The sequence below is a fragment of the Pseudomonas gingeri genome (assembly GCF_013386165.1).
Classification (GTDB): domain Bacteria; phylum Pseudomonadota; class Gammaproteobacteria; order Pseudomonadales; family Pseudomonadaceae; genus Aquipseudomonas; species Aquipseudomonas gingeri_C.
Window position 1 is genome coordinate 115,343 of sequence record NZ_JACAOS010000033.1, and the last position, 57,671, is coordinate 173,013.

Here is a 57,671-nt window from a genome sequence, read left to right on the forward strand (position 1 = left end):
GGGCAACGAACGTCTCTTGCGGCGTATGGGCGTCAGTGTTCACAGGGTGTCAGCGCCTCAATTGATCGATAGCAAACCAGTGCTGGCATTCTGGATTGAAATTGATGAGCAGACTAAAACCGCGCTCAATATAACCTCCCGCTCATCCGCGCCTCTCTTCAAAACGAATTCATAGTATTCAGGAAAAGCACGCCTCTCGCTCATCGTGCGTAACACCCTCACTCTTGGTGCTCTCACAATGCTCTGTAGGCCGGCCGTCAGGTTGTTTTAGACAGTAAACAAAGTTTACCCACTCGCTCTTTTTCAGTGTTGTCGACATCGACTTGAAACCACGCAGGATTCCCTTGAAAAATGAATAGCCATCATTACCCGCTCTCTGTCGGGTCTCACCCTGCCCTCCCTCTATCCACCGCCCAGCGCGGAGTGTGGGTGGCACAGCGCATAGACCCCAGTAACCCTCGTTATAACTGTGCGGGCTATCTTGAGATTGTGGGAGCCATTGATACCGATCTTCTTCAGCAGGCAATTGTCCTTGCGTTGCAGGAGACCGAGGCGTTACGGGTACGGTTCGTCGAGGAGCAGGGTGAGCCCTGGCAAATCATTGATCCACATAGCCCTCAGCCGCTGACAGTCGTTGACCTAAGCGAGCAACCTGATGCTCAGCAAACGGCCCTGTCATGGATGAAGCGCGACCTGGGTACTGCCCAAGACCTCGTCCACTCTCAACTGCACCTGCATGCGCTGTTCAAGCTGGGCCCAGAGCATTCATTCTTTTACCTTCGTTACCACCATATCCTGATGGATGGCTACGGCCAGACCCTTTATTGGCGTCGTATCGGTGAAATATACAGTGCCTTGTCGGCCCAACAGCAATACCCCCTTTCCAGCGCCCACCCACTGTCAGTGATTCTGGCAGACGAAGCCGAGTATGAGGCAAGCGCCAGACATGAGGACGATCGGCAGGCATGGCTGGACAAGCTACTGCAACCGCCTGCGGCCTTGCAGCTGTCCGATAACGTTGCCCTGTCCAACCGCGGAATGCGGCGCCTGAGCGCTCCACTGCCCAAACCGTTGGAAATAGCCTTACAAGCCCGTGCTAAATCCACCGGTACAGGCTGGTCGGTGCTGATCATCACAGCCATCGCGATCTATATCCGCAAGCTAAGCAGCAGCAATGACCTGCTGCTCACCTTGCCCGTTTCTGCGCGTTTGAACGCTGCCGCGCGTTCGACACCCACCATGCTGGCCAATGAACTGCCACTGCGCCTGAACGTGAGTGCCCATTCGTCCTTCAAGGAACTGGTGCACGACATCACACGTAACATCGGCTTCGCGCTCGCCCACCAGCGTTACCGTGGCGAGGCCTTGCACCGCGATCAACAGCGTAGCGGTGCGCGCAGTCGCTTGAGCGGGCCAGTCATCAACGTCATTTCCTTTGACCAGGATGTTCGCTTCGGCGACTGCCCGACCATCCCGCACTATCTGTCGACCGGCCCGGTGGAGGACCTGCTGATCGGCTGTTACGGGCGAGCCGACGGTAGCGGGCTTCAACTGTTTTTCGACGCAAACCCGGGGCGCTATAGCCAGGCGGACCTGAAAGCTCATCAGGATCGCTTTCTGCAAGTACTGAGTGCGCTACTGAACGCAGAGCCCGATCAGCCCATCCATGGAGTCGATGGCCTATTACCCGTCGAACACAGTCTACTGGCGAAATGGAACGCGACTGAACGCCCCTATGACTTGAACCGCAGCCTGGATCAGCTCTGGGACGAACAAGCACAGCGAACGCCGGATCGCATTGCGGTCACCGGCCCCTCCGGCACACTGACCTATGGCGAGTTGCAAAGCGAGGTCAATCGCTTGAGCGCCCATCTGGTTACCTTGGGGGTACGGCCCGGGCAAAGAGTGGGAGTCTGCGATGTACGCTCTTTGGAGATGGTCATCGCTCTGCTCGCCGTCCTTAAAGTCGGTGCCGCCTACGTGCCACTCGATCCGGAACTGCCGAGCGAGCGCCTGGACTTTCAGGTCGAGGACGCCCAGTTGGTCATGGTCCTGACCCGCAGCACCTTGAGCAATACCCTCGCGGCACTGCAGAGCAGTGGATGCCGGACCCTCTGTGTCGATCGGACCCTGCCGGACCTGCCCCATCCAGGCGCTCCCCTGGAGCACATCGCCAACCCGCAGAACGCCGCCTATGTCATCTACACTTCGGGGTCGACCGGGCAACCCAAAGGGGTCGAGGTTCCCCATCGAGGGGTGGTGAATCGCATTCTCTGGATGCAGGAGCAGTACTCGCTGCAAGCTGACGACTGCGTGCTGCAAAAGACCCCGTTCACCTTTGATGTCTCGGTCTGGGAATTTTTCTGGCCGCTGCTGTTTGGCTGTCAACTGGTACTGGCCGAACCCGGTGCGCACAAAGACCCGCGTCGCATTGCTCAGCTGATTCGTGACTACAGAGTAACCACCCTGCACTTCGTGCCCTCCATGCTCGATCTCTTTCTCGAAGAGCCCGAATTGTCAGGGGCCATACCATTACGTCGTGTGTTTTGCAGCGGCGAGGCGCTGCGCGCAGGCACCGTAAAAGCCTTCTTCGACACCTTCCCCCCATCGACCGCAGTTGCCTTGCACAACCTCTATGGCCCGACCGAAGCGTCCATCGATGTTACCCACTGGACCTGTTCGGCATCCGATGCCCAGGGCTCGGTACCCATTGGCCACCCGGTTGCCAATACCCGTTTGCACATCCTCGACGAGGCCGGGCAACCGGTCCCAATCGGGACCGTGGGCGAGCTGTACATCAGTGGTGTACAGGTTGCGCTGGGCTACATCAATAGGCCGGAAATCAACGCCATGCGGTTCTTGCCTGATGCCGACGGCCAGGGCCAGGTCTATCGCACCGGTGATCTGGCTCGTTACCGTCGGGATGGCGCCATCGAGTTCCTCGGACGCATGGACGACCAAGTCAAGATCCGCGGATTCCGTATTGAACCCGGGGAAATCGAAAGCGTATTGATGAGCCACGAGCGCGTTGCGCTGGCAGCCGTGACCGCCTGGCAGCCGCCACTCGGAGAGCTTCGTCTTGTGGCCTATGTTGTCGCCAGCGCCAGTCAAACCCCGTCGACAAAAGAGCTGGTTGATCACCTGTCGATCAGCCTGCCTGAGTACATGGTCGCGCAGCACTTCGTATTTCTCGATGCACTGCCCCTTTCTCGAAACGGCAAGCTGGATCGTGGTGCATTGCCGGCGCCAATGATTGAGCAAACCCGCGCCGTGTTGTCACTCGATACGCCTGAGGAACATCTGCTGGGCGCTATCTGGCAGAACCTGTTGGGCATCGACTCGCCCGATCCCGAGCTGTCGTTTTTTGCGCTGGGGGGAGATTCAATGCTCGCCATCCGCGCCCGCTCGCTGGCCGAACAACAGGGTTACAGCTTCAACGTACAGGACGTTTTCAACTACCCGACCCTGCGCCAGTTGGCCACGCATCTGCGACCGTTCAACCGTGAAATACCGGTCATCCGTGCTGAACCTTTCGATATGTTGCGTCCCCAAGATCGTTCACGGCTGCCGGCCGGCCTGGTGGATGCCTATCCTCTGTCCGCGATGCAAGGCGGGATGATCTACCACGCGGAGCTGGCCCGGGACAGCTCGGTATACCGGGTGGTAACCAGCCTGCATATCGGCACCCGCTTTGACGAAACGTTGTTGCGCAACGCCATCGCCGCCACCGTGCAGCGGCATCCGGTACTACGTACGCGCTTCGACCTTTCAACCTTCAGCGAGCCCTTGCAACTGGTGCAGGAGCACGCCACCGCGCCCGTTGAAGTGATTGAGACCCTGCTAGGACAGCCCTCAGCCGCGATCGACATGCACCTGGCAACCTGGGTCGATCAAGCCAAGCATCATCATTTCGAACTGTCCAACGCCGCCTTGATGGCCTTCACCGTCCACCTTCGCGCAGCCGATGCCTTCCAGCTGTCCGTGATCGAACACCACGTCATCCTCGACGGTTGGAGCGATGCGGCGATGCTGGAAGAAATCATTGAACGTTACGCCGCGGCACTGGAAGGCCAGGACCTCTGGCTGCCTCAGTTGCCATCCTCCTACCGCGACTTCGTGGCGGCCGAGCGCGAGGCCCTGCTTGACGAATCATCGCGGGACTTCTGGCAGCAGCGGCTGGTTGGCAGCGAACCTACCCTCCTGCCACGTGCCAGCGACAAAACCTTGGGCAGTAACGCCACTCGACACAAGGCGTTCGAAGTTAGCGTTGCGCCTGTACTACTGGACCAATTGCAGCAAGTGGCACGAGCACAAGCCCTGCCCTTGAAAAGCCTGTTAGCGGCGGCCCACCTAGCCGTCCAGCGCCTAGTAGGTAACACAGAGCAGGTGGTCACCGGAATGGTGGTCAATGCCCGCTTGGAAGAGGACGGCGGTGACGCCGTGTTGGGAGTATTCCTTAATACACTGCCGCTGTGCATCGACACCCGGGAGCAAAGCCTGCTCAACCTGGCTCGGCTAGCCTTTGCTTTCGAACGCGATGCGGCCCCCCATCGGCGCTTCCCGTTTACCGAGATTGAACAACTGGCCGATGGCCTTCAGCTGGACAGCTATGTAAATTTCATCGATTTTCACAGCCTGTGGAAACACCGAGACGCCAACGGCGCGCTGATTCGTCATGGTATCGGTGTGGCAGAAACCAACTACCCTTTGGCCGTGAATTTCCTGATCGACCCAGTCAGCGGTCATTTGCGGGCATGGCTGGACTGTGACCTGAACACCCTGGATGAAGCTTTCTGCAACCGGCTCACCGGCTATTACGGCAAAGCACTGAGTGCCCTTGTGGAACAGGGTGAGCAATCGGTCGCCGAACTGGCACTGATGGAGCCAGCTGAACAGGCCAGGATTGATGACTGGAACCGTACAGACGTCGATTTCAACCGAGCCGCTACTGTGCACGGCCTGTTCGAAGAGCAGGTCGACCGCACCCCTGATGCCATCGCACTGGCCCACCGCGATAGCGAAATCAGCTATCTGGCACTCGATGCTCAAGCCAATCGCCTGGCCCACCATCTCATCGCGGGAGGGCTCAAGCCAGGGAGCCTGGTAGGCGTCAGCCTCTACCGGGGCATCGATATGGTGATGGCGATCCTCGCCGTGCTCAAGGCCGGCTGCGCCTATGTACCGCTCGACCCTGAATATCCCTATCAGCGTCTGGCCTTCATCGCCGAGGATTCCGGCCTGGCCGCCCTCATCGCGCAGCAGAGCTGCCAGATTATTGATCTGGTCAAACACAACGTACTGATCGACCGTGACAAAGCCACCCTTTCGCAGCGTCCAAGCCATCGTCCCCGCCTGGATCTGGACGCCGAAGCCACGGCCTACGTGATCTATACATCCGGCTCAACCGGTTTACCCAAAGGCACGGTCATTCGCCATCGCAACGTCACCAACTTTTTCGAAGGCATGGACCGACGTATCGGATGCACGGCACAAGATACCGTACTGGCACTCACCAGTATGTCCTTTGATATCTCCGTACTGGAATTGCTCTGGCCCTTGGTACGAGGGGCCAAGGTAGTGGTTGCCGGGGAACGGATCATCCAGAACCTGGCGCCAGATCCACAAGTCGCGGCACGCCCTCTGGGGCTGAGTCTGTTCTTTTTCTCGGCAGGTGCTGCCGATGATCAGCGCCAGGAAGGTTATCGCCTCTTGATCGAAGGGGCAAAGGCAGCGGACGCCATGGGCCTGGAAGCCATATGGACACCGGAGCGGCACTTCCACGAATTTGGCGGGCTCTACCCCAACCCGTCAGTCATGTCCGCCGCGCTGGCGGCCGTGACTCAGCGGATCGCCATACGCTGCGGTAGCGTTGTCGCCCCCTTGCACGATACGTTGCGCCTGGCAGAAGAGTGGTCGCTGGTCGACAACCTCTCGCAGGGACGGGTCGGACTGGCTTTCGCCTCAGGCTGGAACGCCAATGACTTTGCCTTGGCGCCAGAGGCCTATGGCAATCGCAAACAGCAGATGCTTGAGCAAATCGACGAGTTCAAGCGTCTCTGGCGAGGCGAGGCGCTCGAACGAGTCAATGGCAACGGGGAACGCGTGGCGCTGCGCATTTTTCCACGCCCCGTCCAATCAGAACCGCCGATGTGGCTGACATCGGCTGGTGCGGTTGAAACCTTCGAGCGTGCGGGCGCAAGCGGAGCAAATCTACTGACCCACCTGCTGGGCCAGGACATCGACGAACTCGCGCGAAAGATCAGCGCCTATCGCAGCGCCCGGAATACAGCGGGACACGCCAGCCCCGGACGCGTGACCGTGATGGTCCATACCTACCTGGATGAAGACGCTGAACTGGCCCGCAGCCGGGCACGCGGACCGTTCAGGGAGTACCTGCGCACGTCCACGGAGCTGTGGCGGATGCTGTTCTCCAGCATGGGGGTTGAGTACCCCGAACTCATGACCGAGGAAGACATCGAATCGGTCCTGGATATGGCGGTCGATCGTTATTTCGACCGATCTGGCCTATTTGGCTCTCCGGAGTCGGTGAGCCCGACCTTGCGAGCCCTTGCTGGCGCTGGTGCTGATGAAGTGGCGTGCCTGGTGGACTTCGGCGTTGCCACCGATGACGCCTTGCAAGGCATCGCCACCCTTGGCCGGCTCAAGCAACTGCATGATGCGCAAGTGGCCGATGCCGACCATTGCTTCGCGCAGTTGTGTCGTCGGCATGCGGTCACCCTGGTACAGGGGACTCCTTCACTGATTGCCGCAGTGTGTGCAGAACCCCAGGCACTGGCCGCCTTGGAGAACACACGGGCACTTCTGGTGGGCGGGGAAGCATTCCCTGCCGGGCTGGCTGACCGTCTGCTGGCTGCCCTGCCCCGCACCCGCGTGTTCAACATGTACGGCCCGACCGAAACCACCATCTGGTCGACAGTGCACGAGTTACAGCGCAATGGGCAGAGCAGCCTGATCCCGATCGGCCAACCCATCGCTAACACCGAGGTGTTGATACTGAATGCTCAGATGCAGCGTCAGCCCATTGGCGTGGCGGGAGAACTCTGGATCGCCGGTGAGGGTGTGTCCGGGCTCTATCTGGGACGCCCGGAGTTGACCGCCGAGCGCTTCCCGCTCCATCCGCAGGGTGGCGGGCAAATTTACCGCACCGGCGACCGTGCGCGCTGGAGAACCGACGGTACGCTGGAACTGCTCGGCAGGATCGACCGCCAGGTCAAGATTCTCGGTCACCGCATCGAACCGGATGAAGTAGAAAGCGTCCTGTCCCGGCATCCGGATGTGACTGCCGTGGCTGTGGTGCCCGTTGAAACCGCTACCGGTTACGAGCTGATCGCCTATCTCGCCGTGCAGGCCAATCCGGCCGATACGCGGGCGCAAGACTCCCACGTTCTGCGCTGGGGCGATATCTGGGAGGGTGCCTATGCTAACCCGCACAGCGGCGTCAGCCATGTACCGGGGAGTGAGTTCGCAGGCTGGGCAAGCAGTTACACCGGGCAGCCCATTGCACTCAACGAAATGCAGGAGTGGTTGCATCACACCGTCGCCCGTGTACGTGACTTGCACCCGCGCTCTCTGATTGACGTAGGGGTCGGGGTCGGTTTGCTGCTGCGCAACCTGGCTCCGGTGGTTGAGGCCTACCTGGGCATCGATGTATCACAGACCGCATTGACCGCTGCCCGGCAAAGCCTGTCGACGGTTGATCATGCCCACTGTCGGGTTGAACTCGTCCAGGGCGATGCAGGTGAATTATCTTCAATCGGCACCGGTACGGCCGACACTATCGTCATCAATTCGGTGGTCCAGTACTTTCCAAGTAGCGAGTACCTGGAACGGGTAGTGCGTGAGGCAGTGCGAATTGTCAGCCCCCAGGGCCAGGTATTTATCGGCGATGTCCGCCATCTCGGACTGCTGGAAGCCTTCCACGCCAGCGTCCAGTTGGCAAAGGCCGAACCGCTGACAACGGCGGCCGAGCTGATGAGCACTATCGCCCGCAACGTCAAGGAGGAAGGTGAACTCTGTCTGGCGCCCAGTCACTTCATCGAACTAGCCAACCAGTTGGGGACCGTCGCCGAGACTCGCATCGAGCTGAAGCGCGGTCATGCCCTCAACGAGCTGACCCTATTCCGGTATGACGTTTCACTAATCGCTCAGCCCGGCCAGAAATCCCGTGAGCCTGGAACAAGCCGTGCCTGGGGCAGCTCCGAGCAGCCTGCGACTCTGACCGCGCTGGAACAGTCGCTTTCGCGGCTCGGCACTGCCCCTCTGACCATCACCGGTATCCCCAATCTGCGCCTAGTCAAGCCGCTGGCACTGCTGCGCTTACTGGCAGAAGTACCGGCCTGCACCATTGCATGGGAACTGGAGCGCCAGTTGTGGCTAGTCGAGGATTCGAACGCGATTGATCCAGAGGACGTCGCCAACCTGGCAGAACGCCTGGGCCTGGAGGTTCAGTTACTGATACAGGAGCAGGATCAGATGGATCGCTTCGATGCGCGCTTTTCGCTCCCCCGGCATCGCATCCAGCCCGCAGAACAAACGGATATTCACCCCGCTGCCGTATCCTTGGAGCAAACCTCTTGAATACGTCGACACGTACAAACAATCCCCTCGCGTCCGTCACTCAGTCGGCAGTGCGAACCCAACTGCGTCAATTTGCCAGGCAACACCTGCCACCGGCGATGTTGCCCTCACGCTTCGTGCTGCTGGACGTGTTGCCCAAGCTGCCCAATGGCAAAGTAGATCGCAAACGCCTGCCGGCGGTCGACCTGACACAAGATGGGCGTGCCTCGGGCGCACAACTCTATCACCCTCCGGGGACCGCCGATGAGTTCCAGTTGGTGCAGATCTGGCGCGACCTGCTGGGGGTCGACAAAATCGGTATCACGGACAGTTTCTTTGATTTGGGTGGCAACTCGCTCAGTGCGGTGCAAATGATGGCCCGGGTGCGTGAAACCTTTGGCACCTCGCTCAGCTTGCGCCAGCTGTTCGAGAAGCCGACGGTGCATGCGCTCGCTCAGATGCTCGATGTCTCGCGCTCCGGCATTGCGTCTGCCACCCCGGGCAAGCGGAGCATGGCTACCTCGGCCTTGATCGAGGAGGCCCTGTTACCCGCCGACATCATGCCTGGGACCTTCACGTCCGTGGTGTCCTATAGCAGGCTGCTGTTGACCGGAGGAACCGGCTACACCGGCGCCTTTCTGCTGCGCGAGCTGCTGGATCGCTCACAAGCCGTCATCGATGTGCTGGTCCGCGCCGCCGATGCCGAACAGGCCAATACCCGTATTCGACAGAACATGGCCGAATACGGTTTATGGCACGAAGCCGACGCGGCACGCCTGAACGGTGTCGCCGCCGATATCGGACGGCCATGGTTCGGCCTGGACCGTGCGACCTACATGGCCTTGGCGGAGTCTGTCGAGCTAGTGGTCCACAATGGCGCCCTCTCCAACTACGCTCAATCCTATTGGCAGCTCAAGCCTGTCAACGTGCTGGGTACATTGGAGGTCCTGCGCTTTGCCTGCCGCTCGCGGACCAAGCCAGTTCACCACATTTCGTCCCTGGCCGTATTTCCGGTGCTCAGCGGCGAACATCACTACAGCGAAGGTCCCTTGCACAGCCCTGAGCACGTGCTGGGCGGCTACCAGCAGACCAAATGGGTCGCCGACCGCCTAGTCACTCAGGCCGGTGAGCGTGGCCTGCCGGTCTGTATCTATCGCCCCGGCCAGATCTGCGGCTCGCAGAGCAGCGGTGCAGCCTCCAGCGATACCTTTCTCAACGCGGTCATCAAAGGCTGTATCCAGGCGGACGCCGCCCTGCCCTTCGACATCACACTGGAGATGGTTCCCGTCGACTTCTGTGCTGCCGTCGTCGCGCACGTCGCCCTCAAGGGCCAGCACCAAGGTGGCACCTTCCACCTCACTGGTGCGCGCCGCCTGCACTGGCAGGACGTGATCGACATGATCCGCGATTGCGGCTACCCCCTGCGCGACCTGCCTTACAAGGACTGGTACCGGGAAGTCGTCGGCGCGGTGGAACGCGGTGAGGAAAACGAACTCGCCAAGTACCTGATGCTGTTTGCCGAACATGAACCGTCGCCGGATGTCGGCCAAACCGGGGCAACCTTGACCTTCGGAACCTCGCAACTGGAAGCCGCCCTCGCCGGATCGGGGATCCATTGCAAGCCCTTGGACAGCTCGATGATGACCACCTACCTGGACTACTTCCAGCGCAGCGGTTTTCTACAACCGGTGCCAGCCCGATGAAACCCGACAGTTTCTCACCGCACGTGAGCCGCCCCCTGGCGCGCGAATGGAGGATATGAATATGGTCAATTTGCAAAACACGCCAAACGTATTGGATCTGATGTGCCACCACGCCGTGACCCGACCGGATCATGAAGCGGTCACTCTAGTTCGAGACATCGAGAACGATGACGCGACAACACTCAGTTATCGACAACTCGATACGGCCGCCCGCGAATTGGCCGGCTGGTTGCAGGAGCGCTTCGACAGCGGCGAACGCATCCTGCTCTTGTACCCCGTCGGCCTGGATTTCACCGTAGCCTTCATGGCCTGTGTCTACGCGGGGATGATTGCGGTTCCCGCGCCGCTGCCGGGCCAATACAGTCACGAGCGTCACCGTGTGAAATCGATTGCGGTCGATGCGGGCGTAAGCGCGGTATTCACCGACCGGGACAATCTTGAAAAAGTACAAGCCTGGGGCAACGAAGAAGGTCTGGGCAGTTGTACCTACCTGGCCAGCGACCAACCCATCGTTTCGGATGTCGCCTGGCAGGCGCCACAAATCGACCGCCAGACGGTGTTGCTGTTGCAATACACCTCGGGGTCAACCGGCGACCCCAAGGGCGTGATGATCACCCATCAAAACCTCCTGCATAACGTGGACAGCTACCGCCTGGCACTCGGTTTCGATGAAAACACCCGCTTCGGTGGATGGATCCCCCTGTTCCACGATATGGGGCTGATGGCGCAGTTGCTGCCCGCGCTATTTCTCGGTAGCAGTTGCGTCCTGATGACGCCCCAAGCGTTTGTCCTGCGCCCCTACAGCTGGTTGCGAATGATCGACAAATACGACATTCACTATTCGGCCGCCCCGAACTTCGCCTTCGATCTTTGCTGCCGGCGCGTGACCGATGAGCAGTTGAGCAAGCTCGATCTGTCCCGCTGGGCATTTGCCACCAACGGCTCCGAGCCCATCCAGGCCGTCACCCTCAAGAGCTTTAGTGAGCGCTTTGCCGCCGCAGGCTTCAACACCGAAACCTTGTGCCCCTGCTATGGCATGGCAGAAGCGACCGTCTATGTCTCCGGTTATGGCAAACGCGGTCCAATGATCCGACAGGTGGATCTCCAGGCACTTGCCAACAAGCATTTCGAGCTCGCCCGTGAGGGTCAACCTTCACGCCAACTGGTCAGTTGCGGTGTCCCGGTGGGGTTTGACGTTCGTATCGTCTGCCCGTCCTCGCACGTTGCACTGGCGCCCGACCAGTTCGGCGAAATCTGGCTGCGCAGCGAAAGCGTTTCCCCCGGGTACTGGCATCGGGAAGCCGCGACACAGGCCACGTTCAACCTCACCACCGGCGACGGTGAAAGCGGCTTTCTGCGCACGGGTGACTTGGGGGTGATCCATGAGGGTGAGCTTTACGTCTGTGGTCGTATCAAGGAAATGCTCATCGTCCGAGGTCGTAACCTATACCCCCAGGACATCGAGTTCGAGCTTCGCCGTCATCACCCGGAATTGGCCAGCCGACTGGGCTCCGCCTTCGGCGTGATGCTTGAAGGCGGCGAAGCGCTGGTGATCACCCACGAAGTGCGTGGTATGCCCGAGACCGAGAAACTGATCAGTCTCAGCAAGGCCATTCGCGGCACCGTCATGCGCGAATTCGGTATTTACGCCGTGGGCGTCACCCTCCTGCGCTCTGGCAGCGTAAGGCGTACCACCAGCGGAAAAATCCAGCGGGGGGCCATGCGCGAGCTGTTCCTGGCCAATGAACTGCCGGCCCTCTATGAATCTCTGGATGCAACCGTACAGGAGCTGCGTCTGATGCAACCAAAGAACGGTCTCATTGCCCAGGACCTGAGCCTGACCGGTGAATCGGCATGACGGGACACACCTCTTTCGCCGAACCGGCAAACCCGGTGACCACGGCACCACCTGGAGCACGCAGGCCGGAACCGGCCGATCAACAACTCGCTAGTCTGCTCAACGCCTCCCAAAGCATCCGGGGAGCATTTGCCAGAGAGGTATTGGCCGAGCTGGACAGGCAGGAAAGCTTCCCCGGCGACGCCTGCCAGGTGCTCGACAATTTTGGCCTGCCGGCGTATTACGTTCCGCTGCAACACGGTGGCAAGCTGAACGACATGACCGAGTTGATGCAGCTTTGGCGGGCGGTCTCCCGCCACGACCTGACAGTTGCTATCGGCCATGGAAAGACCTTTCTGGGCAGTGTTTGTTACTGGCTGGCGGGCACTGCGGATCAGCAATCGCAGGCCGCCAGGGAGGTCATCAAGGGCAGCATCTATGCTTGGGGACTCACCGAACGCGCCCATGGCAGCGATTTACTGGCCGGAGAGCTGACCGCTGTGCCGCACGAGGATGGGTGGATCCTTGAGGGTGAAAAATGGCTGATCAACAATGCCAGCCGAGGCCAGGTGATGTGTCTGCTGGCACGGACCTCGGCCACCAGCGGGTCGCGGGGATACAGCCTGTTCATCCTGGACAAACGGTTACAACCCCAGGGCGCCTTCAGCCTGCTGCCCAAGGTAAAAACCCACGGTATCCGTGGCGCCGATATTAGTGGCATCGCCCTTCACTGCGCGGTGGTACCTCGACACGCCATGATTGGCGCGCCTGGCGCCGGCCTTGAAATCGTCCTCAAAGCCCTGCAACTGACTCGCACCGCCTGCGTCGGGCTGTCATTGGGCGCATCCGACCAGGCGTTTGCGATTGCCGTAGATTTCATGCGGTCACGAGCCCTCTATGACAACCTTCTGATCGAGCTGCCCCTGGCCCGGGCCACCCTAGGTGAAGCCCTCGCCATGCACCTATGTGCGGAGCTGGTGGGATTGACCGCCACCCGCAGCGTCCATGCCCTGCCTGAAGAGATGAGCGTGACCTCCGTGATCGCCAAGGCCTTTGTTCCCGGCGCGGTGGAGAGCGTGATCAAGCGACTGGGTGAAATGCTCGGTGCCAGAGCGTTTCTCGATCAGGTGCATCGGGATGGGATGTATCAGAAACTTGAACGCGATCACCGTATTGTCCCGATTTTTGATGGCAGCACGGTGGTTAACCGCAGCAGCCTGATCACCCAGTTCCCCTTGCTGGCCAGTGCCTGGAAACGGGCACGAAACAACACGGCCGGCTTGGAAACCACCTTGACACCGGGCCTGGAACTGCCAGCTTTCAACCCGACGCAACTGCAGCTGATCGCCTTGCAAGGTTGCAGTGTCCTGCAAGGCTTGCCTAAGGCCGCGATCCAGATCAGCGCACTGGCGACGGCGAAAAAGCTCCCCCAGACCGTGGCCACGCAATGCCGGCGCCTGCTCGCTCACGTTGAGGCGCTCTATCTGGAACTCGAGCAGTACGCCCCCACGACAGAGGGTGTCCCGGACTGCGCATTCGAGTTGGCAAGCCGCTATGAACGCTGCTTCGCCGGTGCCGTTTGCTTGCAGTTCTGGTTGTTCAATCACACCCGCGATGATGGCCCCGCCTTGAGACGCAAGCCGCAATGGTTACAGGCATGCCTTGCCTGGGTACTGGAAACGCTAGGCGACAGCAAGGAAGGTGAACGCGGGGCCTTTGAAGCATTGGCGACGCTACTGCTGGGCCACACCACAACGTGGCCGATCAACGGCATCTCTTTGCTGCGTGACACACCAGAAGAGGCTCGCTCATGAATCAGATGCTACAGCCAAACGATGTGTCGCAACTCGAGGCGCTCCTAGGGGACCCTTGGGCGCCCCTCAACGCCATCGGTTTCAATGCCGTCCTTGCAGCGGATGAACGCCAGGAGTTGTTGCTGGCCGGAGAAGCACTGCTGGATCAATACCAGCTCAATGCCCAATTCGTGCCGTTGGAACTGGGCGGGCGCCTGGTTAGCCTCAACGGACTGATCGCGGTGATGCGCTGCCTCTTCCGGCGCGACCCGAGCCTGGGGTTAGGGTACGGTGCGAGTTCCTTCCTCACGGCTGTCAATGTCTGGACCGCTGGACGCCCCGAACAGCAGACTCGGGTGGCCGACATACTACTCGGCAACGGCAAGCTAGCGTGTGCTTACCATGAGCTCGGCCATGGGAACGACATCTCGCGTGCGGACTGCAGCGCAGTACTCCACCCGGACCGACTCACGCTCCAGGGGGGGAAACAGGTGATCGCCAACGTGGCGAGAGCCCAAGCACTGCTGGTGTATGCCAGAACCGCCAGCGGAACAGGCGGCAGAAGCCATTCGCAAATACTCCTTGAGCGAACCGAGACGGCAGCCGGTACCCTCGTCGACCTGGCACGCTACAGCACGTCGGGCATGCGCGGGATCGCCCTGGGTGGGATCGAATTCAAGCAATGCGACCTCCCTCTGGAAAACCTGGTCGGCAACCCCGGCCAAGGGCTGGAAACGACCCTCAAGGCTTTCCAACTGACCCGTGTTGCATTGCCGGGTATGTTCAGTGGCATCCTTGATACCGGTTTACGCCTGACACTGAGGCATTGTCGTACCCGCACGCTGTATAGCAAGCCCGTCAGCGAGCTGCCCCAGGTTCGCGCTCGATTGGCTGAAGGTTTTGCCGACCTGCTTCTGTGCGATGCATTTGTCAGTGTTGCTGCCAATGCGGCCCATGTTGTCCCCACAACGCTGAATCTGTATGGCAGTGCCGTCAAGGCCCTGGTCCCTGCTGTCCTGGTCGCGGCCATGGACTCATTGGCCAGTGTGCTAGGGGCCCATTCGTACATACGCGAAGGGGACATGGCGATCTTTCAAAAACTGTTGCGCGATTTACAGCCGGTCGGTTTCGGCCATGCGGCACGGATCAGTTGCCTGATGACGCTGCTGCCGCAATTGCCCCTCCTAGCCAAGACCGCCTGGAACAAAGCCGCTCGGGCGCCAGAGGGACTGTTTGAGCTGGACGGGCAGCAGACGCCACTGCGTTTTGATCGCCTGAAACTCTCCAGTGGTGGACACGATACCTTGCTCGCTTCCCTGCTGGAGCTCTCGACCCAGGAGCCTACCCAAGGTCGTTGCGAGAGCGAGATATTTCACCTGGTGCGCCTGTTTGCCGATGAGCTCAAGGCCCTTCGTGAACAGTGCGCCGCCCTTACGGCTCAGGAAACAACGGCCCGTGCGAGCCCGGAAAGCTTCCGCCTGGCCAGCCGCTACAGTGTCCTGCTGTGCGCTTCGGCCTGCCTTGGCTTATGGCAATCGCAGCAACAGCACACCACAGACCCCTTCCTTGCCCAGCCGGCCTGGATCCTGGCGGTGTTGCTGCGATTGGCCGATCGGTCAGGACTGCCGCGCCAGCCCATGCCCGCCATGCCGACGCAAGCGTTACTCAACGAACTGACACAGCGTTACATGTCCCGGCAAAGCTTTGACCTGAGCCGTTTGCCACTGGCCACGACAGCAGGTTGGCATTGACGCCCGACACGTAACCGAGCGTGTTCACTCTCCCACTACACAGGACATTTTCAATGTTGACGCAAACCTGCCCCACGCTTTCCGCGAGCGAATTGAGTCACTGGCTGGCGACCCGTATTGCCCAGTACGTCAACCTACCCCTGGACGCCATCGAGCCGGACGAGCCCTTGAGCGAGTACGGACTCGATTCCGTCTACGCACTGACACTCATCGGCGAAGTCGGTGCCCACCTTGGTGTGGACGTCGATCCCACTGTGATCTGGGATTTCCCGACCTTGCGCACATTGTCCCAGGCACTAGCCAGTAACGCGGGCAGCTGCTGATGCTGCCCCTCAAGGACGCAATGGAGAACACCATGGAACCGACACTGCACGATATCCCGAGCCAGCGTACCTGTCCCTTTGATCCGCCCCCCGAGTACCGGCACCTGCGCGTCGAGCAGCCGATACTGAGGGTGAAAACACCCCGGGGCGACAGCACTTGGCTGGTGACGCGCTACAAAGATATTCGCTCAGTCCTGGCCGACAAGCGCTTCAGCTCGGACCCTCGTCGGCCGGGTTTCCCCTCCTACCTGACGGGCGATATCGCCCCTCCTCCCGGTTTTTTCCTGTTGATGGATGACGCCGACCACAAGCGGCTACGTGCCCTGATTGTTGGTGAATTCATCGGCCCTCAACTGGAAGCACTGAACCCGCTGATGCAGCGGGTAGTGGCCCGTAACATGGAAAAACTGCGCTCATTGAAGCCACCACAGGACCTGATTGCTACCTTTGCCCTGCCGATCGCCGCCCAGGTTATCTGCGAACTGCTCGGGGTCCCGTATGCCGACCATGGTTTTGTCCAGGAACGCACCGATACCATCCTCGACAGAAGCCGCTCCCCTGCGCAACAGGAAGCCGCAGTGGTCGAACTGATGGGCTATTTCGATCAGCAGGTGACCCTCAAGGAAAGTGCTCCCGGAAACGACTTGATCGGTCGGCTGATTCAAGACCCGGTGCGCTACAGCCAAGTCAGTCACGATGAACTGGTAGGCCTCGCGGCCCTGCTCCTACTCAGCGCCTACGACACGATGGCCCAGGTCATTGGCCTGGGGACCGTGGTCTTGCTGCAACAACCGGAACAGTTGAAGTGCTTCTTGGCGGAGCCGGCCCTGGCCGATAACTTCATTGACGAGATGGTCCGCTATCTCTCGGTCAACCATACCGGTCTCCCCCGGGTCGCCACCGCAGACGTCGAAATTGGCGGGCAGCTTATCCGAGCCGGAGAAGGTGTCGTGGTCATGCTCAACTCCGGTAATCGGGACGAACTGATCTACACACAACCCGACCAACTCGATATCCACCGAAAAGCCAGGAATCACCTGGGGTTTGGCCATGGACTGCATAAGTGCATCGGTGCCCATTTCGCCCGAGCCGAACTGAAAATCGTCTTTCGCAGCCTGTTCGGGGAGCTGCCCACCCTTGCCTTGACCTGCCCCATCGATACCCTGCCGTTTCGCCATGAAATGGTACTGTACGGCCTTAAGCAACTGCCGATCACCTGGACCGATGGCCCCAGCCAAGCCACCACTGAACACCTCCAGGAGACACCGAGCAAGCCCCTGCGAAACGAAGCAAGTCAAGCGGGCTGCCCTTACACGGGGAGCTCGCTATGATCCATGTCCTGGCATTGTCCGGAAGTTTGCGAGCCTCCTCGGTGAATACCGCTATGTTGCGCGCATGCGCCCGACTGGCCCCACCGGGCATGAACATCAGCCTGTTCGAGGCCATGGACCAGTTGCCCTTGTTCAATCCGGACAATGAAGGACATGAGACGTCGGCCGTGCTGTCCCTGCGTGAAGCCCTGAAAAATGCCGATGCCGTCATTATTGCCAGCCCTGAATACGCCCACGGCGTAACGGGTGTCATCAAGAACGCTCTGGACTGGATAGTGGGCAGTGGCGAACTGGAAGCCAAGCCCCTTGCACTGCTCAACAGCTCGAAACGCTCCGTCCATGCCCCCGCAGCGTTGAGGGAAACCTTGACCATCATGGGTGCGCACGTCCTGGACTCAGGCTCGCCGACGCTATCGCTTCCCAGCAATCAGGTGACCGAGGAACAGGCCTTGACCATGCCGGACGTCACCCAGGCACTGCAAGGCATGCTCTCAGCCCTGGCCCAAGCCATAGAAGCCAAGGCGCTCGAATGCGACGCCCACTGAGCCCCTCGGGGCCTTCTTCGATAATTTCTGGCTCAACCAAGAGATAACGACCATGAGTCTCTCTACACAAACACCGTCACACACCGGGCAATCAAGTCACGTCTTGCTTCTGGTGGCCATTCTGCTGGCAATTTTTGTCATCCCGACATCGATTTCCGGCACCGCCGTCGCTTTGCCCTATATCGCCCTGCAACTCAAGCCCGAGTTGACTCCCCTGCAATGGGTGGTGACCGCATTCAACTTGACTTTTGCCTGCTTCACCCTCGCCTGGGGCGCCGTAGCTGACATTATCGGGCGTAAAAGGGCCTTTACATTAGGTGCCCTGATCTATGGCGCGGGCGCTCTTATCAGCGCGACCGCGACCGACATCCTGGTCCTCGATTGCGCCCGAGCCATTGCCGGCATCGGCGCAGCGGCCATTTTCGCGGCGGGTAGCGCAATACTGGCAACGGAATTCGATGCCGCCGCTCGCCTGAAAGCCTTCGCTATGGCCGGTGCTGCCGTCGGGATCGGCGTGGGGATAGGCCCGACACTTTCGGGCATGCTGGTGGAGAACATAGGGTGGCGTGCGATTTTTTATGTGCATGCGGGCATCATTGCGATAGTGATCGCGGTGATTCCGTTACTGCGCCTGCAAGCACCCCACTTCAGCAACGCACGGATTGATTATCTCGGTATCGCGCTGTTTGTCGTGAGTGCATTGCTCCTCGTCACCGGCATCGTGCAAGGCTCCCAATGGGGCTGGAACAGTCAGGATACCCTCGGGTTGTTTGCCCTGTCCGTGGTTTCGTTTGCCGCCTTCATCCTTGTCGAGCGCTACCAGCGTCAGCCAATGCTGGATCTGTCGATCCTGCGCAACCGACAGTTCGTAGGTTGGTGCCTGGCCACCGTCACGCCGTCCTTCGGCTTTTTCACCTTGCTTACCTATCTACCCAGCTATTTGAGCTCCGTCGCGGGATACAGTGCCGGTACCACAGGTCTGGCAATGCTGCTGCTGGCCCTGCCATTGTTTATCTGCCCAGTGATATCAGCAAAGCTGGTAGAAGCTGGCACCAAGGCCAAAACCGTCTTGTTCGCCAGTCTGGGTATTCTGATCGTCGGTGATATCTGCCTTCTGTTCATCGGCACCGGCGCATCGCTCCTGGCATTTGCCGGCCCCATGCTGTTGATCGGTGCGGGAACTGGCCTGTGCGCCGGCTTGGCCGACGGCCAGGCACTCGGCAACGTGGCACCGGAAAAATCCGGCCTGGCAGCCGGTTTCCTGAACACGCTTCGCCTGGGCAGTGAAACCATCGCCATTGCATTTTACGGCTCCTTGCTGGCGACCAACCTGAATAAAGTCATGAGCACTGATTTACCAGATTTTGCGAAAGCACTGGATATCAAGCAACTGGCCAACACTGTTGCAGCTGGCAATCTAACGACGCCGCTGCAACTGGTCGATGCTGGCCATGCGGACCTATTCCGGACCTTCATGGACTCGAGCTACAACACCTCCTTCCACAGCGTCATGCTGGTGCTCATTGGCATCTGCTTCGTTCTGTCAATCGTGATTGTCAAACTACTCAGTCCCTCCGCAAGTACCAAGTCTCGCTTGGCCGCGGTGCCTGATCAAACCTAGAAGACGTGACGCATAGCTGTCAGGGCAGCGCGAGACAAATAATCGGGGTAATCGGCATATTGATTACTCCGAGACGTGCTGGTCGCTGACATAGGGCGAGTAGCCAAGCAGAACGCTCTCGATCTTGCCTAGTGCCTTCAGGAGCTTAGCTGTTTGGGCGATCGCTTTGACCCTACCGTTCCGAGGCACCGATCCTGCGTCACCCACTGTTTATCAACGGTTTGAGTTACGTCTGCCCCGGCACCTCGCACCAGATCGTACTCGACCTGCAGGACACCGCACCGGCGCACTTCAACCTCGAACCGACCGGGTACCTGCTGCACGCCTGGTATCCACAGCAAGGGCTAGGGCCCCATAACGGGGTCTTTGGCGAGTATCCGGGGCCTTATCCGTTTTATGACGTGAATGGCTTGATCGATTGAGCCGGGCTTGTAGGGTCACAACCTCAGGGTGCACCCGAGGGCGAACACCTGAGCTTAACGTAAGAAGCACGGACAGCGGCGCTAGCGCGGAATCTTGCGAAAAGCCTCAAGTAACTGATCGGCATCGATGTTGCGTTGTTCGGGGTCGGAGCTCAACGCCTAGGTGGCTCGGCAGTTGCGCAGAGGAGCCACCAGAACGACTTGACCCAGGCCAGCCCTTATTGAGCGAAGACCTCTATTTTTAGGGTGAGTCCTTCAGCGTCAGGTAGGGATTGTCATAGGGCTTCTCGGTAAAAATCAGACCCGGGTCCTTGAGCAGGTAGCCCTTGATGTCGCGCGTTTTACGCGGGCCTTTGATTTCACAGACCCAGATGTTCAGGCCCTCTTCGCTTTTGTGGTGCAGGCCCAGTTTTTCAAAACAGCGTTGAACCCAACGCCAGTCGCTGGTCCCCTGCTCCTTGGCCAGGCGTGCCGTTTCGGGGTGTTCCTGGGCATAGCGCTGAAAGATCTTCGGGGTGATCAAAAAAGCCGTCTCAGCGACGCTGTGAACCGGTGCATGGGCGTCGTTGATGATGATCGTGTGCCCGACGATACCTCGGCGAAGCCAGGTCATGAAGGCTTCGCCCAGGTCCTTTGCTTTCGCGTCCGGGCTTGGCAAACGGACTGGCGATGCAGGTTTGCGCGGGGCAGACGGTTTGGGAACAGGCGGTGGTTTGACTTCGGCCGCTGCCGGGGAGTCGATCTCGTCGCGGGGCATGTCCGAAGAGCCGTCCTCGTCCAGCAGTTGGCACCACTGCGGCGGTTCGTCATATTCCTGAATCTGTTCATCCCTATCGTCGGAAGGTATCCCCTCCCAGTGGAAAGCCGCCTGGGCAGGCTCTTGGGTCAAGTCCGGCCCAATGCCCCACGGGGTAGACCGCTCGGACGCAGCAGGGTCCACGCCGAGGGTTTCAGTGTTTGGCACTACGGGCTCGGGGGTCACTTCCACGGTGATCGAACCGCTGAACACAGACGGTCGCTTGCCCTCCTCCCAGAGCAAGGCCGGCGAAACCTTGAAGAACGTGAGGGTCTTTTTCCATTTGCCGTTCTGTACCGTCGCGGTCCAGATTGCTTTGCCGTCCACGTTGAGCTGAATGATCGCGTTGTCCTGCAGCACGTTGAACAGTGTGGTGTTTGAGGACGGAACGCCTTCCGCGCCTTGGGACAGCAGGTGGGCACGCAACTTGTCTGCCACCGTTTTGCTGACCAGCCATAAGCCGTCATCGGTGAGCCAACCGTCTGAAGCGCGCGGTTGATTGAGCTTGAGCTGCTCGTTGACAAGAAAGCGCAGGCCCTCGATCAACCGGCGCTGCAAAGAGCTCTTGGGCGCGGCCAGGGCTCGCACAGGATTACCCCCCAACTCCTGCGCCACCGAAGCCTGATCGGCTTGGCTGACCAGTTCACCCAGGGTGCCGGCATGTTCATATTGCCCGGCCAGCACATAGATCAGGGCGCTCCAGGGTTCGGGGTAGGTGCTCAGCCAGTCAAGAATGGACGCGGGCAGCACTTGCATGCAGAGCAAGCCAGTCGCGGCGCTGTGGAGTTTGTAGGGTCGCCCTTTGCGGTACTTGAAGCGATACGCGCGCTGAATCGGCCCCTGCCAGGGATGCCACACCGATCCATCGTCCAGATGCACGTCCACATCGACCGCAATTTTCCCAAGGTCATGCAACAGCGCCGCGTACGCGATGGTGGCGGTCCAGGCCTCGGTTTGTGCGGCTTGGGTTTCCGGGGTGGCCCCTATGGGCAGCAGGTGCGACTGCCGAATCTTCAAGGCATAGACCACGATCTCCAAGCCATGATCAAGCATCCCACCGGGGTAAGCGTGGTGGTGGTTTTCGGAGGCCGGCAGTTGCTGAACCAGTTCGGCGTAGCGTTCGATGGGGTGTCGGTAGAGGTCGGCAAACTGCTGGCGTGACAACGAAGTGCGCTGCCAGATGTGCTCCAGCAGTTTTTGTCGGCGCGGGGTCGACAGCAGCTCGGTCGCCGTCTGAGGGACCAGGTGGTCAGCCGGCGGAGCAGGTTTGTGGGCGGGCGCGGGATCCGCCGCCTTTTTCAGTTTGAATCGCCAGAACATGCGGCATGCCATTCCTAAACGGTGTGGGAGAGCCTTTTGGCTGTTCATTTCACGGACGAGCCATTTGCGGGTAGGCCCTTTGCCCTTCGTTTTGCTTCCCTTGGTCCCTTCCGTTTCGTGGCTCCTTTTTGACCTTTTTGCGCGTGGGATGCCAGGGGAAAACTGGACTGGCCCCATTACATTTATGGCGCAACGCTGGGGTGGGGTTTTGTTCGTCTACAAGACAATAAGCTCGGACTGGAATTGAGGCTCAGGCAGTGGACCAGAACAACATGATCCTTTCTGAGCGCTGACGCCCACGTCGAAATATCCGACAGGCCCTATCTGAAAGGGAGACTAGACCGACAGAGGCTCTTTTCTCATGCTGAGGGGGTGTCCTGCCGACGTTGTCGGCAACATGCCCAGGTAGCTCGGATCTAAAAAGCTACGACGCGATGCTCGTGTTGATCACCACCGGACCGCTCTCGCATTCATCACTGCGGTCAGTCGTCAGTACCTTTGACGATCGAATGCCTACTGCACCTAAACCCAACGGGGAATCACTTTCCCCTGGGGATGAGTGTTTCCCCATTTTTCTGTTGAAATTGGAGACACTCATGACCGATCAAACTCAACCTGCTGCCGAAGAGAAAAAGTACTTCAACCTGTACCTTCATGGCATCGGCTACCTCAACAGCGTCAGAACGCTTACGCGTCATAGGCAGTCGTACCTGAAGGTTTCTGTTGCCGTACTCCAGGGCCCGGCAGACAGCACCGATTACACCTACATCGACTGCACGGTGGTCGGTATTGAAGCGAAGCAGCTCATCAGCCATTGCGCACAAGAGATCAACAGTTCACGCGAAACCGTCTTGGCGTGCTTCACGCTCAGCGACCTTTGGGTCAGTCCCTACATCCATCAGAAAGGTGAGCGACGAAGTCAGCCGGGGGCAGGACTGACTAGCAACTTGCTCTCTCTTTCCATGCTCAGAATCAACGGTGAAACGGTGTACGCCGCACCGCCCAAGGAGCCAGCCTCAGACGTCGATTCGGCGGTTACAACGGATCTAGCCGATGTGCCGGATATCACCGATGAGCCAGTGACGGCTGATAACTCGGAGGGCACCGGTAGCGGCGATCCAATCGACGCCCTGGAAGACCCAGCGGTCGCGCACGACGCGGCCTGATCCATCACTTATCCAGGCGCCCTGACCGGCGCCTTCTTTCACCTTAGGGGGCATGGGGTACCGTGCCTCCATGACTGAATACAGAGGCTGACGCCATGAGTTCTAACCTTGCCTTGAATGACAGACAGGCCCCAGAAACTCAAAGCAGTGCCGAGGAAGATCTGTTGATCGAAAAAGCCATGCAAATTCTGGATCGCCGGCTATTCACTCGGGGCCCCGAGCTTCAGGACCCGCCAAAGGTCAGCGATTTCCTCAAGCTAAAATTGGCGGGGATGGACCGTGAGGTCTTTTGCGTTATTTATCTAGACATCAAGCATCGCGCCCTCGCGTTTGAAATGATGTTTCACGGAGACATTGCTCAAACCAGTGTTTACCCCCGACAGGTACTCAAACGTGCAATCGCCCATAACGCCTCAGCGATCATCGTGGCTCACAATCATCCTTCGGGATGCCCCACACCCAGCAATGCTGATCGTGAATTGACCCAACGACTGCGTGAAGCCCTGGCGCTCATTGACGTGAAGTTGTTGGATCACTTCATCGTCGGCGCCGGCGAACCCCTCTCCATGGCCCTCCACGGCCTGATGTAACCCTTATCAAGGCGCCCTCCCCGGGCGCCCACTTTTGTGGTTTCACTTTTCCCGTGGTCCTGGCCAGGCCGGCCCCGTGGCAGGACGGCTGCCCGTCATTACGCGGTTTTTTGCCCGCGCTTTCACCTGAAGGGAAGTGATCAGTCCCAACATTTGGAGAATTCGATGCCCATACCTCACCCCTCTCATTTTTTGGATGAGCTGGATGTCCGAGTCAGCTTTGAAAAGGCGCGTATTTCGAATGACCTCGACCTGGAGTCGGAAGCTCGCTTTGAAGCTGAACGCCTTGGAATGATGGCCTTTGTCGAAGATTTGCCCCGTCGTGCCATTCCCCTATTGCTCGGTTCAGTCAGGGAGCTGAGAAAGTCCTGGATCGGCGGCTGGGATAACGCGCTGGAAATGAACGAAATGAATGCCTGTCCGTTTTGCCAGGATGGAACAGGGAACCCTTGCTCTGTTCATGATTGATACGGTTAATGCTCACTCGCCGCCCTGAGGCGATTGAGGCCGCCCCTCCCTCACACTCAGCCCGGCCTTGTCGGGCTTTTTCGTCCAAGGATAAGCCTCTGGGGGTCATTGAGAACCGGCGGTGCGCCGAAATGAGCGCGAGCGTAGGATCGTTCTGACATGAATCGGCCAAGTGCCTTATTCGCCCCTCCCTTCATGCACCTACAGGCATCAAGTCAGCTTTGGGCCGACCAAATAGTAGGAAATGCCTGACTACCTCAACCAACGGAATTGATCGACCATTTTCACGGGGTCGCTGTCGAGGACAGCCCCTCGTCAGGTGGTCATGATCTACAAGGCCACGACGTACAGGAGTGCGTTGATCAGTGCGGTACGCCGGGCATTCATAAGCGGGGACAGTCATCGGCACCCCAGCCGACTGAATACCCGATTTTCACACTGACGCGGGCTTGCCGTCAGGCAGTGCCTCCGGACAAATGATCGATTGCAGGAGATACGATGAAGTCCTCAAAACACCTGAAAAATGCGCTCAAATCGACTGGTTGTATTGAAGAAAAACTCAAGACGGCGGTGGCTGCTTGGAAGACCGACATTGGCCGTTTTGCTTCAAGCTATGAGTTGAAAGAGGTCGATTACGAATTAAGGTCGACCCTCAGGCAGCGAGAACACCAGCTTCATTCGTCCATCATTTCTCAGGGCCATGAATTAACCTGTTTGCTCATAGACCTAAAGTCCGAATTGGATATGATCAAATTCAACAAGAATCTGCGGAACACTATTCTATTACAGTGCGTCGTTCCTATTATCATCATGGTGCCTATCCTTGCATGGATAGATTCAGTCAAATAGGCCACAGCTCACTCAACGTGCTCTAAGGTAGGCTGGCGATTGTCGCTCACCTCTATTGCTCGGCACAGCCTGCGTGCTGATTCGCAATCACTCATCCCATACGGGGGCACACCTCCGTACGGGCACATGTCCACTTCGCCCTGGGCATTCAGGGCTAAGCCGCCGCTACAGAAGTGCAAAAGAAGGTCCCGGGCCTCACATATGCAGAGAGCGTTTTGCCGTGTTAGTCGTCGAGGCTTTCCGCCAGAACGGCTATCAGGTCCATCGGGCTGCGGCTGTTGATCACGTTGTAGATCAGGTCGCGCTTGGACCGTGGCAGCTTCTTCACGCAGCTCTTGGCCGATGCCCTCACCGCTTCATCAGTACCATGAATGCGTGCGGCCAAGAGCAGCACAAGAACGACATCGGAAAGATTCATAGCGGGGTCCAAAACAGAGAGCTGGGAGTGTAGCGGCTCTTGGGCAATCGTAAATCCCCAACAACACATCGAATGGGCATTCACGCACCGTTGGCATCGACTAACCAGGCGCGTCTTTCAAGGTACATTTTTTGATCGGGTAGCGGCGGTCTAGTTGCGAGCGTTGCAAAGTAGACTCACACCACCTAGGTAGTCAGGTAGGACGTCACGGTGTCTTCAAGCATGTCCACCAGTTCAAGGTCCACGTACTGGAAGTCATCGGGAATATCCAGAAAGTGAAGCCGCTTGTGTTCAAGCAGGCGGGCGTAATCCCACGGAAAGCAGAAATGCCCCTGTCGCCACCGACAGTTTTGGATTCAGGGGGCGTAAACCGCTCCTGGTGCCGTCATACGGCTGAAGCCCAGCGGAAGAGTCGTCCTGGCATCAGCCCACCCGAGGCATGTTCCTGCAATCAGGGAGGGGCGCTTTTCTCGAAATAGATCTGACCTGATCCAGTTTGTTTAGGGCGTCCTCCTCGCGGATTTGACACCGTGTCCTCACACCCTCGTGAGGACACATGGATGTTTTGCTCTCGTACGCTCCCTTTGGCCGCCGCTCCGGCGGCAATAACACTCGTATTCTCGTTGGCGGTGATCACGCTGTCAGGCTGCGTGTCGTCGTTGAACAGGGATGATCCGCCCGCGTTGATGGCGTCCCCTTCTACGATGCCTTTGGTTTCGGAACGGCAGCGACTGGTCTTGCGGCCAGAGCCCTCTGCTCCGGTGCGGTATGGGCGCTACACCCTTGCCAACACCGCCCCCCGGGCTGAGCAGTTGGATCTGCTGAGCCAGGTGATCGATCTCCGAATGCCCGAAACGCTGAACCCAACCGTCCAGGAAGCCATGACGTATGCCCTTCGCCGGTCGGGTTATCGATTGTGTCCTGGGACCGGTAGCGGTGCAGAGGATGTGCAGAGGCTGTATGCCCATCCGCTGCCGGCGTCGCAGTACCACCTGGGACCTATCACCTTGCACAACGCGATGCGGGTTCTGGCGGGGCCGGCCTGGCGCGTTGAGGTTGACGAGAAGGCGCGCCAGATCTGCTTTGTGGCACGGGATCGCGTTTCGGCGCACGGGTCTGGAGGGGTTGCCTCTGGGGCGCTCACTTCACCTGCGGCCTTGCCGCCAGGAGGTGAATGATGAAGCGCCTCGGCCCCTTGCCACACTCGCTTAAAAGCGGAACGGTTGTGCTGCTGGCTGCGGGTGCGCTGTACCTGGGAGGCAAGCTTTCGACGATCGCCACAGTGGCAGAATCGCTGCCCACCTTGGCCACCCTGGAGAACATGCAACATCAGTTCGATGAGGTGCGTGCCGAATGGCGTGACAGGCAGCAGGACTATGCGAAGGCGGATGACGTTCGGGTCATTGAACAGGCGATCCTTCAGCGTCTGGATGCGCTTGAGGTGGCTGGGCCTGTAGGGGGTGTTGCGTCGTTGCAGGACCTGACCGCACTGGCCGCTCGACTGGAAAGCACCGAGGGCCTGCTGCAGGTGCTCAAGAGCCGTGTGGACAGCAGCCCGCCCCTCCCTTCATCACCAGCACCCACGCCAGGCGCTGACGCTTTGTCCGCAGCCGCCTCGGCACCAGATGCCTCGGCTACTTCGGGCGCTGAATCCGCCTCGTCACCGCCCTCAGAACCCGTTGTGAAAAAGCGGCGACCTGCACGAACGGCCTCTGGTTCACCCGTGCCGGTGAAATCGGCACGTCTGCCTTTCATCCTCCTGGGCATGGAATCCCGTGGCGGAGAGTCATTTCTGGCGGTGGCGCCAATGGGCTTTAGCCAGCTGGGCGATATTCAGTTGCTGAGGCCTGAGTCCGTCTTTCTCGGCTGGCGGTTGCGGTCACTGGGGCCCGGAAAGGCTCACTTTGTCCGCCCCAATGGCACGTCTCTAATCGCTTCCTTTGGATGAAGGCCGCCTCATGAAAGCATCCTATTTTCTGGTGTGGGGCAGCCTCGGTGTGCTGTGGCAACCCCTGGTGCTGGCGGAGTCCGTGGGCGTCGTTCAATCGGAAGTCGAGAGCAGTCCGATACGTGAACAGCGGCTGTTGCCGCTGGACCGAAACCTGGCCGCCGAGTGGGGGCTCAGGCAGCAAGAGTGGGCCCGCTACCGTCATCTGATGGAGGGGCCACTGGGGCTCTACTCACCCAACCTCGATCCGCTGACGGCGCTGGGGATTGAGGCGCGCGACCAGGATGAACAACGACGTTATGCCGAGATGCAGGTCCGGGCGGAATACACCCGTGTGCAGAAGCTGCTCGCTTATCAGAATGCCTATGACGAAGCGGCCAAGCGGTTGTACCCAGGCTTGCTGCCTGTTGATCTGATTGGTGCCGGCAGCGAGCCACAGGCGTCTCCCGTCACGGCGTCGGGGCGGTTGTCGGTGTTTGTCACCACCGACTGCAAAGGCTGTGTTGAGCGGATCAGTCAGCTTCAGAGCGACGGCCAGGGCTTTGACCTGTACCTGGTCGGGAGTCGGAGCAATGACGACCTCATTCGGGGGTGGGCCAGCCAGGTGGGCATTGAGTCCTCCAAGGTTCGTAGTCGCGAAATCACCCTGAACCACGATGCCGGGCGCTGGACAGCGCTCGGCGACAGTGGGGCCTTCCCGGCGGTCATGCGCCAGGTGAACGGCCAATGGCAACGGCAATGAACCCGAGGCGTAAGTTTCGACCTCGGGATCGGTACCGGCCCGGGGCACCGCTGGTTCGGTTTCGACAGTGTGTTTGCCGGTATCTGGTCGGTGTGGGCAGTGGATGCCTGGTGGCGATGAAGGTCGTTGCCAGCGACACACCGCCGCCCGCGTATCAACTGGCCGCCCATGGCACGGGGGTGCCTTCACAGGTGCTGTATGCGCTGGCCCTGCAAGAGAGCGGTACGTTATTGCGCGGTGAACGGATTCCCTGGCCTTGGACACTGAACGTTGCCGGTAAGGCCTATCGCTTTGCGGATCGGTCAGCAGCGTGCAGTGCATTGCTGCAAGCCATACAGGACGAAGGGGCCAAACGGGTGGACGCCGGTCTTGGGCAAGTCAACCTGGGCTGGAATGGCCATCACTTTGCGCAACCGTGTGATGCCCTGGACCCCTACCGCAATTTGAAGGTGGTGACCGCCCTGCTCTTCGAGCACAAATCACCGGGAGTCGACTGGGTCACTGCCGCAGGTCGCTATCACCGGCCGGCGGGGGGTGTCCCTGCTGCGCGCTTTCGACAAGCTTTTTCCAGCCACCTCAATCGAATCACTCGCACTCACTTCAAGGATTGAAGACATCATGAGTATCGCTACCGTTTTACTTGCTTCCCATACACCCCGTGCTTCGTTTGCCTCGGTTGCGCTGACCACACTGACACTCTGTTTTTGTTCCATAGCCAGAGCGGAGCTGATCGTTGTTGAGGACCGTGGGGGCAGCTCTGCCCTCGCCTATTATCGATCCCTCAACCTGTTGCCGGATGAGCAGCCGGCCCGGGCCATGACCTTACCGCCGGTGCGTATCAAGGCGTACAGCGAAGCGGATATGTTGCCGGTAAAGTCTGAGCAGCTCAGTCCAGGAAAGCTCTCCAATCGTGTGAACAACGCACCCGGGTTACGGCCAGTGTTTCTGGTGGGTGATGATGAGCTTTCGCGGCGTTGGCTGGTGGCCCGTGCGCAGGTGCTGCATGAGATGAAGGCCATTGGGTTAGTGGTCAATGTGCAGCGGATGCAGGCGCTGGATGAGTTGCGCCAACTGGGCGCTGGACTGGAGATGGTGCCGGCTGCCGCGGATGACCTGGCGCAGAGGTTGGGCATACGTCACTACCCCGCGCTGGTGACGGCTACAGCCATTGAGCAATAAAATGCGCCTGGATTGAAGCGCCCGCGACTATCATTTACAACGGGAAGCGAACTAGACCATCACTGGCTCCAAGCCTCGGAAACCAAGCGACTCTTGCTCGTCGTCGGTGGATGCTAAAAGAGAATTGGGTTATCCCATTCCATCGTTCGATGGCTTCATGACTTAATTACTTCAGCAACAATCTCCCTAGGATTTTAGCAATGCCTTCCGGAAGCTTTTGACTGAACTTGACACACTGCCTGCAGTCAAACGTCTTCAATACATCACTTACTACTTCGATGAAAGGAAGTAGCTCGTAAATTTTGATCTGCAAGAAAAGAGCCGGTGACCTCCAGCTCTCGAAAGCTATGACTTTTCTAACAACGTACGCAGCTCGCCTTTCCACGGAGCACTATATCGCGCGTCAAACACCACAGCGCGAGCACCCGATACGTTAGGGGCCAATATCGTAATTAAATCTGCGACATGAATGGCTTCAGTCATGTCTTCTACTAAATCCGACAGATAAAGACCTCCTTTATCGCGCAACTCATGCCAGTGGGAAAGACCACAACCCATATATAGATAGGCCCCGGCACTTACAGCGGCATTTCTCAGGTCTGCCATAATTGACGCGCCATCAGTTAAACCACGCAGCATATGGTAATTCTCTAGAACTATTGTCGCTCCTGACTTTGTAGCTCCGATTAACTCAACCAGATCCGTAACAGAAAGTGATATAGTGATCATTTTAAATCGAGGATCCTCTACAAAACCTTTGTCACCACTGCTTTGATCAAGAAGATTAACTCCAGAAGTTATACGAGGCCAGTTATCATCACTAATACTCGCCGCATCCAAATCCTTAAAATCCACCTTGCTCATGCCCGCAAGCATTTGTCGCACGAACACTTGAGCCCCGTGATTCGGGATTAACAAGAGGGACTCATCAGGATTATTTCGATTTAAATGAGGAATCTTGCGATTAGCTATTCTCGCCAGAAGCTCCCTTCGCAAAGCGCTCGTACGGGAAGCAATAATTGCCACCCCAGGAAGCTCAAGTACTGGGTCTTCAACAAATGCATGGCGCCTAGATGGTTGCTCATTGAACAAATCATCAAGGCGATCAATTTCAATCGTCAGAATGTTATCGAAACCTACGGCGCTCACATCTACCCTCAGCAATTTTTCTCCGTCGAATTTGGCAGGATAGCCGACTGATAATTTTCGATCAACCTTTTAGATTTAGAATTTCTAGCGATCGAGAAACGCAAAACCCGACTATGTAAGCGAGTCAAACTTATCTCTTGGCTTCAGCCCATTACCTACGTACCGGGCGAAATCGACTTGGATGATTTTTCGTTTCTTAGATGGGAGTTTTTCAGATTTCCCAGAGCTAAAACGTGTGCAGCCTATCCTGTCTTGCGGTCCTGATGACCTTCAACAAGCTATTTCCCCGACGATTATCAGACAGTTTCAACTTGTCAGGCAGCCCTTCCAAGCCCAGAAACCGCCTCACAGTCGTAGGTGAGACTGATCATCTACGGCCGGAAAGCACAGCCCATCGCGCAGATTCTGCCTCGATGACAGGCACCGATACAGAATGATTTCGCCAGACTCAGGAATACACAATGCTGTAGTGGTCTAATGAAACCGGACACCCATTTAGGCGAGAATACCCGCCAGATCGAGATGCTGTTTCACTCCGATCCCGGATCCCAATACGCCAGTCGCCAATTTCACCAACGATTGTGGCGCTACCGCATGCGCCAGAGCATGAGCCGCCGAGGAAACTGTGGGATAACGCGCCAATGGAACGGGTATTTCGCAGTTTGAAAGCAGACGGATACCGACCACGAGTTACATGACCGGGCAGCAAACTCCGCAGGATATCAGCCAGTACCTGATGCATCATTACAACTAGGTGTTCAGCCAATCACGCCCTGATCACGAAACGACTCAACCGTTTCGCAGCGGCGTAAGTATGGACGTAGGAGAGCACACTACAACTTGCCTTGCGCCACGTGTCAGGGCGACATAAAGGTTTTGAGCTGTCATCGACTCAGGATACAGAATCACCGAGACGTCCGCCTCCAGGCCTTTGAGAAGTAACGTGCTGCCGACCGAACGCCGTGCAATCGGTCGGCCGAGATGTCGATTACGCTCGCGAGCTTGAATGGCCGCAGTCAGAAAGTCGGATGCCCCTCCTGCCACTGCTTGCATGGCAGTGCGGCAGCAGTGTAAGACTTCTTGTCGGAACACGCGCGAGCCAGGCTGGTCAGCGAGGACATTGAGCAAACGATGCGCTTGCGCTAGCGTTGGCTCCGCGAGAAACGCAACAGCCTCAGCCTCGGCCGGAGTTGGAGGCGTTCGAGCCCGCCCGCCGTGCAGAGACTCAACACGCGCTCTTAGGTTTGCGGCACCAACCCCAGTCATCACGCGTGAGGCGAAGTCGACAAGCTGCCTCAGGGGATTGACGCCCTGCAGGTCGAACTGCCTTGCGAAGTTAACTAGATCTCGTAGGTCGACAGCTTCTACAGCCATGGCTCCTGGTGTCTGGCTCGCTAACTGATGACGGCCTTGCACGTTGATGGCGTCCCCGATGATGAGGACGCTGCCCTGAGCGTTAGGTGCCACAGTTCTCGCGGCCACTAGGCGCTGCTGGACTTCAGTTCCGGCGCTCAACTGAACCCAGCGTACTTCTCTCGGAGCCGTGCGCAGATCCACCGACTGGCCGGCCTGAAGTTGTTGCCGGATGGCGAGCAACCACTGCCCAAGGTCTTCAGCTCCAGCCAGTATCCAGCGCCACGGCGTCCTCAGTTCACCCGCCGCCGGAAATTGGAGCTGAACTTCGTTTACCCAATGTACGAGTTGATTCCCGCGGAAACCGAAGATGGCCTGCATCGGGTCGCCGAACACGCAGGTCGGAAGTACTTGAGACAAACTCGACACAATGGCGTGCTGGACGATGTTGCAGTCTTGGTACTCGTCAACAAGTAACCGAGTATAGGTGGCACAGAGAGGCTGAGTGAGATGCCCTGAGTGCAGAAGCCGCCTAGCAGCCTCCCGAATCGCAGGGTAGTCAGTGTTGGGCTGGTTGAGCTCCAAGATTTGAGGGTTGTGGCCGCTTCGCACCGGGAACTTGGCTATAAGGCGCATCGAGAATCCGTCGATGGTGGAGACCCGATACGCGGAACTAGGGACGCCTGCACGCCTCAGGCGTGCGCGCAAAGCCGCAACGCCTGCGTTCGTGTGAGTTAGTACGAGGATGGGCTTGGTCTCCGTGTGCGCGATGAGTGTCTCAGTAATCAGCTGCGTCTTCCCACAACCTGCGGGGGCTGTTATGGAGCCACGCTCAATGGCGAAAATGTCGATTTCAAGAGGCACTTGTAAACGCCCAAAGCTGGTTCGTGACGGCGATAAAGCCCGCATCTGCACTCTGCAAAGACGGGCCAACGATGTCCTTCGCGACTTCCTGATAGGTTGTCAATGACTTGAACCACCCGCTGTTGCGGATACGGGATGCGGTGCCCAGCAGCTCTCGCTTCGTGGGTGAGTAGCCATCCGCAAGTCGTTCAATCTGGATGTTGTCCAGCGTCACTCGTCCCTGGGACCTCGTCTGGATATGTTCGTTCATCAGTTCCGCACCCACTCTTGCTTCGGCTTTCGCCAGAAGGGCATCAAGTGCTTGGTCACTGAGATGACGGAAGATCTCATCCTCCAAAGTTAGGCCCGGACGCCATGTAAGAACTTGCCCGCCTGCGCCCAAAAATGCTTCCGCGAGTCCTACGGTCGCAGGTTTGTCGGCGTCCACAAAAACCAGAACCCGATAACCTAGGTTTAGAAGTGCGGTTCCTCGGATAAGGCTGTTATCGGGACTTCCGCCTCCAGCGTTCACATAAGCACCTCCATGTGCCAGAAAAGAGGTGGCCCCAAGGCTGCCCCACCATTGGTCAAGGCCGCGCGCAAAACCAACCTCACTTGCCCCCTCGCAGACGATAATGGATTTAGCGAGAAACGCCTCCGGGTCGGTCCGAAGAGTGCTCTGTATTTCGTTGGCTCCTCCAGTAGTCATAACGCTATGACGTTCAGCCCCCAATCGAACAACAAATAGCTGGCAACCGGACAGCTCGCGAAGCGCTACCGGCGAGTGCGTCGTCATGAAGACCTGCAGCGGAGCAGCGGCGTCCTTGGCGCCTAGGGAGTCGAGGAACCGCATCAGCCGATGAGGTTCAAGTCCATATTCCACCTCATCGACTAGAGCAATAAGCGCGGTACTGGCCGCAGCCCTTTGAAGTCCAGCCACTAGCAGGCGTGACGAACCGGTACCCAGGGATCGGAGCGGAATGCCTGTTTCGCTGTGCAGCGCGATGGCCCCTTCGCCAATCGATACAGAATGTGCGTCAAGGAGTGCCTGCGGCATCGCCCCGACCGAAACGCCAAGCTGCTGCGCTGTCTGCTGCACGACTTCAAGCGTCTGGCTTAGATGTACGGCCGCTTGATTCCCAAAATTGGCTCTTGCCTGCCTAGCGGTGCGCGCGAGCTCGGCGCCAAGTTCCGCGCGTTCATCGGTAAGGCGATTGAGCACCGAGCCACGACTCCACGACAGGTTCGAACTTGCAAAACTACCAATGCGGGCGGGGGCTAATGCCGCTCGCTCTTTCCATGGAAGGCTGCGCTCAAGCTGCTGCTGTTCAGCGCGCTCAGAGAAAAGCGTCCAAGAAGGCTCCAAATCGGCACCGACTTGCAGAAGCAATGTAATGACAGTCTCAAGACCAACACGTGGTTCATCTTCGACCGCCCCTGTTTCGGGATTAAATCCACGCAAGAACTCGCCGTACAGGTCGATGTCCATCAAGGATGCAGGGAGATCACCAAGCGTCACGCTAATAGTGATAGGCACTTCAACGTTCAGAGCGAAGAAGTCCATATCCCCGAATGAGCTGCTTCGGCGAGCGCCAAGGCAGAGATCAATAGCGTCGAGGATGGTGGACTTTCCACTGTCGCCAGGGCCGATGAGGCAATTAATGCCGGGGGAAGGCATCCAATCCAGTGCCTGGATAGACCTGAAGTTGCTAATTTTCAGTCGGCGAATACGTGCCATGGAGACTCCTCAAGGGTTACCAGCAGTCATCGTTCTAGCAACGGAAGCGAGAGTCGATAGTATCGCCGCCTCTTCATCAAGGTACGGTACTTCTATCAATTGGTAACTGCTTTTTTAACCACAACTGCCATTCCGGTCAGGATTTTGCGAGTCCTCTGCAGCCGTTTTTGACGACTGCCTTGAATGGTGCTCTACAACCTGCCTGATCAGTGGTCCTTAAAAGAGCTTGAGACTGCCGCAACAGCCAAAGTTTTTTCAACTGGTCTTTCCCCGGTAACAAGGGTGGGTGTGCAATCCATTTTCGCGATCAGGCTACCTCTACGACCTCTTTGAGGATTTCCGTGTGCATCGTTTTTTTGCCCAATATTCGTTGCAGTTCACGAATCTGCTTGAGCGCATTACTCAGCTCGGAGGCAGGCACCACGGCCTCACCATCACTTACCACCGACTCACCTAAATCAGTCCGACCCAGTCCAGTTTGTTTGCTGCATCCTGCTCTCTGATTTGCAATCGTGTGCTCCCCCTACATGAGGACACAAGGATGTTCAACTCACCTACTCGGCCCTTGGTGGCCATCGTTGCAACACGGGGGCTGCCGTTTCTGGTGCCCCAGACTTCGGGTTGCGTTTCGGTGCTGGGCTCGGGTGCCACGTGCTACCCGAAGCGGACCATCACCCTTGCCAACGTTGTCGAGGTTTCAGCATGAGTCAGTCCCATACCATTGAGGCCCTGCTGCGTCCCGCCGTGGAGCTCTACACCGTGGCGGTGTGCCTGATGGGAGCGTGCCTGAGCGTGTTTGCGCCCTGGTCGTTAGCCTTGACGCCACCGTTTGGTTTGGCGGCAGCAGCGTTCTTTCTGGTATTCGGCGGCATACGACTGCGCCAGGCGCTGGTGGTGCTGCGTTACCGGCGCAATATCCGCAGGCTTCCGCGCTATGTGATGACCAGCAAGGACGTCCCCGTCAGCAACCGACGCCTCTTCATCGGTATCGGCTTCAAGTGGGAGCAGCGGCACACCCAGCGGTTGATGCAGACCTATCGGCCGGAGTTTCGCCAGTACGTTGAGCCGACGCCATTGTTTCAGGCGGTTCGCCGCCTGGAAGAGCGCATGGAGTACGCGTTCTTTCCGCTGAACCTGCTGCCCAAAGCCACGGCTTGGGACAGTCCCCTCAACCCGGTGCGCCCGCTGCCGCCGGTGGGAGGTTCTCCCCGCCTCCACGGCGTTGAACCCAATGAAGTGGAAGTGTCGCTGCCGCTGGGTGAGCGTGTGGGTCATAGCCTGATCCTGGGCACGACCCGGGTGGGCAAAACCCGATTGGCAGAGCTGTTCATCATCCAAGACATTCGGCGCAAAAAACTCGTCAATGGAACCCCTGAGTTCGAGCCGGTATTCGTGTTTGACCCCAAAGGCGATGCGGACCTGCTCAAGCGCATGTACGTCGAGGCCAAGCGTGCGGGGCGCGAAGGTGAGTTTTATGTCTTCCACTTGGGATGGCCGGACTTCTCCGCCCGCTACAACGCCGTAGGGCGTTTCGGGCGCATCTCGGAGGTGGCCAGCCGCATCTCCGGACAGCTGTCGGGCGAAGGCAACAGTGCGGCCTTTCGGGAATTCGCCTGGCGCTTCGTCAACATCGTTGCGCGAGCGCTGGTGGAGCTGGGCATTCGTCCGGACTACCTCAAGATTCAGCAGCACGTGATCAACATCGATGCGTTGTTCATCGAGTACAGCGGCTACTACTTTGCCAAGCAGGACCCCAAGGCCTGGGAGGTGATTGTCACCATTGAGGGCAGCCTCAACGAGAAGAACACCCCCTACAACATGCGGGGCCGGCAAAAACGCGTCACCGCCATCGACCAGTACCTGTCTCAAACCCGGGTAGCTGATCCCGTCATGGACGGGCTGCGCTCGGCCGTGCGCTACGACAAGACCTACTTCGACAAGATCGTGGCCTCCCTCCTACCCCTGCTGGAGAAGCTCACCACCGGCCACATGGCGGAGTTGATCTCCCCCGACTACACCGACCTCAATGACCCTCGCCCCATCTTCGACTGGATGCAGGCCATCCGTAAGCGCGCGATCGTGTATGTGGGCCTTGATGCCTTGTCCGACCCCGAGGTCGCGGCAGCCGTGGGCAACTCGATGTTCTCCGACCTGGTGTCGGTGGCGGGCCATATCTACAAATTCGGGATTGATGGTGGGTTACCGGACGCTCGCCAGGACCAGAAGATCCCCATCAACCTTCACGCCGACGAGTTCAACGAGCTGATGGGCGATGAGTTCATCCCGATGATCAACAAGGGCGGCGGTGCGGGCATACAGGTGAGTGCCTATACGCAGACCGCCAGCGACATCGAGGCCAAGATCGGTAACCGCGCCAAGGCCGGTCAGGTGATCGGCAACTTCAACAACCTCTTCATGCTGCGGGTGCGGGAAACGGCCACCGCGGAGTTGCTGACCCAGCAGCTCCCGAAGGTCGATGTGTATTCGACCACGCTGGTAAGCGGCGCCACCGACAGCTCAGACCCGTCCGGCAACACCGACTTCACCAGCAACACCCAGGACCGGGTCAGTTCGACCAGCGTTCCGCTGATTGAGCCGGCGCATGTGGTGAGCCTTCCCAAGGGGCAGGCCTTTGCGCTGCTCGAAGGCGGGAATCTTTGGAAAATCCGTATGCCTCTCCCAGCGCCTGATCCTGATGAGGTCATGCCCAAAGACCTTCAAGCCCTGGCCGAACACATGCGCAAAAGCTACGTCGACGGCGGGGGCGAATGGTGGATCAGCAACGGTACGCGGGCACTGGATGAGGCACTGCCGGCGGACATGCTCGATGACATGGATCAGAACGGCGGGGCGATGACGACCTCCGTTGAAGACACCCAGGAGACAACAGAATGATGAAATGGCCCACACGGACAGCGCTGCGCTTCGTTCATCTGCGGGCGCCGACCGCGGTCATTCAGGCAATCTCTGGAGAGCTGCACCGCGTGTTGAAGGACGCGGAGTTGGGACTCCATGACGGCCCTGCCCTGTTTGATCAGATGCGCCAAGACGGTCTTCAGCCTCGTTGGATGAGCCGGAGCAGCATTCAAGTAGAGGACCCGATGGCTGGGCTGCTGATGGTGTGCTTTGAACACGTTGCGATGAGCATTCACTGAATGGAAGGGAACCATGGCAAGTACGACGGATACCGCCAAAAATCAGCAGCAGTACCGTGAAAAGAGTTGGCTCAGTAAGCTGTTGGGACTGCCCTTCACCCTCCTCGGCATCCTGCTGGTCTCGCTGTTCTTCAGTGTGATCACTGAGTGGGTCGGGTTGTATTGCTTCTGGCCCGAGGAAGGTTGGCACCACTCTCGCGACATGCTGAACAGTGAGCTGAGGTGGATCTCGGCGTCATTCACCCAGAGCCTGATGATCGAGCAGCCCGGGGAAACCGCACGTTGGTTGATCGGCCTGGCGTACGAATGGACCTTCGATAAGACCGGACTGATCGACTGGATCAACCGCTCGGCCGAGCAGGCTCGATTGAACAGTCATCAGGGTACGGGCTTGCAGTTCTACCTGGGGCAAGCCTACGTGCATGTCGAAGATTACGGTCTGGCCGCGGTGTATGCCGTGCTGACCTTTCTGGCACGGATCCTGATTTTGGTGCTGACACTGCCGTTGTTTGTGATGGCGATCTTCACGGGATTGGTGGACGGCCTGGTACGGCGGGATCTGCGGCGGTTTGGTGCCGGGCGGGAATCGGGGTTCATCTATCACCGGGCCAAGATGATGATCGTGCCGCTGCTGGTGGCGCCCTGGATCATCTACCCGGCGTTGCCGATGACGGTGAGCCCGGTGCTGGTGTTGCTGCCCAGTGCGGCGGCGTTGGGGGTGGTGGTCAGCATTTCAGCCGGCAGTTTCAAGAAATATCTGTGAAAAGAGGCCAGTGCTTCCTATCAAAAAATCACCCAGTCCCCCGGGTGAATCAAACAGGGATAGGCGTGAACTCGACCATGGGCGGTTGTCGAGATCCAGCGAAGGGGAGCCTACACATCGTCATTAGCAGCCATCATCCTGAGACCTTGCTTGCCCATCTGTCAGCCCCAACCGTATATCAGGGCCTTATTTCCGAGAGCATTTGCGAGGCCCCCAGGGCTGGATGCGGTGCTCGTTGTGCCATTTCAAGCTCCCGTTTTTTTAATAATCAAATACACGCCTGGACGGGATAACAAATATACCCATGCCGTTGAGTGTTGTCCCTGAGCCGCCCTCACAAGCAGGGCTAAGTGTGCGAGATAGCCTCTTGCGATATCTGGATAAGCAGAAAAATAACGATGACAGGCGGGAGTTCTTAATGAAAAAACAAGCCCTCCATCGGCTTCAATTTTACTCAAACGTTCCTGAGCTAATTTCTGCGCCTCGGCCTCCGGCAACGTCGATATAATCTGAACCTCTTTGATCACGACCGAGGTTTCATATTTCGCCGGGCAAGGTTGCGCCGACAAAATATCGTAGCGACCGTAGCCTTCAACTATATTTTTTGCGGCCGTCACATCAGGGGTATTGAGCAGTAAAAAATTTGCAATCGTCAGGTTATTGGTCAAGCAGAAATCGCTTATTTCTCGGCAAACGCTCAGGGCACGGACCTGTTCGTACAGAGGTTTATCGGGGTCGAGCTGAAGCGCTTTAAGGTACAAAACATCTTCTTGAAGCAAGGGGCTGGCAGAAGCGCTCAACCCTCCTTCTCCGCCGACAAGCTCCACAGCCCAACGAACTTTCCCAGCCTCTGAAAACAGCCAAACCAGATAACCGCAGGGTATCGCCAGTAAGAGCGCAATACAGAAACCTATGTAACGTTTTTTTACCCTCGTCACACTGCACCTCGGCAACCAAAGATAAAAAGCGTACCCACCCGCCTCAACCGGATTGAGCTAACAAGTCATTTATGACCTCAGATAACCGCTCACCAGCCCTTCGGCGACCAAGGCGGCATGCTCATCGGTGGCACGCAACGTCTCAAAGTAAGCCTCGACCGTTTTGAGAATGAGCGCCTGCTCCTTGGCCGACAGCTCCAGTGCTGCTTGTGCAGTACTCGCCTTGACAGCTTTGAGCCCAAACCAGAAAGGGGCATTGAAAATCGGCTGCTTGAGATTGGCCTGGACCGTGGTACCGCTGCTGGTTCGCGTTAGCTCGGGCTGGTCGCGATTCAGGTGCGTGGACTCGATCGTCGTCCCGGCGCTGATGGCCGGTAACAGGTTAGCCAGCGCTTGCGGAACCGCCTCTTGTTGCGCGGCAAAATCAGCACGCGCAGCAGCCAAGTCCGAGTTGTGCAGGACGGCCTGCCGATAGACCACCATCAACTCAGCTCGATCCGCCATCGGCGCAGCCAAAAGCAAGGAAGGTAAAAACCAGGTACACAGAAGAACGCCCTGAATGCGGCGCATAGACAAATCCATTTGATAAAGCAAAACGCAGTCCGTCGCAGAAAAATCAGCCACGCCCCTGATCGAGGGCGCAGACGGTAAGAGACGCTGCTGCGTAAAGCAAGACATCAACAGCAACACTCTCGCGCCCCTGATGTCATATCGAATGGAGGATTGAGGCCCCTTCAGTTCCTCGCCCTAGGGCAAGGCCCGTGCGTCCCGCCCTTATTCGCCGCAGGCTCGGTGCCATCAGCCGAATCCAGCGCCTGTACCTCAACGCGTTGATCCAGCGCCTGCAAGGCATTCTCAATGGCAACAGCTGGAAACAATTTCACAGCCCAACAAACCTGGCTGTGGCCACCAACGGGAACCTGGACGGCAGCGGATGGCGCTTGTGCCATTGAGCAAGCGTCGTTTCGATAGGCGTGGTGGTGAGCATTTCAGTCGGGAGCTTTAAGAAATACCTGAGAGCGCTGGAGCTTTGCGGTAACCCATCCCCCTTGGAGGTCGACTCCCTCGAACTCTTTAACAACCCGTTATGCCCGGTCAAGAAGCCCGGGCAAACCACGCACGGGATCATCGGCCTGGCATACGAATGGAGCGTTTAGGAAACCGGTCTGATCCACTGGACCGTCCAATCAGCCGAACAGTCTCAACTGAAAAGCAGCCTGAGCACCGGGTTGCCAACGCTGCCGTTGATCGTGGTCTTCGCGGGATTGATTGACGGCCTTGTGCGACGGAATGTGGGCCGCTTTGGCGCAGGGAGGGGCTGCTAAGCGAAGCGGGTGATCGTGCTGGTGCGGGTCGCACCCTGGTTCATGTGTTGGGTGCGGTGAGTATCTTGACCGGGCGCGTCAAGAAATAGCGGAAGAAACCATCACGAGACCGCCACAACAACCGCTCGGCCAATGGAAAACATCAAGACTCATCCCGACTTCGCCGATGAGTCTCGACAGACTCCACGAAGGAGTAGATATGAACGCGAGAGGGTGCAATATTAACCTCTTCGCCATGCAGGACCTTTCTCGACAGCTCTGACATTTCGAGGCTTAAGGCTTCAACCCTTTCAAACGAAGAGTCTTCATCCGCCTCAGAGAAGCCTTCCATGGAGTATTCAAACACTTCACTGATGTTCATATAAACCTCGCTTCTCATCTTCGGAAGCCTTAGATCTTGATGCCAAGAGTAGCATTTTTGCCAATTGATAGCAAACGGGCTCAAGCAATGTAACAAATTGCTCACTCCTGCTCTCATTCAGCAGAATTTCTTTGTTATTTCTATAAATATTCAAGACCGCAAATAATTTACCGTCCAGCCTGATCGGTATCGCAAGAATCGACTGCGCCTCATGCCGTTCACGATAATAATCATAAATTTTTTCCCGATACTGCCTATTGACCAGGCCATTCAGATCGTCAATGGAGTCAAGCCACGCTTTCATGGTTCGACTGGTGTCCCCCATGTACTGAGCTTCGCCCGTGGCCATCACTTCGGGCGCACCGGGCAAGTTCGGATGATTATTGGGGTTTACCGCCTCGCCCGGATGGCGAAACGTATACGGAAAGCAGATGGGCCTTATCTCTGAATCCGGCTCATCCCCCTCTTTGGCTGAGGACGTTGAATATCGATTGTCGGCCAATATCAAGACCCCATCACACCGATCGATAAGGGAGTCCGCGTTCTGATTATGCAGAAAGAAATTAGACTTCATGACCACATCCGTCATGCTGACGCCAGGCTTTCCGACGGCATGTTTACGAAGCGACGAGGCCGAAATGGACAGCATAACGTTCGACTTATACACCATTGATTTATTTTCTTGGGACACCCCGTCCCAAGACCTTGCCAGGCTCAACACCGTATTCATCAAAATGCGAACGCGCTTACTGATCTCGTCAAAAGAAACGCTCTGAGCGGCCAACTGGGCCTTGGTCATACTTCTTAACTGCCCCGCATTTTTGATTGAAGTTGCATACAGGGCCAAAAATGATTTAGGCGGCATGCTGGTTAGCCGACGCTCCATTTCCAGGCTTTGCTTTTCTAACTGCCGCTCTTTGACTTTCGCGTATTGAGCGAGCCCCAGCTCCCTAAACATGACGCAGAAAACGGCCACCACAGAAACCAGCAACGATAACGTCAATTCGTAGAGCTTCGTCTCTGCACCGGAGAATAAAAGATAGTCTATTTGAGCCACTATCTTTGAGCTGTAAATCGAGATCAACGCCGCGCCCATCACACTCAGCAACGCAATCATGAGCGCACCGACGCCCCCACTCAAAAAGCGGCAAAAACTCTCAAAAAATGAGCGCATCCGAAGTTTAAACGTGACGCAATATTTCACTCCACCCTCCTCCACACCATTTCTTATCATTTTTTTAAGTCATCGCGGCAAGCAGCAAGTATTACTGCCCCTCTGATGATCGCCAAGTCTACGGAACAAATTGATACACATATCTCCTCTGCCTGGCGCACTACAGCACCTATCAAAGTGGGAGCCCATTCACAGTTGCACAGGGACTCCATGTTTCAATTTCGCTCTGATGCAAAGCAGTGCTCAGGTCCTGAAAAAAACCTATTCGACCCAGTCCAGTTTTATGGCTGTCACCCGCTTCGTCTTTCGGCATGCTGGTTGAACCTTCTTCGAACGGACCGAACCCATGCCTTACCCCATTCCCCCCCTTCGATGTATCGCGTTAGTGGCGAGCCTCACCGTCCCCGTGGCGATAGCAGAACCCACGGCCCACGAACGTACCCACCTGAGCCTGGTGCTGCGCCAACTGGAAGCTGCCTCGCAGTTGGCGGCGTCTGGAGCGACCCTTCCGGTGGCTGACGCCTCACGTTATGCCTTCGACTACGCCCGTCTCTCGGCCGACCTGGTGCAAGTGCGTCAGGGCATCGAGGGCTACCTCAGCCCTGCCCGCGCACAGCCCCGTACGCCGCCCGCGCTCACCGGTCACTACACCCGGGCCGGCAAGGGGTCGCCATGAGCATGAGCCCCTCGCAGCGAGTGGCCTTTCAGGCCATGGGCGGCTTTACCCCGCAACAAAGCACCACCTTCCTGATCGGCCTGGTCCTGGCCTGCACCCTGATCTTCGCGGCCTGGGCCCTGGCCACCGGTTACCGGGGATGGGCCACCGGCCAATTGTCCCACGCGAAGTTCACCGGCCTGACGGTCAAGGTCACGCTGATCTACATCCTGCTCACGTTTCTGTTGCTGCACTGATTGCGCCACCCCACCGACTGCCATGGAGGCACCTGATGAACCTTACTTTTCGTACGCTGCGCACGACCCTCAACACCCTCACCTGCCAGCTTTCGCTGCGCGTGCTCACCTTTTGCGTCTGGTTTTCCTCGGGCGCCTTCGCCGCGCTCCCGGAGATGGAGGCGCCGAGTCGCGGTGACAGCGAGGGCATCATCCCGACGCTGCAAAACTACGGGTTCGACATTGTCGCCCTGGTGGCGCTGATCATCGCCGCCGCCGCGTTCTGTGGGGTGGCCTACCACGCCTACACCACCTTCTCCGAGGTGCAAAACGGCAAGAAAACCTGGGGCCAATTCGGGTTGACCTGCGGCGTAGGCGCGATGTTGCTGGTGATCATCATCTGGCTGCTGACCAAAGGCACGGGCGTGCTGTAAGGGAGGCCCATCGATGACCTACGACGCTGAACAACCATTGCCCGACGGCACGATCCGCTTCCTGCCCTCACGCCTCAATCACCAACCGGTCATTGTGCTCGGGCTCACGGCCGATGAACTGTGGATCACCGTCGCCCTCTCTGCGCTGGCCGGGGCTTGCTTGGGCATCGGGGTGGCGGTGATGTTCCAGAGCCTGGCCCTGGCCCCGACCACACTGGTGCTGTGCCTGGGGCTGGGCTTGCTGGTGGGCGGCAAGCTGCTGCGCCGCCACAAGCGCGGCAAGCCTGAAACCTGGCTGTACCGGCACTTGCAATGCACCCTTGCCCGGCGCTGGCCCGTCCTCACCGCCTGGACAGGCGGCGCGGACCTGGTCCTGCGCTCCGGTCGGTGGAGCACGCGCCGGAGCCGGCAACCATGAGCCGGTTCAAGAACGAAGTCACCCGACTTCAATCTCACATCACGTCCCTGCGGGGCGGGTGCGGGTTGCTGGTCGGGGTGGCGCTGCTCATGGGACTGGGCTGGTGGGACGCGCCCCGCACTCTGACCATCCACGTCCCGCCGGATTTACGCTCCGGCAGCACCCGCAAGTGGTGGGAGGTCCCGCCGGAGTCGGTGTACACCTTTGGGTTCTACCTCTTTCAGCAACTCAATCGCTGGCCCGCCGACGGTGAAAAGGACTACCCACGGGCCATCCAGAAACTCTCGGCGTACCTGACGCCCAGCTGCAAGTCAGAGTTGGAGAGTGACTTTCGCAAGCGCCAGGTCGCCGGCGAGTTGCGCCACCGCACTCGAGGCGTCTTCGAGATCCCTGAGCGCGGTTACGGCGATGCTCCCGAGCTCCGGGTCCAAACCCAGGGCCGGGACCGCTGGCGGGTGACCCTGGACCTGACCGCGGAGGAGTTTCATGGCTCGGAACGGGTCAAGCAGGCTTTTGTGCGTTACCCCCTCAAGGTGGTGCGCCTGGACGTGGACCCGGAGAAAAACCCCTTTGGTCTGGCCCTGGACTGCTTCGACACCCCGCCACAGCGCCTCACCCTGACCACCGCCCCCTCCTCAAACAGCCCCCCCTCATCCATGGAAGGACCTCAGTAATGCGCCGATTGAACATCGCTTTACCGCTCTTGCTGGGCTGCACCGCCGCCCAGGCCGTCGAGCTCATGACCTGGGAGCGGCTGCCCCTGGCCATCCCGCTGCAGGTTGACCAGGAGCGCATCCTCTTTATCGACCAGAACGTCAGGGTCGGTGTGCCGCGCTCACTGGGCGACACGCTGCGTATCCAGAGCACGGGGGGCACGCTGTACCTGCGGGCCAGCGCCCCGATTGAACCCACCCGCCTGCACCTGCAAGACGTCCACACCGGTGAAATCATCCTGATCGACATCGCCGCCACCGACGCCCAGGGGCAGCCCGCGCTGGAGCCGGTGAAAATCGTCAGAGGGGTCCACACGCCCAAGCGCTATGGCGAGGGGCCTGAAACGGCCGGCGAGACGGTGCCGGCGGATGGCTCGACCTCCGAGCCGTCCCCCATGGACACGCCGCCCAGAGAAACGCCCCTGCCCGTGGTCCTGACCCGTTATGCAGCCCAGAACCTCTATGCCCCCTTGCGCACCGTCGAGCCCCTGCCCGGGGTGGTACCGATCAAGCGCCAGCGCGACCTGGACCTCACCGGCCTGATGCCCACCCAACCCGTGACCGCCCACCTGCTGGGGGCCTGGCAGTTGGACGACCACACCGTCAGCGCCGTCAAACTGCACAACACCGCCTCAACCGCCTTGCACCTGGACCCACGGGCGCTGCAAGGCGACTTTGCCAGCGCGGCCTTTCAGCACCCGGGGCTGGGGCCCAACGGCCAGGCCACGGACACCACCGTGGTCTACCTCGTGACGCGGGGCCGGGGGTTGGCCGCGTCGGTGTCACCGACCCTCAGCCAGCGGGGTCCTGGCGCTCATCGCCCAGACGCCGTGGGAGGTGCCCATGCGCAGTAATGGTTTGCTGAAGTGGTTGCTGCTGCCGCTGGTTTTTCTGGTTTTTCTGGGGCTCTTCAAGGCCTGCTCCAAGCGCGATGTCCCGGCTGCGCCACAACCTGCCGAACATCGCCTGACGCGCGAAGAAATGGAGCAACTGGGCATCGACGGCGACACCCCCAAGGACACGGTCGCCACCCTGGTGGCCCAAACCAAAGCCCTGCGCGGAGAGCTGAAAAACCTGCTCGCTGAAAACAAGGACCAGCACAAAGAAAACGAGCGCCTGCGCCGCCGTGACGGCGAGATCGATCAGCGCATCCAGAAAGCCCTGAGCACCGAGATCGAAAAGTCGCAGCAGAACGATCCGCCGCGCCTCAGCCCGCAACAAACCCAGAGCCTGCTCGAGGACCTCAAGCAGCAGTTCTCGACGCAGCTCCTGGGTCAGGCTCACGCCGACCTGCCGATCGGTCTGGGACTGAAACCCGGCGACGGCGACCAGTTTGCTCAAAGCGACAGTGAGCTGATCTGGACCGAGCCCCAGGATGCCACGGCGGTGGATGCCAAGGGCAAGCCCCTGCCCGCAGGCGCCAGTAAGCCGGGCAGTGGGTTCAGTTTCCCGAGCGCCTTTGAGGACACGGTTCATCAAGGCCAGCGGGCCCTCAAAGCCAACACCGGCGCCATCGGCCGTCACATCAAAACCCCTGAAGACCAGGCCGTCGCCAAGCCCGTCTACACCCTGCCGGAGAACAGCACCCTCACCGGCTCCATCGCCATGACGGCCCTGATCGGCCGGGTGCCGGTGGACGGTGCGGTGAACGACCCCTACCCCTTCAAGGTGCTGATCGGCGCCGACAACCTTACCGCCAATGGCATTGATTTACCGGACGTGGCGGGTGCGGTGATCAGTGGTACCGCGGCCGGGGACTGGACGCTCTCCTGCGTGCGAGGGCAGATCGTCAGCCTGACCTTTGTGTTCAACGACGGGCGTATCCGCACGCTCCCCACCCCGCAGAAACTGACCCGCCGCGCAAGCAGCAGTCAGAGCAGCGCCGCGCAGTTGAACAACATCCAGGGCGGTATCGGCTGGCTCAGCGATCCCCATGGCGTGCCGTGCATTGCCGGTGAGCGGCGCTCCAACGCCCAGCAGTACTTGGGCACCAAAAGCCTGCTCACCGCCGCCGGCGCCGGCATGGCCAAGTTGCTCGAAGCCGACAAGGCCGACGCCAGTACCGTGCTCACCCCGGGCGGAGCAGCCATAGCCGCCGGTCCTTCCGCCCTCAACACCATTCTTTCCGGGGGCGTCAAAGACATCGGCGACTGGGTGAACAAACTCTACGGTCAGGCGTTTGCGGCGGTCTATGTGCCGCCCGGTGCGGCCGTGGCCGTGCACCTGGACCGGCAACTGGAGATTGACTACGAAACCCTCGGCCGCCAGGTGCGGCACACCGCTGGAGGTGCCCATGCATCCGCACTCGATTAAAGCCCTGTCCCTGCTGCTGAGCGCGTTGCTCACCAGTGGCTGCGTGACGGACAAGGAGCACCTGCTGCCGCATGGCCCTCAGACCATGGTGGATATCTGGGACGGCAATACCCAACAGATGGCCAGCCACAGGGTTGAGCGTCCTCTCCAGGCAGTGCGTTCGCAGTTGCGCCGGCCTGCGGCGGACGCGGTCGACGATCCACTGAGCTACGCCCGCACGGCCCAGAACGAGATCTACAGCCAGTTCAAACGCCTGCCCAACCCGGACCTGGTGCTGTACGTCTTCCCGCACCTGGCAGGGTCCGACCCGGTCCCAGTGCCCGGCTACAGCACGGTCTTTCCCTTCTATCAGCGAGTGCAGTACGCCCTGCCCGGTGAACGGACGGAGGACTTCTGATGCCCAATGCCCACCCAGAAAATGCCCACCCCGATCCGTGGGAACAACACGTCGAACACCTGGCAGCCCACGGAATACCGGAACCGGGCGCCTACCCGCGATCGCGCCGACGCCCCGCCACCCAGGCCGATGAACAGACGCTGTACACCGTCACCCCCAGCTTCACCGACCTGCTGCCCTGGGTCGAGTACCTGCCCGACGCTCAGTCCCTGCTGCTGGAGGACGGCGAGTCGGTGGCAGCGTTTTTCGAGCTGACGCCCATTGGCACTGAAGGCCGTGAAGCGAGCTGGCTGCGCACCGTGCGTGATGCCCTGGAAAACGCCCTGCAAGACAGCTTTGAGGAGTGCGAAGACCAGCCCTGGGTGTTGCAGCTCTACGCCCAGGATGAAACCGACTGGGACGCTTACCTGCACACCCTGCGCGAGTACGTGCAGCCTCGCGCCCAGGGCACGGCGTTCACCGAGCACTACCTGCACCTGTTTGCTCAGCACCTGGAGGCCCTGTCCAAACCCGGGGGACTGTTTGAGGACACGGTGGTGACCCAACTGCCCTGGCGTGGCCAGCGCCGTAAAGTCCGGTTGGTGGTCTACCGGCGCTGCCAGGGCACGGTGGCCCGCCGGGGGCAGTCCCCCGAACAGGCCCTCAACAGTGTCTGTGATCGCCTGATCGGCGGGCTCGGCAATGCCGGTGTCAAAAGCCAGCGCATGACCGGGGCACAGATTCATAGCTGGCTGCTGCGTTGGTTCAATCCCCACCCGCGCGTGCTGGGCGACACCCCGGCCGACCGCGAGCGGTTCTATCAACTGGCGGCCTACCCCAAAGGCCCCTCAGGGGATGAACTGGAGTTGGCCAGCGGCACTGACTTCGCGCAGCGCCTGTTCTTCGAGCAACCGCGCTCGGACCTGGAACACGGCCTCTGGTATTTCGACGAGCAACCCCATCGCGTGGTGGTGCTCGACCGCCTGCGCACAGCACCCGTCACCGGCCACCTGACCGGGGAAACGCCCAAGGGCGGCGATGCCATCAATGCCCTCTTCGACCAGATGCCGGAAGACACGGTGCTTTGCATCACGCTGGTGATCACGCCCCAGGACAGGCTGGAGGCGCACCTCAATCACCTGGCCAGAAAGTCCGTCGGCGACACGCTGGCCTCCGAGCAGACGCGTGAGGATGTGCACCAGGCACGCTCGCACATCGGCAGTGCCCACAAGCTGTACCGAGGCGCCGTGGCCTTCTACCTGCGCGGTCAGGGTGTCGAGGACCTGGACCGTCGTACCCTGCAGTTGCACAACGTGATGCTCAATGCCGGCCTTCAACCGGTGCGCGATGAGCACGAAGTGGCGCCCCTCAACAGCTACCTGCGCTGGTTGCCCTGTGTGTTCAACCCGGGAATGCGTGACAGTCAGTGGTACACGCCGTTGATGTTCGCGCAGCACGTGGCCAACCTGGCCCCGGTCTGGGGGCGCAGTGAAGGCACAGGGCATCCTGGGTTCACGTTCTTCAACCGGGGGGGCGGTCCGCTGACCTTCGACCCGCTGAACCGCCTTGACCGGCAGATGAACGCCCACCTGTTTCTGTTTGGGCCCACAGGCGCCGGTAAATCGGCCACCCTCAACAACTTGCTCAATCAGGTCACCGCCCTGTACCGGCCACGTGTGTTCATTGCCGAGGCTGGCAACAGCTTTGGGTTGTTTGCCGATTTTGCCAAGCGCCTGGGGCTGACGGTCAATCGGGTCAAGTTGGCGCCCGGCTCGGGGGTGAGTCTGGCGCCCTTCGCCGACGCCTATCGATTGGTCGACACGCCCGGCCAGGTCATGACCTTGGACGCCGAGGCCCTGGAGGACACGGGCCTCACAGAAGACGATGAGCGCGATGTCCTGGGTGAGCTGGAGATCACTGCACGCCTGATGATCACCGGCGGCGAGGACAAGGAAGAGCAGCGCCTGACCCGGGCGGATCGGAGCCTGATTCGTCAGTGCATCCTCAACGCCGCGCACACCTGTGTGAGCCAGCACCGAACCGTGCTGACCCAGGACGTGCGCGACGCCCTGCGAGACATGGGCAATGACCCTACCTTGCCGGAACCGAGGCGTCTGCGGTTGCTGGAAATGGCCGATGCCCTGGATATGTTCTGCCAGGGGGCCGAGGGGGAGTTGTTCAACCGGGACGGCACGCCTTGGCCGGAGGCGGATATCACGCTGGTGGATCTGGCCACGTACGCCCGGGAGGGCTACAACGCCCAGCTCTCGATTGCGTACATCTCACTGATCAACACCGTGAACAATATCGCCGAGCGCGATCAGATGCTGGGGCGCCCGATCATCAATGTGACCGACGAAGGCCACATCATCACCAAGAACCCCTTGCTGTCGCCGTACATCGTGAAGATCACCAAGATGTGGCGAAAGCTGGGGGCCTGGTTTTGGCTGGCCACCCAGAACATCGATGACTTGCCCAAGGCCGCGGAACCCATGCTCAACATGATCGAGTGGTGGATCTGCCTCAGCATGCCGCCGGATGAGGTGGAGAAGATCGCCCGGTTCAGGGCCCTCACGCAGGCTCAGAAGACGTTGATGCTGTCGGCCCGGAAGGAATCCGGGAAATTCACGGAGGGGGTGATTTTGTCCAAGTCGATGGAAGTGCTGTTTCGGGCCGTGCCGCCGAGTCTGTACCTGGCCATGGCCATGACGGAACCGGAGGAAAAAGCTGAGCGGTTCGAGTTGATGAAGACGCACGGGATCAGTGAGCTGGAGGCGGCGATGGAGGTGGCGCAGCGGATTGATCGCAAGCGTGGCATCAGGGACGAGTAAAATCACGTGCGGTTTGCGCCTTCGATTGCACGCAGCCTTTAGGTTCTATTGATTGGAGGGGTCCACAGTTTGGGGACGTTGGAAACGACGATAGCAATGAAATTCAGTTGAATTACATGAAATCGACTTTGGAGAGGGAAACGAGACGAATCCCCGCGCCGGATCTCCTTGAAAACCTTGGGGTTGCGTGAATCCCGTGGGTTTCGACGTGCTCAATTTTGTACTCATGAGTGGTGACTGGCAACCCTTGTAGGGTGGGAACGTTCCACTCATCAGCCGGACTGGGGAGCCAAAGCGTGACAGGACCAGAGTCCCATTGAGGCCCGCCGGGCCTGATAAGGTGAAGCACTTCCAGAATCGACTGGCAGCCGACTATCCGGACCATGCAGTTAGGTCGCTGATGTCGTTCAACATGCACCACCATTGCCCCTGTTGTCCCGCATAGACCGACTCCTTCAACGGGTCGCGGTAGGGACGGCAGTTACCTGCCGCCCCCCCCCCCCCCGCACAGATCCGTACGTGCAGAACTACCGCATACGGCTCCTGCCTCGGGTATGTGACGCGAAGCGATCTTCAGGGTAAGGATATGCATTTCTGGGTCTAGGTATATAGAGGCCAGCAAGGCGTCCGTAGCGTGACCATTGAAGCCGGTTACGCTGGCTGCGACGTTTGAGGGCTTGCCGCCATAGACGGCAGACCGCAAGACGAAAACCACCAAGACGCATCAGGTTTCCCGGCACCGCGTGGTAATTGAAGTAACCACTCACCACCCGAGTGAGCCATTGCCCTTGAACCCGGATGGGTTCATGACGTCGGCGCTTCAGTTCATCCCGAATAGCCAGCAATGTCGCACGCACTCGCTTCTTGACCGTCAGTCGCAGTATTTGAAAATCACCGGTTCTGTTGGTACTACAACAGTGCGTGAAGCCCAGGAAGTCAAACGTCTCCGGTTTACCTAACTCTCGCTTCCGACGATTTCTCGCAGCAAGCCTACTCACCCCACCAGGTCATTTAGTCGAGGGATAGTGAACGGACTGTAAACTCCGTCCTTACCAAAGGTATCGAGTAAGACTCGGAGGCATCGAACTGCCACTTTCAGCATCCAGACGCTTCTCGATGTTCCTCCAAAGCACCGCGAGCCATCGGCTTGTATGCGGATGGCTGTGGTTACACTCAGCGTAACGGGCCTGGGGAACACACCTACCGAGTCCCGCCAAATAAGGGCGATGGTGCAGATGCTTACGCCCGGAGAGAAGAAAACTCACCGTGCTTGTGTCTGGTCTTATTGCACCACGCCGTTTTCGGCGCTCAAGGCCGTGGTCTATGACTTCAGAGCATGCGCGTGCCGAGCCTCTGAACCCGGTGACTGGTTTAGCGCGTCGGCAAGCGCCCTCTTCTGCTCGATCGAGAAGCGATCTGCAGGAATGTGAGCGTTGAACACTGGCATATGCATCTCCTTGATTTGATGTCGAATCCACTTGCTTAAGGCATTTAAGCGTATATACTCATAAAAATCACGACATCAAGACTTGCGATCCGACTGACCAGGAGCAGATTTGTCATACACACGGCTACCCACTCGGCTCACTCATGGCTTTTTAGATAGCAAGCCATGGCCGCGGATTGAACTGCGTAACATTTCGATGGATCTAGCGCCCGCTCTTACCTGTAACTCATTGGTTCAGGGAGTTTGATGATGCCGCACGATCTAGACGGCGTATGCAACTGCTTGGCCGCGCGCAAGGCGGCACGGTACCTCACCGCTTTTTATGACAAAGCGCTGGCACCTACAGGAATACGCATTACGCAGTTTACGATATTGCACAAGCTACAGCGGCTTGGGCTTATGGGAGTCAATCAGTTAGCGGCAGCTATGGCCATGGACCGCACGACGCTCGCCGCAAACCTTAAGCCTCTCGATCGCGAAGGTTTTTTACGTTTGACAGTAAACCCTGAAGATAGGCGCGCTAGGCTAATCAAGATCACTGTAAAGGGCGAAAAGCAACTGGAGCAGTGCCTGCCTCTTTGGAGCGAGGCGCAAACACATTTCGAAGAGCAGTATGGTGCTGAGAAAGCAAAAAACGCCCGCGAACTGCTCACAGAAGTGCTCTTGACAGGTCTTGACCCTTGGGCTGAGTAATATTTAAATCAAAATAGGAGCATATACTCCAATTAAAAATCCCGGGCAAACAATACCGCGCATTTCGCAGCATTGAAGGCTGCTTTGCTAACGCCATCGCCCACGCCGAGAAGAACCTCGATCTCTGGAGTAACAAGGTCGCAACGGTGATCTCCGACCGGTTTGTGCCTTTACCCGCCCTGTTGGTGAGTACAGAACTCGCACATTTTGTGTTGAATCTGGAGCACTAGATCGCCATCGCTCGTTATCGACCACTCCAAATGACGGCCCCCGCGAGACCGCAATGAACAAACGTAGCCTGATATTCGGTTTCAACTGCTATGTGGCATCACTCGCCGCATTACTGGTCGCCTTCAGCTTTGATCTGCCCAACCCCTGGTGGGCCGTCATCACCGTATTCCTCACCAGCCAGCCCTCCATTGAGGGCGCTATCTGGGCGAAAGCACTCTTTCGGGTGGGCGGAACTATGATCGGCCTCGTAGCAGCGCTACTCATTATCCCGAATCTAGTGGATGCACCAGAACTGATGCTGATTGCGCTAGCCACTTGGCTTGCCCTTTGCGTATTTACCTCCTTACAGGACCGTACGCCGAGAAGCTACCTTCCTTTACTAGCGGGCTACGGCGCTATCCTGGTTGGCCTCCCCGTTATAGATAATCCTGCCAATATCTTCACCACAGCTGTAGCGCGCACCGAAGAAATCCTGATCGGTGTCCTTTGCGCGTCTATCGTACATGCGTTGATGTTCCCTCGCAGTGTGCACGCAGTGCTCCGTACCAAGGTTGACGACAGTATGGCGGTGGCGCGCATAGCGATCCTCAAAGTACTGCGGGGCGAAGCAACGAGCACCGATGAAGCTGAGCGCCTACATTTCGCTTCGTCTACAATCGATATCGCGCTGCAGGCATCGGTGCTCGGTTTCGAACCGCCTCGCGGGCAGAGCCGCGCTCGGGTCGCCAAGGCACTTTCCGAACGATTGGCAGCGCTGCTTCCACTGATCTGCGCGGTCGACGACAGAAAACACGCCCTTAGTACACACCGCCCCTCCGCCCCTGCGCGCGGCGTCCTCGCGGCGACCGTGCACTGGATGGAAAATGATGACTTCAGCCCCGAGTCTTTTCATGCATTAGTCAACGAACTACGGACTGCGTTACCCGCAGCAGCGTCTGAGAGTGCTTGGCCGGAACTGGTCGAGATCAGCCTCGTCGAGCGAGTGTGCGGGCTCGTTGAGGTATGGCATGAATGCATGCAACTCGCGGCAGCACTGGCCCAGCCCAACCAATCATTAAGCCCAACAGTTCGACGACTCACTGCTACAACGCCTGTACTCAGCCTACATATCGACCAAGGCATCGCCCTATGGTCGGCATTCAATGCAGCGCTCGCCGTACTGGTATTTGGTGGCCTTGCAATGCTCATCCAATGGCCCCCTGCAACTGTCGGTATCGGCATCGCTGCCGTACTCACTTCGCTATTCGCCTCGCTGGATGACCCAACACCTCTCATGCAGAAGATGCTGACCTGGACCCTCATTTCCATTCCTGTCGGCGCGATTTACGTATTTGCCATCCTTCCCGCCATTGATGGATTCGTTCTACTCGCCATTGTGCTGTTTCCTGTCATTGCCATTCCAGCGGCACTGATGACTGTACCCCGCCATGCACTTCGCGCTCTGTCACTGCTGTTGGTGACCACCACGGTTATCGGCATCCAATCGGCCTACCATGCCGACCTCGAAGCATTCGCCAATCTGTCTATCTCCGCATCACTCGGAACAGCGATTGCCCTAGTCTTGACCCGGATCATTCGTGTGATCGAGACACAGTTCGTCGCCCGACGCATTGTCCGCGCCGGCTGGCATGACCTTAAGCGCCTCACAAGACGAAATCCCTCAAGCATTATCCCATTCGCTATGCGCATGCTCGACCGCGTCGGTCTCTTGCTTCCCCGTTTACCACCAGCATCGCAGGTGGCAGCGAACAGCCTTCGAGAGTTACGCATCGGCGTCAGTCTCAATGAGTTGATGTCCATTGCCCCGCTCATAGACAGTGATGGTGGGCATCATCTAGCCAACTTGAGAAAGGAGCTTGGGATGCACTTCGACTCCCTTGCACGCCATCCTGAATCTATCCCTCCCCCCCCTCTGACCAAAGCCATTGATGCCCTGCGCCCGACAGTGCTTGGCATATCCCCATACCGCCAAAGACTGCGAGCAATTGCAGCCTGGGTCGGACTTCGTAGCGCCTTTCTGCCGGGTAATGAGCATGAATGAAGACTGGAACATCGATGGGGTCTTTCTACACAGCGCTCTAGTGGCCGCACTTTTGGCGGCATTTCTGCATTTCACAGTGCGCTGGCTCCTTGCCCGTACCCATGCGTATGCATGGATGTGGCATCCAGGCTTGGCCGACATTGCCATCTTCGTGATCCTCTGGGCTGGGGTAGTCGCTGTATCTCCACAATGAAGTTAATTTACAGGAGCACCTAATGAGCGTGAGTTGGCAAAGTGTCGTCCGCGTGCTAGTCACCACTACACTGGTTGTAGCCTCCTGCGGGGCAGGATACTTCCTCTGGCAATACTACAAGGTCGACCCGTGGACTAGGGACGGACGTATTCGCGCTGACACTCTCCAGGTGGCACCGGACGTCACAGGGCTTATTACCTCCGTACTTGTGCGGGACAACCAAAGAGTGAAACGGGGAGAGTTGTTGTTCGTCATTGACCGTCCACGCTTTGCCTTGGCCCAGGAACAGGCTGCGGCCAACCTGAGTCAAACCGACGTTCAGCTTGACCAGGCTCGACGGGAGTATGATCGAAACCGCAGGCTGGGCGATGTTGTCAGCAACGAGATCCGCGAACAGAGTCGTATGAAGGTTGACTCGTTGACCGCCAGCCGCCGCCAGTCACAGGCCGCACTCGATGTGGCCGAACTGAACCTCGCTCGCACAGAGGTGCGCGCACCAACCGATGGCATCGTGTCCAACATCGAACTGCTGCCTGGTGATTATGCTACGGCAGGTCATCCACTCTTTGCCCTGATCGACACTGCCTCCCTACGTGTTGAGGGTTACTTCGAAGAGACCAAAATCGGACGCATCCACGTCGGCGATGCAGTCGAGGTAATCCTCATGGGAGACTCACGCGTCATTCGCGGACGGGTCGAGAGCATCTCCGGCGGCATTGAAGACCGAGACACCGTCAACAGTCCGCGCCTACTCGCAAGCGTAAACCCAACGTTCAACTGGGTTCGCCTCGCCCAGCGCATCCCAGTTCGCGTTGCTCTGGAACAAATGCCACCGGATCTACTGCCGATTGCCGGGCGCACAGCCACGGTCCGTATCCTTCCGCATGAAAGGACGGAACACCCATGAGACACTGGTCGTCCTTTTTCCACGCATCGGCCTTTCTTGCTATCTCAGCATGTACCCCCCTGACGCCCGACTACAAGAGGCCAACCGATGCGACCATTAATCGACCTGAGGTACAAGGTGCATTCGCCAGTAATATTGGCGACACTGTCACTACCTCCCCCCCTATCGACCAATGGTGGCTGCTTTATCGAAACACGGAACTCACAAACCTTGTGGAGAAAGCACTTTCGGTCAATACAGATGTGCGTGTAGCCATAGCCAACCTTGCGCGTGCCAATGCCGGACTCGACGTAGCGCGTGATGCCCAAATGCCCCAACTCGGCCTTCAGGCAGCGCCGGCGTACGGGCGAAACTCGGCAGAAGAAAAACTCACCAAGGGCCCTCTTTCCAACCAGCGCACTTACTCAATAAGCGCATCGGTCTCTTATCAGGTCGACCTTTTCGGCCAGGTTAGCCGCTCCATTGAGTCAGCAGCAGCCCGCAGCGACGCTGCGCGTGCAGCCGTCGCCGCAACTCGCATGACAGTCGCAGCACAAACAGCACAGAGTTTTATAAGCGCCTGCACATCAGGGCGCGAATTAAGTGTTGCCCAGCGTGCCATCGACATTCAGTCGCAAGCCACACGCCTAGCCGAGCGTCAGCACTCGGACGGACGCGTTAGCTCCCTCGATGTGACTCGCTCGACCACCCAAGAAGAACAACTGCGTGCAATACTTCCTGGATTAGAGGCGCGCCGACAAGAAGCGCTTTACCGACTAGCAGTCCTTACCGGGCTCCCGCCAACCGACTTTCCGCGCAACTTGGCCCACTGTGTCCAGGAGCCCTCTCTCGCCGCGCCCATTCCGACTGGCGACGGTCGTACCTTACTCGCGCGTCGGCCAGACGTTGCGCGTGCGGAAGCCGAATTGCACGCGGCCACCGCTGATCTGGGCGTGGCCACAGCCGACTTGTACCCACGAATTTCCCTAGGTGTTTCTGGCGGATCAGTCGGCCTAATGAACAACTTTCTTTCCGACGATACCTACAAGTTTTCCATCGGCCCTCTCATAAGTTGGCAGTTCCCCAACCGGGGCCGGGCGAAGGCTCAGGTTGAAGGTGCACAAGCGAGCATAGATGCAGCCTATGCACGATTCGACGGGACAGTGCTGGCAGCGCTGCAGGAGGTGGAAATCGCATTGAACGCCTATCGCCGAGACATTGAACGGCTCGCCCCTCTCATGGCGGCAAACCAGAGCGCCGCCAAAGCCTCTAATGATACGCGGCGCCTTTACTCTGAGGGCCGGGAAGGCTTTCTGAGTGTCCTCGACGCGGACCGGAGCCTGCTTGCAATTGAGCAGAATGTCGCAGCACAACAGACAGTAATTGCTAGCGACCAGATCCAGCTCTTCCTTGCTCTAGGGGGAGGATGGAGAGCCCCTTAAGCTAAACTAAAGCCAGGCAATTGCTCGAAACGAATACCAAAGTAGCAGGCCACGAAATCGGGCAGACTTTGACTCATGGTGGGTCAGTTTTCAACCGGCGTTGACATGCATCACAGTGAAGTGAACAGAAGCTCTGCGCCAATGACTGCCGAGTGATAGGGTGCAGCAACGCCCTGAACTGCGCGCCCTTTCTCCTTTGGGCTGCCTCACGCACACCTTCAAGCTCCATCGACGCGCTACTGATCCGGCTCAGTGTCCGGGCCGCGGGAGGGGGGAGGCATGTCGAAGTGGGCACCATTTTAATCTTGTTAAGCGGACAGCCTAATGCGATTAGCTGAAAATTGTGAATGGTGAAATCGGACGTTTTAAGTTGCAGCGCGAATTCAAAATGTAAAGGGAACATCATATCCAACCGTGACACTGATTGCGTATGGAGCGTCCTTTTCGAGCAATCATTGCTACGATTATTCAGCTAATCTAGTGCGGAGGGCGACGCGCCCTTAATCACCTTTTCTATCCGACGTATTGCCGGGGTAAGCGAGTAGGCTACGTTGTGTGCTTTTTCAGTGGGCGTAACACCAAAT

The 57,671-nt window shown here is 58.6% G+C and carries 47 protein-coding genes and 3 pseudogenes (2 of these 50 running past the window's edge); 39 read left to right on the plus strand and 11 right to left on the minus strand.

Annotation, left to right across the window (positions count from 1 at the left end):
* From HX866_RS33035 to HX866_RS33085, 11 genes and pseudogenes are all read left to right on the plus strand, one after another.
* Positions 1 to 175: the end of an acyl-homoserine-lactone synthase gene (locus tag HX866_RS33035; RefSeq protein ID WP_177097141.1), read on the plus strand. It extends 443 nt beyond the left edge of the window; only the last 175 of its 618 coding nucleotides appear in the window; its start codon lies beyond the left edge, outside the window; it ends in the stop codon at positions 173 to 175.
* Between the two features lie 176 nt (positions 176 to 351).
* On the plus strand, positions 352 to 8,598 hold the full coding sequence (locus tag HX866_RS33040; protein WP_256345059.1) for a non-ribosomal peptide synthetase: 8,247 nt from the start codon (positions 352 to 354) through the stop codon (positions 8,596 to 8,598).
* Entirely contained in the window at positions 8,595 to 10,280 is a 1,686-nt protein-coding gene (locus HX866_RS33045; RefSeq protein ID WP_218179829.1) for a thioester reductase domain-containing protein, read from the plus strand. The genes HX866_RS33040 and HX866_RS33045 overlap by 4 nt, the downstream gene beginning before the upstream one ends.
* 61 nt (positions 10,281 to 10,341) lie before the next feature.
* Positions 10,342 to 12,138: a fatty acyl-AMP ligase gene (locus tag HX866_RS33050; RefSeq protein WP_218179830.1), complete on the plus strand. Its 1,797-nt coding sequence runs from the start codon at positions 10,342 to 10,344 to the stop codon at positions 12,136 to 12,138.
* Positions 12,135 to 13,931 (plus strand): acyl-CoA dehydrogenase family protein, encoded by a 1,797-nt coding sequence (locus HX866_RS33055; protein WP_177141203.1) that lies wholly within the window; start codon positions 12,135 to 12,137, stop codon positions 13,929 to 13,931. Before HX866_RS33050 ends, HX866_RS33055 begins: the two co-directional genes overlap by 4 nt.
* Complete coding sequence (locus tag HX866_RS33060; RefSeq protein WP_177097151.1) at positions 13,928 to 15,661, plus strand: acyl-CoA dehydrogenase; 1,734 nt, start codon at positions 13,928 to 13,930, stop codon at positions 15,659 to 15,661. The genes HX866_RS33055 and HX866_RS33060 overlap by 4 nt, the downstream gene beginning before the upstream one ends.
* 53 nt (positions 15,662 to 15,714) lie before the next feature.
* On the plus strand, positions 15,715 to 15,984 hold the full coding sequence (locus HX866_RS33065; protein WP_177097152.1) for an acyl carrier protein: 270 nt from the start codon (positions 15,715 to 15,717) through the stop codon (positions 15,982 to 15,984).
* A gap of 32 nt (positions 15,985 to 16,016) precedes the next feature.
* On the plus strand, positions 16,017 to 17,315 hold the full coding sequence (locus HX866_RS33070; RefSeq protein WP_177097154.1) for a cytochrome P450: 1,299 nt from the start codon (positions 16,017 to 16,019) through the stop codon (positions 17,313 to 17,315).
* Positions 17,312 to 17,860, plus strand: coding sequence for an NADPH-dependent FMN reductase (locus HX866_RS33075; RefSeq protein ID WP_177097156.1), 549 nt, complete (start codon positions 17,312 to 17,314; stop codon positions 17,858 to 17,860). Before HX866_RS33070 ends, HX866_RS33075 begins: the two co-directional genes overlap by 4 nt.
* A 52-nt stretch (positions 17,861 to 17,912) precedes the next feature.
* Complete coding sequence (locus tag HX866_RS33080; RefSeq protein WP_177141204.1) at positions 17,913 to 19,481, plus strand: MFS transporter; 1,569 nt, start codon at positions 17,913 to 17,915, stop codon at positions 19,479 to 19,481.
* 209 nt (positions 19,482 to 19,690) lie between these two features.
* A pseudogene (locus tag HX866_RS33085) lies at positions 19,691 to 19,903 on the plus strand (phosphodiesterase); the annotation flags it as partial.
* Between the two features lie 241 nt (positions 19,904 to 20,144).
* Here the strand turns inward: HX866_RS33085 and mobH are convergent.
* Positions 20,145 to 22,019, minus strand: a complete 1,875-nt coding sequence (gene mobH, locus HX866_RS33090) for a MobH family relaxase (protein ID WP_177141240.1) — start codon at positions 22,017 to 22,019, stop codon at positions 20,145 to 20,147.
* Between the two features lie 596 nt (positions 22,020 to 22,615).
* Between mobH and HX866_RS33095 the strand changes: the two genes are divergently transcribed.
* From HX866_RS33095 to HX866_RS33110, 4 genes are all read left to right on the plus strand, one after another.
* A complete protein-coding gene (locus tag HX866_RS33095; protein ID WP_177141205.1) occupies positions 22,616 to 23,185 on the plus strand; it encodes a DUF3577 domain-containing protein in 570 nt (189 codons plus the stop codon).
* A 95-nt stretch (positions 23,186 to 23,280) separates the two neighbouring features.
* Positions 23,281 to 23,775 carry a RadC family protein gene (gene radC / locus HX866_RS33100; protein ID WP_177141206.1) on the plus strand — a complete coding sequence of 165 codons (495 nt, stop codon included), beginning with the start codon at positions 23,281 to 23,283 and terminating at the stop codon, positions 23,773 to 23,775.
* Positions 23,776 to 23,940: 165 nt separating this feature from the next.
* Positions 23,941 to 24,243 (plus strand): hypothetical protein, encoded by a 303-nt coding sequence (locus HX866_RS33105; protein ID WP_177141207.1) that lies wholly within the window; start codon positions 23,941 to 23,943, stop codon positions 24,241 to 24,243.
* A 498-nt stretch (positions 24,244 to 24,741) separates the two neighbouring features.
* On the plus strand, positions 24,742 to 25,092 hold the full coding sequence (locus HX866_RS33110; protein ID WP_177141208.1) for a hypothetical protein: 351 nt from the start codon (positions 24,742 to 24,744) through the stop codon (positions 25,090 to 25,092).
* A 223-nt stretch (positions 25,093 to 25,315) separates the two neighbouring features.
* Here the strand turns inward: HX866_RS33110 and HX866_RS33115 are convergent, their stop codons facing one another.
* Complete coding sequence (locus tag HX866_RS33115; protein WP_177141209.1) at positions 25,316 to 25,510, minus strand: DUF7740 domain-containing protein; 195 nt, start codon at positions 25,508 to 25,510, stop codon at positions 25,316 to 25,318.
* 704 nt (positions 25,511 to 26,214) lie between these two features.
* Between HX866_RS33115 and pilL2 the strand changes: the two genes are divergently transcribed.
* The 5 genes from pilL2 (at position 26,215) to HX866_RS33140 (ending at position 29,379) form a co-directional block, all read left to right on the plus strand.
* Entirely contained in the window at positions 26,215 to 26,688 is a 474-nt protein-coding gene (gene pilL2, locus HX866_RS33120) for a PFGI-1 class ICE element type IV pilus protein PilL2 (protein WP_256345065.1), read from the plus strand.
* Positions 26,685 to 27,458, plus strand: coding sequence for a hypothetical protein (locus HX866_RS33125; RefSeq protein WP_177141211.1), 774 nt, complete (start codon positions 26,685 to 26,687; stop codon positions 27,456 to 27,458). The genes pilL2 and HX866_RS33125 overlap by 4 nt, the downstream gene beginning before the upstream one ends.
* A 10-nt stretch (positions 27,459 to 27,468) precedes the next feature.
* Positions 27,469 to 28,200, plus strand: coding sequence for a TIGR03759 family integrating conjugative element protein (locus HX866_RS33130; RefSeq protein ID WP_177141212.1), 732 nt, complete (start codon positions 27,469 to 27,471; stop codon positions 28,198 to 28,200).
* Positions 28,201 to 28,316: 116 nt separating this feature from the next.
* Positions 28,317 to 28,811, plus strand: coding sequence for a lytic transglycosylase domain-containing protein (locus tag HX866_RS33135; RefSeq protein ID WP_177141213.1), 495 nt, complete (start codon positions 28,317 to 28,319; stop codon positions 28,809 to 28,811).
* A 7-nt stretch (positions 28,812 to 28,818) separates the two neighbouring features.
* A complete protein-coding gene (locus HX866_RS33140; protein WP_177141214.1) occupies positions 28,819 to 29,379 on the plus strand; it encodes an integrating conjugative element protein in 561 nt (186 codons plus the stop codon).
* A gap of 345 nt (positions 29,380 to 29,724) precedes the next feature.
* Here HX866_RS33140 and HX866_RS34550 read toward each other — a convergent pair whose 3' ends face one another.
* Positions 29,725 to 30,528, minus strand: a complete 804-nt coding sequence (locus HX866_RS34550) for a hypothetical protein (RefSeq protein WP_256345061.1) — start codon at positions 30,526 to 30,528, stop codon at positions 29,725 to 29,727.
* 522 nt (positions 30,529 to 31,050) lie between these two features.
* On the opposite strand from HX866_RS34550, the pseudogene HX866_RS33150 reads away from it, so the two are divergent.
* Positions 31,051 to 31,202 (plus strand): annotated as a pseudogene (locus HX866_RS33150) (IS3 family transposase); the annotation flags it as partial.
* A 115-nt stretch (positions 31,203 to 31,317) separates the two neighbouring features.
* Here HX866_RS33150 and HX866_RS33155 read toward each other — a convergent pair.
* From HX866_RS33155 to HX866_RS34555, 3 genes and pseudogenes are all read right to left on the minus strand, one after another.
* The gene (locus HX866_RS33155) at positions 31,318 to 32,745 is read right to left on the minus strand and encodes a UvrD-helicase domain-containing protein (RefSeq protein WP_177141215.1); all 1,428 of its coding nucleotides are present in this window, start codon (positions 32,743 to 32,745) and stop codon (positions 31,318 to 31,320) included.
* Entirely contained in the window at positions 32,735 to 34,462 is a 1,728-nt protein-coding gene (locus tag HX866_RS33160) for an ATP-dependent nuclease (protein WP_177141216.1), read from the minus strand. Before HX866_RS33160 ends, HX866_RS33155 begins: the two co-directional genes overlap by 11 nt.
* A 316-nt stretch (positions 34,463 to 34,778) precedes the next feature.
* A pseudogene (locus HX866_RS34555) lies at positions 34,779 to 34,910 on the minus strand (IS3 family transposase); the annotation flags it as partial.
* Positions 34,911 to 35,164: 254 nt separating this feature from the next.
* Here HX866_RS34555 and traD point away from each other — a divergent pair.
* The 3 genes from traD to HX866_RS33175 are packed head-to-tail and all read left to right on the plus strand — an operon-like array spanning position 35,165 to position 38,380.
* Positions 35,165 to 37,357, plus strand: coding sequence for a type IV conjugative transfer system coupling protein TraD (gene traD, locus HX866_RS33165; protein WP_177141217.1), 2,193 nt, complete (start codon positions 35,165 to 35,167; stop codon positions 37,355 to 37,357).
* On the plus strand, positions 37,354 to 37,617 hold the full coding sequence (locus HX866_RS33170) for a hypothetical protein (protein WP_256345062.1): 264 nt from the start codon (positions 37,354 to 37,356) through the stop codon (positions 37,615 to 37,617). Before traD ends, HX866_RS33170 begins: the two co-directional genes overlap by 4 nt.
* Positions 37,618 to 37,630: 13 nt before the next feature.
* Positions 37,631 to 38,380 carry a TIGR03747 family integrating conjugative element membrane protein gene (locus tag HX866_RS33175; protein WP_177141218.1) on the plus strand — a complete coding sequence of 250 codons (750 nt, stop codon included), beginning with the start codon at positions 37,631 to 37,633 and terminating at the stop codon, positions 38,378 to 38,380.
* A gap of 245 nt (positions 38,381 to 38,625) precedes the next feature.
* Here HX866_RS33175 and HX866_RS33180 read toward each other — a convergent pair whose 3' ends face one another.
* Both HX866_RS33180 and HX866_RS33185 read right to left on the minus strand, forming a co-directional pair.
* Positions 38,626 to 39,318, minus strand: a complete 693-nt coding sequence (locus HX866_RS33180; RefSeq protein WP_177141219.1) for a hypothetical protein — start codon at positions 39,316 to 39,318, stop codon at positions 38,626 to 38,628.
* Between the two features lie 69 nt (positions 39,319 to 39,387).
* Entirely contained in the window at positions 39,388 to 39,942 is a 555-nt protein-coding gene (locus HX866_RS33185; RefSeq protein WP_371319311.1) for a TolC family protein, read from the minus strand.
* 137 nt (positions 39,943 to 40,079) lie between these two features.
* Between HX866_RS33185 and HX866_RS33190 the strand changes: the two genes are divergently transcribed.
* Positions 40,080 to 40,271, plus strand: a complete 192-nt coding sequence (locus tag HX866_RS33190; protein ID WP_177141220.1) for a hypothetical protein — start codon at positions 40,080 to 40,082, stop codon at positions 40,269 to 40,271.
* Positions 40,272 to 40,785: 514 nt separating this feature from the next.
* On the opposite strand, the gene HX866_RS33195 is transcribed toward HX866_RS33190, so the two are convergent.
* Together HX866_RS33195 and HX866_RS33200 are read right to left on the minus strand one after the other, a co-directional pair.
* On the minus strand, positions 40,786 to 41,004 hold the full coding sequence (locus HX866_RS33195) for a hypothetical protein (RefSeq protein ID WP_177141221.1): 219 nt from the start codon (positions 41,002 to 41,004) through the stop codon (positions 40,786 to 40,788).
* Positions 40,991 to 42,208 (minus strand): GAF domain-containing protein, encoded by a 1,218-nt coding sequence (locus HX866_RS33200; protein WP_177141222.1) that lies wholly within the window; start codon positions 42,206 to 42,208, stop codon positions 40,991 to 40,993. Before HX866_RS33200 ends, HX866_RS33195 begins: the two co-directional genes overlap by 14 nt.
* 355 nt (positions 42,209 to 42,563) lie before the next feature.
* On the opposite strand from HX866_RS33200, the gene HX866_RS33205 reads away from it, so the two are divergent.
* From HX866_RS33205 to HX866_RS33270, 14 genes are all read left to right on the plus strand, one after another.
* A complete protein-coding gene (locus HX866_RS33205) occupies positions 42,564 to 42,854 on the plus strand; it encodes an integrative conjugative element protein, RAQPRD family (RefSeq protein WP_177141223.1) in 291 nt (96 codons plus the stop codon).
* A complete protein-coding gene (locus HX866_RS33210) occupies positions 42,851 to 43,090 on the plus strand; it encodes a TIGR03758 family integrating conjugative element protein (RefSeq protein WP_177141224.1) in 240 nt (79 codons plus the stop codon). The genes HX866_RS33205 and HX866_RS33210 overlap by 4 nt, the downstream gene beginning before the upstream one ends.
* A 35-nt stretch (positions 43,091 to 43,125) precedes the next feature.
* A complete protein-coding gene (locus HX866_RS33215) occupies positions 43,126 to 43,503 on the plus strand; it encodes a TIGR03745 family integrating conjugative element membrane protein (RefSeq protein ID WP_177141225.1) in 378 nt (125 codons plus the stop codon).
* Between the two features lie 13 nt (positions 43,504 to 43,516).
* Positions 43,517 to 43,921 carry a TIGR03750 family conjugal transfer protein gene (locus HX866_RS33220; protein ID WP_177141226.1) on the plus strand — a complete coding sequence of 135 codons (405 nt, stop codon included), beginning with the start codon at positions 43,517 to 43,519 and terminating at the stop codon, positions 43,919 to 43,921.
* The gene (locus HX866_RS33225) at positions 43,918 to 44,595 is read left to right on the plus strand and encodes a PFL_4703 family integrating conjugative element protein (protein ID WP_177141227.1); all 678 of its coding nucleotides are present in this window, start codon (positions 43,918 to 43,920) and stop codon (positions 44,593 to 44,595) included. Before HX866_RS33220 ends, HX866_RS33225 begins: the two co-directional genes overlap by 4 nt.
* Complete coding sequence (locus HX866_RS33230) at positions 44,595 to 45,488, plus strand: TIGR03749 family integrating conjugative element protein (RefSeq protein ID WP_177141228.1); 894 nt, start codon at positions 44,595 to 44,597, stop codon at positions 45,486 to 45,488. Before HX866_RS33225 ends, HX866_RS33230 begins: the two co-directional genes overlap by 1 nt.
* A complete protein-coding gene (locus HX866_RS33235; protein WP_177141229.1) occupies positions 45,478 to 46,947 on the plus strand; it encodes a TIGR03752 family integrating conjugative element protein in 1,470 nt (489 codons plus the stop codon). The genes HX866_RS33230 and HX866_RS33235 overlap by 11 nt, the downstream gene beginning before the upstream one ends.
* Positions 46,928 to 47,344, plus strand: a complete 417-nt coding sequence (locus tag HX866_RS33240) for a TIGR03751 family conjugal transfer lipoprotein (protein WP_177141230.1) — start codon at positions 46,928 to 46,930, stop codon at positions 47,342 to 47,344. Before HX866_RS33235 ends, HX866_RS33240 begins: the two co-directional genes overlap by 20 nt.
* Complete coding sequence (locus tag HX866_RS33245; RefSeq protein ID WP_177141231.1) at positions 47,344 to 50,154, plus strand: conjugative transfer ATPase; 2,811 nt, start codon at positions 47,344 to 47,346, stop codon at positions 50,152 to 50,154. The genes HX866_RS33240 and HX866_RS33245 overlap by 1 nt, the downstream gene beginning before the upstream one ends.
* 1,693 nt (positions 50,155 to 51,847) lie before the next feature.
* Positions 51,848 to 52,294 (plus strand): MarR family winged helix-turn-helix transcriptional regulator, encoded by a 447-nt coding sequence (locus HX866_RS33250; protein ID WP_177101031.1) that lies wholly within the window; start codon positions 51,848 to 51,850, stop codon positions 52,292 to 52,294.
* A 283-nt stretch (positions 52,295 to 52,577) separates the two neighbouring features.
* Complete coding sequence (locus tag HX866_RS33255) at positions 52,578 to 54,566, plus strand: FUSC family protein (protein WP_177141232.1); 1,989 nt, start codon at positions 52,578 to 52,580, stop codon at positions 54,564 to 54,566.
* The gene (locus tag HX866_RS33260; RefSeq protein WP_177101028.1) at positions 54,559 to 54,759 is read left to right on the plus strand and encodes a DUF1656 domain-containing protein; all 201 of its coding nucleotides are present in this window, start codon (positions 54,559 to 54,561) and stop codon (positions 54,757 to 54,759) included. The genes HX866_RS33255 and HX866_RS33260 overlap by 8 nt, the downstream gene beginning before the upstream one ends.
* Positions 54,760 to 54,781: 22 nt before the next feature.
* The gene (locus tag HX866_RS33265; protein ID WP_177141233.1) at positions 54,782 to 55,666 is read left to right on the plus strand and encodes an efflux RND transporter periplasmic adaptor subunit; all 885 of its coding nucleotides are present in this window, start codon (positions 54,782 to 54,784) and stop codon (positions 55,664 to 55,666) included.
* Complete coding sequence (locus HX866_RS33270) at positions 55,663 to 57,087, plus strand: efflux transporter outer membrane subunit (RefSeq protein WP_177101024.1); 1,425 nt, start codon at positions 55,663 to 55,665, stop codon at positions 57,085 to 57,087. The genes HX866_RS33265 and HX866_RS33270 overlap by 4 nt, the downstream gene beginning before the upstream one ends.
* 472 nt (positions 57,088 to 57,559) lie before the next feature.
* Here HX866_RS33270 and HX866_RS33275 read toward each other — a convergent pair whose 3' ends face one another.
* Positions 57,560 to 57,671 carry the 3' portion of a LysR family transcriptional regulator gene (locus HX866_RS33275; RefSeq protein ID WP_177141234.1) on the minus strand. The gene runs 185 nt beyond the window's last position, so the window shows 112 of its 297 coding nt (coding positions 186-297); its start codon lies off the right edge, out of view; it ends in the stop codon at positions 57,560 to 57,562.

Coding starts and splice junctions, on each gene's coding strand:
- HX866_RS33245 (WP_177141231.1), top strand. CDS start 47,344: ATGCCCAATGCCCACCCAGAAAATGCCCACCCCGATCCGTGGGAACAA.
- HX866_RS33240 (WP_177141230.1), top strand. CDS start 46,928: ATGCATCCGCACTCGATTAAAGCCCTGTCCCTGCTGCTGAGCGCGTTG.
- HX866_RS33265 (WP_177141233.1), top strand. CDS start 54,782: ATGAGCGTGAGTTGGCAAAGTGTCGTCCGCGTGCTAGTCACCACTACA.
- HX866_RS33260 (WP_177101028.1), top strand. CDS start 54,559: ATGAATGAAGACTGGAACATCGATGGGGTCTTTCTACACAGCGCTCTA.
- HX866_RS33110 (WP_177141208.1), top strand. CDS start 24,742: ATGAAGTCCTCAAAACACCTGAAAAATGCGCTCAAATCGACTGGTTGT.
- HX866_RS33140 (WP_177141214.1), top strand. CDS start 28,819: ATGAGTATCGCTACCGTTTTACTTGCTTCCCATACACCCCGTGCTTCG.
- HX866_RS33175 (WP_177141218.1), top strand. CDS start 37,631: ATGGCAAGTACGACGGATACCGCCAAAAATCAGCAGCAGTACCGTGAA.
- HX866_RS33095 (WP_177141205.1), top strand. CDS start 22,616: ATGACCGATCAAACTCAACCTGCTGCCGAAGAGAAAAAGTACTTCAAC.
- HX866_RS33125 (WP_177141211.1), top strand. CDS start 26,685: ATGATGAAGCGCCTCGGCCCCTTGCCACACTCGCTTAAAAGCGGAACG.
- HX866_RS33115 (WP_177141209.1), bottom strand. CDS start 25,510: ATGAATCTTTCCGATGTCGTTCTTGTGCTGCTCTTGGCCGCACGCATT.
- HX866_RS33080 (WP_177141204.1), top strand. CDS start 17,913: ATGAGTCTCTCTACACAAACACCGTCACACACCGGGCAATCAAGTCAC.
- HX866_RS33225 (WP_177141227.1), top strand. CDS start 43,918: ATGAGCCGGTTCAAGAACGAAGTCACCCGACTTCAATCTCACATCACG.
- HX866_RS33050 (WP_218179830.1), top strand. CDS start 10,342: ATGGTCAATTTGCAAAACACGCCAAACGTATTGGATCTGATGTGCCAC.
- HX866_RS33065 (WP_177097152.1), top strand. CDS start 15,715: ATGTTGACGCAAACCTGCCCCACGCTTTCCGCGAGCGAATTGAGTCAC.
- HX866_RS33230 (WP_177141228.1), top strand. CDS start 44,595: ATGCGCCGATTGAACATCGCTTTACCGCTCTTGCTGGGCTGCACCGCC.
- mobH (WP_177141240.1), bottom strand. CDS start 22,019: ATGTTCTGGCGATTCAAACTGAAAAAGGCGGCGGATCCCGCGCCCGCC.
- HX866_RS33075 (WP_177097156.1), top strand. CDS start 17,312: ATGATCCATGTCCTGGCATTGTCCGGAAGTTTGCGAGCCTCCTCGGTG.
- HX866_RS33170 (WP_256345062.1), top strand. CDS start 37,354: ATGATGAAATGGCCCACACGGACAGCGCTGCGCTTCGTTCATCTGCGG.
- HX866_RS33040 (WP_256345059.1), top strand. CDS start 352: ATGAATAGCCATCATTACCCGCTCTCTGTCGGGTCTCACCCTGCCCTC.
- HX866_RS33105 (WP_177141207.1), top strand. CDS start 23,941: ATGCCCATACCTCACCCCTCTCATTTTTTGGATGAGCTGGATGTCCGA.
- HX866_RS33210 (WP_177141224.1), top strand. CDS start 42,851: ATGAGCATGAGCCCCTCGCAGCGAGTGGCCTTTCAGGCCATGGGCGGC.
- HX866_RS33060 (WP_177097151.1), top strand. CDS start 13,928: ATGAATCAGATGCTACAGCCAAACGATGTGTCGCAACTCGAGGCGCTC.
- HX866_RS33195 (WP_177141221.1), bottom strand. CDS start 41,004: ATGAACATCAGTGAAGTGTTTGAATACTCCATGGAAGGCTTCTCTGAG.
- traD (WP_177141217.1), top strand. CDS start 35,165: ATGAGTCAGTCCCATACCATTGAGGCCCTGCTGCGTCCCGCCGTGGAG.
- HX866_RS33215 (WP_177141225.1), top strand. CDS start 43,126: ATGAACCTTACTTTTCGTACGCTGCGCACGACCCTCAACACCCTCACC.
- HX866_RS33070 (WP_177097154.1), top strand. CDS start 16,017: ATGGAACCGACACTGCACGATATCCCGAGCCAGCGTACCTGTCCCTTT.
- HX866_RS33250 (WP_177101031.1), top strand. CDS start 51,848: ATGATGCCGCACGATCTAGACGGCGTATGCAACTGCTTGGCCGCGCGC.
- HX866_RS33235 (WP_177141229.1), top strand. CDS start 45,478: ATGCGCAGTAATGGTTTGCTGAAGTGGTTGCTGCTGCCGCTGGTTTTT.
- HX866_RS33220 (WP_177141226.1), top strand. CDS start 43,517: ATGACCTACGACGCTGAACAACCATTGCCCGACGGCACGATCCGCTTC.
- HX866_RS33135 (WP_177141213.1), top strand. CDS start 28,317: ATGAAGGTCGTTGCCAGCGACACACCGCCGCCCGCGTATCAACTGGCC.
- HX866_RS33255 (WP_177141232.1), top strand. CDS start 52,578: ATGAACAAACGTAGCCTGATATTCGGTTTCAACTGCTATGTGGCATCA.
- HX866_RS33055 (WP_177141203.1), top strand. CDS start 12,135: ATGACGGGACACACCTCTTTCGCCGAACCGGCAAACCCGGTGACCACG.
- HX866_RS33130 (WP_177141212.1), top strand. CDS start 27,469: ATGAAAGCATCCTATTTTCTGGTGTGGGGCAGCCTCGGTGTGCTGTGG.
- HX866_RS33270 (WP_177101024.1), top strand. CDS start 55,663: ATGAGACACTGGTCGTCCTTTTTCCACGCATCGGCCTTTCTTGCTATC.
- radC (WP_177141206.1), top strand. CDS start 23,281: ATGAGTTCTAACCTTGCCTTGAATGACAGACAGGCCCCAGAAACTCAA.
- pilL2 (WP_256345065.1), top strand. CDS start 26,215: ATGCCTTTGGTTTCGGAACGGCAGCGACTGGTCTTGCGGCCAGAGCCC.
- HX866_RS33160 (WP_177141216.1), bottom strand. CDS start 34,462: ATGGCACGTATTCGCCGACTGAAAATTAGCAACTTCAGGTCTATCCAG.